Origin of the sequence: Ruminococcus sp. RTP21358st1_G6_RTP21358_211008, assembly GCF_040908885.1 — a bacterium.
GTDB classification, from domain to species: domain Bacteria; phylum Bacillota; class Clostridia; order Lachnospirales; family Lachnospiraceae; genus Blautia_A; species Blautia_A faecis.
Map to the genome: position 1 here is coordinate 1 of NZ_JBDGDM010000037.1, position 43,874 is coordinate 43,874.

Here is a 43,874-nt window from a genome sequence, read left to right on the forward strand (position 1 = left end):
AGACATAAAATATGCTCCCTCCTAAGTGACAAGTTTTTATTATTTCACTTGTCTACCTAGAAGGGAGCATATCATTTATATGAAGGCAAGAGGAAAAGATATTTCCATTCAGGTGGAGATGGATGATGATATAGTTGTGAACCATGATTCAAAATGGACGGTAGAAGCATTAACGAATATCCTTGAGAATGCAGTCAAATATTCACCGGAACATACAACGATTACAGTGAGGACGCAGGAGCTAGCAAGCAATGTGCTTATTGAAGTAGAAGATGAAGGAATGGGCATTCCTGCGGAGGAACTGCATAAGATCTATCAGAGATTTTACCGGGGAAGGAAAGCAAAGGAACAGGTAAAAGACGGAGCGGGTGTCGGTCTGTATCTTGCCAGAAAGATCATAGAAGAACAGGGGGGGACAATAGCAGCCAAAAGAAAGGCTGAGAAAGGTATGATATTTAAAGTGACACTGCCGCTCATAATAGGAGAATAGTCGGAACCCTTACAAAACTGTTATGGTTGTTGTAAGGGTTTTGTAATGCAGGAATGTTATAGTAGGGGTATGAAATGGAAAGGGGACTTGAAGATATGAGTAGTATTTTAAAAGTAGAAGATCTAGTAAAGTATTATGGAGAAGGCGAGAATCAGGTGAGAGCCGTGGATCATACAAGTTTACAGATAGAGAGAGGCAAGTTTACAGCTATCGTAGGACGTTCCGGCTCCGGAAAATCTACACTTCTGCATCTGATTGGAGGGCTTGACAGACCGGATTCCGGCAAAGTATGGATTGATGGAACCGATATCTATTCTCGAAAAGATGATAAACTGGCACAGTTTCGAAGAAAGAAGATAGGATTTATCTTTCAGGATTTTAATCTGATTCCATCGCTGAATGTGTGGGAGAATATCGTTCTTCCGCTGGGACTTGATAATCGCAAGGTAAAGCCGCGGGAAGTGGAAGATATTCTCAAAAAAATCGGACTGCAGGATAAGAAAGATGCGATGCCGTCTGCTTTGTCTGGTGGACAGAAACAGAGAACTGCGATAGCCAGGGCATTGGTGACAAGACCGGCGATAATTTTGGCGGATGAGCCGACTGGAAACCTTGATTCCCAGACTGAGCTAGAGGTTATGAGCCTATTGAAAAGCTGCGTGTCGGATTTCGGGCAGACGCTTATCATGATTACCCATGATGAAACGATTGCCCAGATGGCGGATGAAATGATTATCATTGAAGATGGCAAGGCGGTGAGAAGATAATGAAGATGACGACCAGAGTTGCATATTGCAATATGCGGCATTATAAGAGCAAAAACATACTGATTGGAATTGCCATTATCCTGACAACATTACTGCTGTTCGTAATCCCATCAATCGGAAAAGATATGGTGGAAGTGAACTTTGCGGTAATCAATAAGATTTATCCAACATGGCATGCCCTTTATCGGAACGTGGACGAGAGTACAGTTATGAAACTGGCGGCACATCATGATGTGAAAACTTACGGACTCCGCAGCGATGCGGGGTACATGAATCTGGAAGATGCGACGGTTTCCATGATGTATATGGACAGAACAGGGATGGAACTTTATAAAGTGAAGCTGAAAGAGGGGCAACTTCCGCAGAAAGAAAATGATATTGTGGTTTCAAAAGGAATACTGGAAGCATTAGGACAGAATGGGAAAATCGGTGACACTATCACAGTACCTTATCAGATTCTGAAAGATGACGGACTGGATTATACGAAGGAGAAAGACTTTCGAATCTGTGGTTTTTTAGCAGATAATGAGAGCAGCAAAGAACAAAAACAATATACATCATTGGTTTCAGAGGCCTTTCTGAAAGCGGAGATACCGGTAGAACAGGTGAAATATCGGTTTTTACTTCAGGTGAATGGACAGAAAGGAAATACGACTGCAGATTATACAGAGACGATACAGAATATTGCCAGACAGTTCGGGATTTCCGAGGATGACATGAATATTAATAAAGAGTATCTTGCAGCAAATTATGTGGATCCGGCTACAATTCCGGTGATTGTAGGAATCATGCTTATTGTTGTATTGGCGGGCATTATCACAATTTATAGTGTTTATTATGTATCTATGAACCAGAGGGTTCGGGAATTTGGAAAGTTAAAGGCAATCGGGGCTACGAAACGGCAGCTTAGACAAATCGTACTAAGAGAGGGAATGGGAGTGGCGTTGTTTGCCATTCCGATAGGACTTTTGATCGGAACAGTTGCTGTGAAAGTTGTACTTCTCCAGTTTGTAGAACATGCAAAGGATTCAAACGTACTTATAACAGAGGCATACAAGGTTGTAGCTAAAGGAGAAGTCCAACTTTATTATTGGTGGATTTATCTGTTGGCAATTGCAGTGACTCTGTGTACAGTGTATCTGTCACTGATGAAGCCTATGCGTATGGCGGCGAAGGTATCAGAAATAGAAGCTATGCGTTACCAGGGAGGCAGTAAGCGACAGAAAAGCAGCAGGAAGGGATATCAATTTCTGAATATCGGACGACTGACCAAGAGAAATCTTGCAGAGAATAAAAAGAAGAGTACTATCACGATTGTATCTATGGCCGTTACCGGAATATTTGTCATGATGGTAGCAACGGTGCTGTCTTGTGCAAATCCGATGGAAAGTGCAAAGAGTTCGATTGTGGGGCAATATGAGATTTCTCCAATTGTGGAATCCGGGAATAAAGAGCATCCTGAATATGAATGGGCGGAGGTTCAAAAGAATAATCCATTAAATGAAGGACTAAAGCAGCAGATAGAGGAGCTTGACGGTGTTGAGCGGGTAGATGTGTTTACCGCGTTGAAGGTATCAGGAGGACCTTTTGAAGAAAAAATTGGAACCGAATTTATCAATGGAGTGCCGGAAGAATACGCAGAAGAGCTGAAAAAAGGAATCACTGAAGGCAATGTCACATACGAGGAATTGAAATCCGGGGATAAAGTGATTCTGGACCGCGCGCTACTTCACTGGTATCCAGATATTAAAGTGGGAGATAAGCTGAAACTCAATATTCATGATGGAGATAATACCTTTCAAAAAGAGATTGAAGTGGCAGCAATTGGTGAATATGGAAGTGGTCTGACAAACTATAACTGTCTTATCATGGCAAAAGAAGGGGCAGAGAAACTTACCATAAATAATTCTTCCAGCTATTTTCAGGTGATTGCAGATAAGGATTATGATGAGGCACTGGAAGCATCTCTACAGGCTATTGTGGATGGATCAGGCAGACTGCAGATGCGTACCTGGAAGAATGAGTACGATACATGGGAAAATGCCATACAGATGACTAGAGGTGCATGTTATGCATTTATCATCATTCTGGCAGCAATCAGCATTATGAACTTGATTAACACAATGATCAATAGTGTCCATGTGCGAAAAAAGGAACTTGGCATGATGCAGGCAATCGGAATGTCGGACCGTCAGTTGATGAAGATGCTCCAGTTGGAAGGTATATTCTATACAGTAGGCACTCTTATTATCAGTATCGGAGTGGGAAGTCTTGCAGGATATCCGTTGTTTTTATATGCAAAGCGTACAGGAATGTTTGATATCAGCACATACCATTATCCGGTAACAGCAGCTATTATTATAATTTTAACATTGTTTGTGATACAGATGTTATTGGCAATATTCATTGCAAAGTCAGTAAGGAAAGATTCATTGATAGAGAGAATTCGTTTCAGTGAGTAAGAATATAAATTTCTGATGTTTAATGCAGATACTAATCAATGTCATAATAAAAAGGGGGACTTGATTTCTCAAATCCCCCAGTGTATAATGAACTCAAGAAAGGTATTCAGATGCAAAATCTGATGCCCTCAGTTAAATTTTATATTCTATGTATAAGTCATAGCATCCAAAACTTTCCTAGGGTCGTGGATGCTATTTCTTATTATGTCGATCTATATAAGTCAAAGCCGCAAAAATTACCAATAGTAAAGTCAATACTTCCATTGTATTCATGGGCATCACCCTCCTTGGATACTAGAGGGCAAAATCGAAATGCATCCGTCTTTCCGGTTCAGTAATACCGAATCAGTATAACACGTTACCGTTTTCAGTACAATAAGGTAATGGTCTGAAAAATACTTTATTCTGTCACCTTATGTAGCTGTATCGTGAGTATTTGCTGGACTAATTGGTGCTGTATATGAAAAAAAGCTATTTAAAAATAAGGTGGAAGCCTTATATGGTCTGCTTGATGATGCGGGTGATGATGCCGAGGGCAACATTACGCTCTTCATCAATATGCGTCACCACAAAGGATACCTGATCCTTTTTCCCGACTGTCCGGCTGTCATAGCAGGAGTGGGCAATGGCATTGACACCGATGGAGAGCCGGACAAAGACGGTGCCTTTATGGATGTCTTCCACAGTTCCGGCGTATTTTCCCTGAATCTTACATTTTTTCATGTTTTCCTTGCTGGTGTTGCCTTCCACACTTTTGACATCTGCGTGGACAATGACCTGCTCCGGTGAGTCTGCCCGCACATCCAGGATGCGTACCAGGATGTGATCGCCTACCTGGAAGCGTTCTCTGGCATCACCCATCCAGTCGAAGGACAGGTCTCTGGCAAGAATGGAGGTTTCCACACCGAAAATTTCTGCCCGGACTACCTTTTCCGCAACAGCAATGACTCTTGCCTGCACGATACGGTCTTCATAAACTTTCGGCATTCCGGAAGCATCTTTATCCAGATAGAAGATCTGGCGTTTCTTCAGCATCGCTTCTTTCCGGCTGGCGACAATGCTGCGTGTCTTCGGATCTAATCCCTTAATCAGAAAATCAATCTCACATCCAAGCATATTGTTGAGGATTTTGTTCTGCCGCAGAGCAAGCTCCCCATAATCGTGTGCTTCATCCTGCATGAGATGGATCATCATCTCAGTTACTGGGATGACAGTACGGAAATCCTTGTAGTAAACCACGGCAATGAGGCTGCCGTTTTCTGTTTTCTCGATACCGCCAAGCATTCCGGTTAAGATCCGGCGGGTACGGTAGGCATTCTGGATCTCATGCCAGGTAAGGTCTGAAATGGACTGGGCTGTTTCCAGCTTCGCATCGGAATCCAGAGTTAAAATAGGTGTGTTGGTTGTTTCGTTTGGCATCATAGTGTCTCCTTTCAAATTATGACATGATAGAATCTTTATCTAAAGGAACCATGTCTGTGTGATCCGAATAGTTATCTGCTGAGAAGTCATCCGGGAAATCGTGATAGCCAGGTTCCTGATAAACGCTTTGCTGGTCAAAGTGCGGTTCAGCTTTTTTCTTTTTCTGCTTTCCATAAGAAGCGGTTTTTTTCGGGTGGGAAGCAGGAATAGTTGGAGTGTACGTATATTCTTCACTACATGCTCCTTTTCTCCATTCCGGAATATGCTCGGAAGCCTTCCGGGGAATGAGTTTTTTGGCATCCGGGTGCAGGGTGTAATCGTATTTTTCTACCTGCAGGACTTTCTGGCCACGCAGGATAATCAGTGCGGTATCCAGAGGCAGGCGTAGGATCTCATCCGGAGTTAAGAGCTTTCGTTTCCCGATGGATCTGGTCTGGCGGTATTCCGGTGTATAATCGGATACCCTCCAGCTATTTAATTGTTTGGCTTCGCTGCTGACACCAACGGTCACATCACCGGAGCGGTTAGAGATAAATGTAGCAGTTACCTCATCCGTACAGCCTAAAAATAGCTGAGTGTCGCAGTTCCCGATGATTTCCTGCCATTGGTTTAAGGGATACCGGTTCTGCATCTGAGGCAGGTTCTGGAAAATGCAGGAAATACTGAGGTTTCGACTTCGGATCACGGAAATCTTTTTGTTGAGCGATAGGATTGCTCCCGTATTCGCCAGCTCATCAGCCAGGATATGTACCGGAACCGGCAGTTTTCCATCTTCCCCATAGGTGTCTGCATAACGGACCAGTTTGATAAATACGAAGGTCATAAACAGGGAAGAAAGAAAATCAAAAGTGCTGTCTTGATCCGAAGTGATGCAGAAGTATGCACATTTTTCTTTTCCCGGCAGCGTCAGGTTGATCTCATCATAGGAAGTGATCTGGCGGATCAGCTTGTTCTGGAATACCTGAAGTCTGGAACCGAGTCCGATGATGACGCCGGAACGTACCGTGTCACTTGCCTGCTTATAGATGCAGTAGGGGACTTTTGCCGGATGGGAGACCGGAAGCAGGTCAAAGAGGCTGTTCAGTTCTTTTTCCGAACTCATGGTCAGGAGTTTGTATACCTGTCCGATATTCTTTGCCTCCGGTGGGAATCCCTGATCCACATAGAGAATCAGAGCTTTTAATAAGTTCATCTCGGCATTGTCCCAGAAGTGATCGCCTTTGGCAGAACCGGTATTCTGGATGATGACATCAGCAAATACTTGTGCCATGGTTTCCTGTCCGCCAATTTCACCCAGACAATTCCAGCTATCCGAGTTTTCCGGGTTTACAAGATTAAAGGATTTCACGATATATCCGGCATTCTCAAGGTAAGTGGCTGTACTTTCGTACAATTCCGATTTTGGATCGGTGATGATGAGGCTTTCCCCGCGGGCAACACACTGGAAGATCATGTTGCGTGCAAAGGCCCGGCTTTTCATGGAACCGCTGGCACCGTAAACGGCAATATTCCGGTTCATGCGGGTATCCTTCGGGAGACAAACGGCTTTTCCGTTCAGTTTTCCAAGAATGGTTCCCTTGTGTTTCTTGACATCATTCGTAAGCTCCAGTACCTGATGCATTTCCTCCAAAGTCATAAAACCGGAAGTCCCATAGGTTCCCTTTGTGGAATAATTCAGGTTCCGGTCCCGGTCTGTTATTTCCCCGTTTCGGTCAAATCCCATACGCATGAGAAGGAAGGTCAGGAGTCCAAAAGCTGCCAGACATAGAAAAATCCCATACAGATTGTACGGGAAAGCAGTCAGGGCATCCAGACAGGCGAGCGGGTGCGGGGAGGGGATCTGCGGGGCAGTTCCGTTTCCGGCAAAATTGCCGGCAGATTCCCAGGTCTGATAGTTGCGGATAAATTGAGCAACATAGCCTCCTGCATAGAGGGTGCAGAAGGTGATCGGAAGCATATAAATGAGCTTCCACCATTTACGGTTCATGTAAAAACCCCCTTTTGAATTTGCAAAGGTCAATACTGGAGAAATGGATTGTGGCAGTTAAGTATTTTTTCAGGACCGGAATCTGAAAATCGAAACAGATCAGGTTCCCGGATCTGCCGTATACATTTAAGCCGGTATTGAACCGGTTGATTCGCTGCATGTCAAAATCATAAGCAAGAAGGATGGGGTTCCCGGAAGCATCCGTGGCATCATGTTCCAGTGGAATTGAATCGCTGCGGCAGCCCAGATCGGACAGCAGGAGGTTGTCCAGCTTTTCCATGATCTCAGGGTGAACCAGCAGTTTTAAAAGCACTTCCCCTTCCGGAGTATTGGGAAGGTAATGGAAATGCTCGAAGGAAGTGTCCAGCATAAACAGGCTCTTTTTGTAGCCTCCTGTACTGGTAAACAGCCGGAAAGCCATTTCCATGTCGGTTCCGGTCATGATTGCCCGGATCTGTGGATGTCCGTTGTAAGGGTAGCCTTGCAGGTAATGCTGCAGGAAGGCGTTTAAGCGGACTTCCGTTCGATATTCCCATTTCAGGACTCCGTTTCCCGTGTTGTAAAGGACATAGACACATTGCGGTGCCATCAGGATGCCCATGCTGCGGGAGTTCCTAATCTTCGTGGTCTCCGGGCCCAGTTCCTTAATTTCTCTGGAAGCGTAAAAAAGAGGAAGGCTTCGCATACCGATGGAACCAGCTTCGCGGTGATTACAGAAGATGTCAGGTTTTACATCCGGATAAAAGGAAATCCCGGCATGAAGGAGTGTCAGATACGTTTCGGCTTTCTGATGTAAGCGGATACGGCGGGATATTTCACTTCGGATAAGGTTCGTCTCGGTATTGCCGGTCAGATAGTACTGGAAACGCAGCGGCGAGACAGATAACAGCATCTCTTTCGCAGCTTTGGTCAGCCGGTAGCCTCTGAGAGCATCCCGGTAGTGGGTACGGATGAGGTGTTCTGCCTTCAAATCCGTAATGAGTTTTTCCGCATAGGAGGCACTGGGGATGAGTCTGTTTAGCTGGTCTGCGGGAAATTCTCCGCACATCCCTATCATTTCCAGTAAGCGGTATTTCGTAGTGTCAGGTCTTATCAAATAAGCATCACCTCAATTCAGTTCTTACCCATGCAAGCCTATACTTGGGTAAATCTCCGGCGGTTTGGAGATAAAAAAGCAAGAAAACAAAGTTCCCTGCGGTGGTTCTTACCGATGTCGGATTTCTGCCTGAGAAGTCAGGAGATTTTCCGACATGCTTTCGTGATGATTTTTCTGGTTCTGCAGCCATTTCGGAAAGTCAGCTTTTTCCATAACCGATACCAGTGTACAGTCCTTTAAGCCAAGCTGTGTCGTGTAGTAGGAATCACAGAAAAAGCCGCTGTCATCTGTCAGAACATAAGTACAAAGTGTATCCAGAATCTGTTTAAACTCCAAATTGTCATAATCCCGGATACGTCTTTGAGGAAGTTCCCTGTCATATATTTGACTGAAGCATATCATGCAGTCACGATAGAGGGGCAGGGCATTTTGTTTTACATACTCCCGAAGCATATAATTAAGCGGTTCATGGAGAAATGCAGTGTTTGTGTGGACTCTTCGTTTCGGAAGCAGTCCGGGAAGCGTAATGGTGAGAATCCCCTGCTGTTCTGCAATCCGCATTCCCTGTGCATCTGCCGCTTTGGGAAGATAAGCTGCTTGATTTGGGGAGAGAGCCGGACAGACAAGGTTACGCATCTGGCAGGCAATCCGCTCCGCCCGAAGAGCAGCACTGACGCTCAGTTCCTCAAAATTTTTATCATAATTCTGGATATCAGTGACCTTCAGAGCGTAAACGGTATTCGTCAGTTTTTGCAGCTCCCCTTCCAGTTTTTCAAGCCGCTGGTAAATGGTTGGTGTATTTTGCGTCATAATAACCTACTTTCTCATGTAGTAACTGACAGCACCGGATTCATTTACAAGGCAGTAAGCGGCTACATCATCAATGGTGATTTTGGCAGCCTGGCTTTCGGATTCTAAGACAATCAGGCGTTTGGAACCATGTGATGGGATACTTTCCATCACATGATTGATCAGAGCCTCCTGTTCTTCACCGATATAGATGATTTCGTATTGTTCATCTTGCGAAAAGAAATTGAGCTTGATTGGAAATTCGCCACTGGTGTGGTATACAACACCTTTCTTAAAATCCAGCAGTACCCAGAAGCATGTAATTATAGCATAGTCAGGATTCTCAGCAGACTGCTGGCTGTCACAAAGAAGGTCATGCTCTTTATCGTAAATGATGCGCCCTTGTTTGATGAGGCTGGTAATCAATGACTTGATAGACTGCTCATGTCGGGAGAAAAGTTGTAAAACCTGGTCATACCTCAGAGTATGGTAAGTGGTAATGAACCGTAAGAGCTTGGCTCCCTCTCCTTGATAGATTTCGTTCCTTGTTTTCATGATTGACTCCCTTCTATATATAATAGGAAACTTTATATGTATGGCTGTACGTACAGAATACGTTTGGTATTGTAAGTATAGTGTACGTACAAAGTACATAGAACCTGCTGTCAGCGATTGAATTTACAGGTACAAAAAAAGCACCATCTATGGGTGCTGGAAATAAGGAAAACTATAAGCAATACCTATTGTAGCATGGGTAATTTTACGCTTCAATCGCAGAAGCAGGTCATTTCTGTGCCATTTTCACTGGTTGGCATAAAAAAAGCAGGAAACCATTTTGATTCCCTGCATGGTGTATTGTTGTGCTTTTGTGTAGTTCTAATGATTACTTGTCTTTATAAAATGCTTCGAAAGCTTGTGCGAAGAATTCGGCTGTACCATTGCCGTATTTTTCATCTATCATAGGTTTGATTTTTTCATTACGGTAATATTGAGCCTGTGCAACCATCAGACCGTGTTCTTTCTTTATCTGTGAAAGTTGTTTCATAAGAAAACCGTATTCGGAAACAAGTTCTCTTACTTCAGAAGAATCTGGTGAACATACTTTTTTAGCTGCTAATTTGTATAAAAGATTGTCAAATTGTTGGTTGTAACTTTCTGCAGCCTCTTTGCTAATAGGATTGTTGGCAACAGACAGGAATTGCTCTTTTCCTCCATACCACTCAACAACTTTAGCATAGCCTTTCTGCATTTCTTCTGATGAAACTGTCTTAATATAATGCTTTTTCCATTCTTCAATGCTTCCAAACTCTTTTACAGCAAGTTCTTTCATATTGTCAGGCATATGTTCAAACATAGTTTGGAACATTTCTTCAACTTCCGTTTTACTAAAAATCGCAAAATCCATTTTATTCTCTCCTTTCAGGATATCATCAATGCTGGCAATCAGATGTTCCATACGTTCTTTCTTTGCTACCAACATTTTTCTCTGCATTTGCAAGATCTGGTTCCTTTCAAGAGCAGGATTCTCCAGAACAGCTTTGATTTCTTTCAAAGGAATGTCAAACTCACGGAAAAACAGAATCTGCTGTAATATTTCCAATGCCCTATCGTCATAAAGCCGGTATCCCGCATCACTTTTTTGTGTTGGTTTTAAAAGCCCGATTTCATCGTAATAGTGAAGCGTGCGAACGCTGATACCTGTAAGTTCTGATATTTCTTTGACTGTCCTCATAGTTGCTGACCTCCTGTTCCTGATAAGATAACTGTACGCTATGACGTTCCGTGAGAGTCAATATATATTTTGCATTTTTTAGTATAACATTTTTATGATATTACGAAAAGCCGAGGAGATAGGCGATATGTATTACTCTGGAAAGAACTTGTTGAGCGTATCCAATGTCTCTTTTGCAGTAAATCCCCAAAGGATGGTACTGAGTGCTTCAATCGCAGCCCTGCGTTTCCGGTAATAGGTGCGGTAGGAAATATTGGTGATGTGGTGAGCCAGCTTATCCAATATCTCATCTGTATTTTTCATTTCCTGTGGAGAGAGAAAAGCGTAGTAGAGAATCCAGTAATACTGTTCCCCATGCTTGTGATTGTTCCGGAGGAGATCGATGGATGATTCCAAAAGCTTCAGCATCTGGTTGCTTCTGGCAATACTTTTTGCCCGTTGTTCGATGTCGCTTCCGGTAAGATCAGCCCCGGCAGCATAGATGGAGTCCAGAAATTTGTCGATGTCATTGTCGTATTGGAGCTTAAACTGGTGCTCTATCTGGTGTACGACTACCTTCAGGCTGTAGGTTGCATCCCGGTATCTGCGTAAAAACTGATAGGTGTCGTGAAAACGTGGATCTTCTTCGGGTGAAGGAAATCCCTGTGTATTGCGGTTTGCCATGTCTATTCCCCCCCTTTCAGTGCAGAAGGCTCTGCCACGGCAGGCATCTTTTGGGCAGACTCATCCCCTGGACTTACGGACAACTCAAACCGATAAGCGGCATTTCCGTAGGGACAGATAATATTTAGAGTAAATGTATTAAATATATCTTTGCAGGCTGATAATGGAGATAATATATAGCGGGTTTTGGAGCAGTGGCAACATGGAATCCCTTGTGAATCCAATAGTTCTGCGACTTTTTGCACGATAAATTTCATGTGTGAATCTGGAACGCAGGAATCATTTTTTGTAACGGTGATTTGTGAGTCTGTGACAGTTTCTGAAACGCTAACAGAAGCAGAATCCTCAATAGTGATTTCTTCAGGTACATGGATTGGTAATTGCATCTTCATAGCGATCTCCTCCTTGTCAATCATAACGTCGCTGATATTAAACATCACGGACAGGTAATTGTTGAGATAAATTACGCTTCCGTGTTTTCCTGTAAATGAGATAAGTGTAATGTATTCTTTTTCCTCCAGTTTCTTCAAGAGTCGTGATACCGATGCCTTTGACAGACTCCACCTTTCACCCAGTTCATTAAAGCTGGTAAGGGGATTTCCGGTATTATCCCGGTAATAGACAATGGGACCGGAATCAGATCCCAGGACAGAGGAATCGTTGTAAACTGCATGAATCCACAGATCCAGAATAACATCCATTTCCGAGCATTTTCCAATGCCAATTAGTTCGTGAACTTTGGCAATCGGGAAAAAGAAAAACCCTGTATCTTTTTTACAGGGATAGTTGTATTCCAATACGGTATTGTCTTTGGGCCAGTCTGATATTTTGAATTTGACCAGGCGGTTTTTGCCGAGAAGAGAGTAGGTAATGTAATTCTGCTCTTCAAAAAATCGAAGGATGGACAACGCTTGATGTTGGAAACGGCAGCGAAACCATTCCTGAAGATCTGTGACTGTGCAGATCCACTCTCCTGGACCAATGGTATAGGTAATGTGTTCCATCCGGCGGTAGGATGTGCGGTAATTTGCATAGGAGCATAATACCAGATAATAAAAAAGAAAAGAGCCCCCGGTAGTTCGGATGCTCTTGGTAGTGATTAAAGTTTGTATGAAGTCACGGTAAATGCGACAGCGTGGAAATTCCACGATTTGTTTGAGTTCTAATTTGTAATTCATGGTGATCTTCCTTTCAAAGTATATTTAATTGTAATCGGACTTTTCATAGTGTTGGTATCAAGAAGAAGCCGATGGAAGTATAGCAAGTAGTCGTGTCACTCATTGCATTTTTATTGCATTTTTAAAATTTAGATTATGTGGCTATGTTGCTCTTAACTGGTTAAAAAGCCTTTAAAATCGTCTATATGCGTTAATACTCCGTACTGTCTGTCTGGAGTTTGAATAATTAAAAATTTCTGGAAAGCCTTATAAACAGGGTGTTTCCGGGCAGATAAAGTTCTATTTGATAACAAAATGATAACACTGGATATTTTGGCATTATTTATCAGGTATCCTGTGGTTATCGAGTAATATGTGTGAAACCGACAAAAAAGGTCTTACTGAATTGAGTGAAATCAATTTGGTAAGGCCTTTTTTCGTCGGCTTTTATTTTGCGTTTTTTGGATAGTTGTAACGCCACTGATCATATTCTTCCTGAGTGATCTCGCCGGATTTGAGTTTTTCTGCCTGTTCCTGCCATTCATGGAACATATCGAACATGGAAAGGTAGGTGGTTCCCTTGGATTTGTCCAGCCGGAGACAAAGTTCTCCGTCAATCTCATCAATGTGAAGTCCGTAAAGGTCTTCTAAGGTAAATAAGGTATGCATCAGTCCAACGTAACTGTCAATATCCGGGACAGCCAGAGCATGAGGGGATACTTCAAAAATATCAGCCAGTGCGTTTAGGTATTTCTCCTTTGGACTGCGTGCCCCTTTTTCATACTGTGCAATGCGGACATCAGCCTGTGAATCACTGAATCCCAGCTGTTGCCCCAAATATTTCTGCGTGAAACCACGCAGAAGTCTGAAATGGTGGATTCTTTCGCCTATTGCCATATGCTATATCTCCTGTCTTTTTCTTGATAGGTTGAGTATAGCATATCCAAATGGTAGAGACAAGAAAATCCATACAAAAAAGTATGGGTAAATGTATTGAAAGTACTTGACCCATACAGAATAGTATAGTATAATTCAACCAATACAAAATAGTATAGTGAAAAGAAAGGAGAAATTTTCTATGAGTAAAATGTTTATGAATGTGAAAGAGGTCATGGAAGTCCTGGAAGTATCGGAATCCTACGCATACAAGCTGATGAAAAGGCTAAACAGGGAATTGCAGGCAATGGGATGCCAGACAATCGCAGGAAAAGTTGAACGGAAGTATTTTTATGAGCAGTTCTATGGAACAAGATCGAATGATGGGAGGAATTAGGGATGGCAATTTACAAGAATGACAATGGCACCTGGTATGTAATGATTCGTTATCAGGACTGGACAGGTGCAAGAAAACAGAAATGCAAACGAGGATTTTCTACAAGAAAAGAAGCTGCGGACTGGGAATTACAATTCAAATTACAGAAGAAAGCAAGCGTGGATATGACAATGGAAAGCTTTTGCACTATGTATGAAGAAGATGTCAGACCTTCTTTGAAGCAGAGTACCTGGCTTACAAAAGAAAATATTATTCAGAAAAAGATTCTTCCGTATCTTGGAAAACGTAAAGTATCGGAAATTACAGCTAAAGATGTGATGGACTGGCATAACCAAATGAGAAAACTCAAAACGAAGACAGGAAAACCTCTTTCGCCAACGTATCTGAAAACGATACATGGACAATTAAGCACCATTTTTAATCATGCAGTGAAATATTACGACCTTAGCACTAATCCGGCGAGAAAAGCTGGGGCACTGGGAGAAGAAGAAGGCAAGGAAATGTTGTTCTGGACAAAAGAAGAATATAAGCGGTTTGCAGAAGAAATGATGGACAAACCTCTTTCCTACTATGCTTTTCAACTGCTTTACTGGTGCGGGATTCGTTCCGGTGATGATGATGATAAAATAAGACTAAATCAACGGAAACCCAGTAAATACAAGGGGTTGAGGCGATTTGGTCCTGAAAAAAACTTGCAACGAATCAACAAATTTATGAAGGAAAGGCCTATCTTTTATAAAAACCTTATTCAGATGAAAGAAAATATTCGCTTTTATCTGAGATGCTTTTACTGTATCACGAAAGTGATGATATTACAATTTAATAGCGAAAACAGGACCGAATTAGCTCGTAATGGATGAAAATCTGTTTAGCTGATTCGGTCATTTTTATTGATTGAAAGGTGATGAAAAAATGGCTAGAATTATTTCTATTGTAAAGGCTATGAACTGCGGTATGCACATTTAAGCAGCCGGAGTGTATCTGCAGGTGCATCCGTCACGAAAGGTGATGAGATCGGTCTTGTAGGAAATACCGGAAATTCTACAGGAAGCCATCTTCACATTGAACTTTTGAAAAATGGAGAGCGGTTAAACCCGATCTTTTATCTGGAAACAGGAGAAGGGACAGGCTTTGGTGGTAATGAATATACCAGTGAAGCAGCGCAACGTTTACTGGAAGAGGCTGCAAAATATCTTGGAACACCGTATGTGTGGGGCGGATATTCCCCAAGTGGATTCGATTGTTCCGGATTTGTCAGCTACTGTCTGGTTCATTCCGGGGTAAGAAATACGGGAAGGCTGACTGCACAGGGACTGTACAACATTTGTACGCCAGTATCCCAGTCAGAAGCACAGCCAGGAGATCTGATCTTCTTTACCGGAACCTACGATGCAGGAGAACCAGTAACGTATATTGGAATCTATGTGGGCAATGGTCAGATGATCCATTGTGGGCATCCGGTTCAGTACACGTCCATCAACTCTCCATACTGGCAGAGCCATTTCTATGGATTCGGGCGATGGTAAGGAAAAGGGCGGTATAACAGCCGCCCGGAAAGGAGAAGAGATGAAAAGTCTTGAAAAAGCAACGGCAGATTATGAGAAAGCCAAGGAAAAAATGGAAGCATCTAAAGCCAGATATGAAGCAGATTTAAAGCGGTTCAAGGCTGCGGAGATTGCAAAAACAGAAGCAGAAAATCTGGAAATTGTAAGAATTATCCGTGCAATGGATATGAGTATTCCGGAATTGGAAGCTTTTAAAAAGAAAATGAAAAATGAGTTGCCCGGCAGGGTAGAAATACAGAAGGAGGAAATAAAAGCCGATGATGAATCTGGAAAAAATGAAACAGAAGAAGAGAACAAATACTAAAAGCAGGGTAAAAAAGAGTCTGCTTGCAGCAACGACATTTCTTTGCCTGACAACACCTTTGCTCCAGACACAGACTGCTTATGCAGCTGAGAATACCACGCCTGCAATCACGATTGAGAAACCGGATGGATGGAAACAGGGAGAAACAACCATTGCTGTTACGGTAGATGCCAGCCATATGCCGGAAGGTTTCTCAATAGCAAAGATTGAAGCAAAAGCAGGAAAAGATGGAAGCTGGCAGGATGTAACTGGAAGCGGAAGTATCACGATCACAGGAAATCAGACAGTGTATGTGCGTGTGACAGATGGTGATGGAAAGGTGTATGAGCAGAATCGTTCTATTAAGTGTTATGACACGGAAAAGCCGACACTCTCTGCTTCCCTGACAGATGGTGTGCTGACGATTCAGGGGAATGATACAGTATCCGGGATTACTGCAGTAACAGTTAATGGCACCACTTATACAGATCTGAAGGATGGAATGCTGAGAGTGCAACTGACACAGAAAGATTTTACTACAAAACAGATTGAGATTACGGTAACAGACGGTGCCGGAAATACTTCTGAAAAGTATGTGTTGCAGAATCCTTATTATGAATGGGCAAAGAAGCAGGCAGAGAAACAGAAAACCTCCAGTGACAGCAATGGTGCAATGGCAACTACGACCAGTGCAGATGCAACGGGAACTGAAAAAACAACGACTTCTCCGCTTCCGCAGGATGCACAAGCTTCTGAGCCAACAGATGCAAAAGGAACTGTGGATGATCGGACAGTGACAGGTATTGAGGAACAGCTTAATAAAGAAGGCGAGACAGCAGATTCTGTTACTAAAACAGCTACGGAAGGCACAAAAGAGTTTTATACCATTTCAACTAAGAGTGGTAAGATTTTTTATCTGATCATCGACAATTCAAAATCTCAGGATAATGTGTATTTCCTTACAGAAGTCAGCGAGAAAGATCTGATGAACTTCACACTTTCTGATTCCGTGACACTTCCGGAAGTAGATACTGTTTATGCAGAACCAGAGAAACAGGCTGAAGAAGAAAAGCCGGAAACAACTGAGACAGCTGAGAAAGATAAGGTAGAGGATGAAATCCAGATGCCAGAAGATAAAAGTCCATTTGGAACGTATCTTCTGATTGCACTGGTTGCAGTAGGAGCTGCGGCAGGAGGATATTACTTCAAAGTCTATAAACCAAAGCATGAATATGATGACGAGGATGAGATGGAAGAGGATGAAGATGAATCCGAAGATTCAGAATCTGAAAAGCGGGAAGTAGACGATGCAGATGAGCAGGAAGAAAGTATAGAACCAGAAATCCTGAGAGACGAGGATTTTGATGATGCTGTGCTGGAAGATGAAGAAGAGGAGCAGGAGTAAATGAAATTAGTGATTGCAGAAAAGCCATCGGTTGCGATGGCACTGGCTTCCGTGATTGGAGCCAGAACAAGAAAAGATGGCTACGTGGAAGGAAACGGTTATCTCGTTTCCTGGTGCGTAGGACATCTGGTTGGATTATGTGATGCATCAGAATACGATGAAAAATATAAAAAATGGAGATATGAAGATCTGCCGATTGTGCCGGAATGTTGGAAACACAGGGTATTGGAAGGCACGAAAAAGCAGTTTGGAATCTTGAAAAAACTGATGCGAGATTCCAAAGTAGATGAAGTAATCTGTGCTACAGATGCCGGGCGGGAAGGAGAACTAATCTTCCGTCTGGTGTATGAGCAGGCAGGATGCAAAAAGCCGATGAAGCGGCTCTGGATCTCTTCCATGGAGGAACAGGCAATTAAAGATGGATTTGCGTCATTAAAAGACGGTTCGTGTTATGACAGTCTCTATCAGTCAGCACTTTGCAGGGCAAAGGCAGACTGGCTGGTGGGAATCAATGCGAGCCGTCTTTTTTCCGTTCTGTATAACCAGAATCTGAAAGTTGGAAGAGTACAGACACCAACACTTGCCATGATCGTGGATCGAAATCAGAAGATCAAGGAATTTACCAAAGAAAAATATTATATGGCTCATATCAAGTTTGACGAGATGGATGCGGTCACAGAGCATTTTCAGAAAAAAGAAGATGCAGATAGAGTGGCTGCGGACTGTATGGAGCGTATGTGCGAAGTGGAAAAGGATGATGTGAAAGAAAAAACGGTCCGTCCTCCGAAGCTCTATGATTTGACCACTCTGCAGAGGGAAGCAAACAGAATGTTTGGTTATACCGCACAGCAGACATTGGATGCCGTGCAGGAGATGTATGAGCAGAAGCTGGTCACTTATCCGAGAACAGACAGCCAGTATCTGACAGATGAGATGGGAGAAAGCACTGAAACACTGATTCAGATGTTACTTGGGAAAATGCCTTATGCTGAAGGTCTGGAATATCACCCAGACGTGAGTAAGGTATTAAATTCAAAGAAAGTATCCGATCACCATGCGATTATCCCAACCATGGAAGTAGCCAAAGCAGATATTGGTGAACTGAAAGAACGAAACCGCAAGATTTTGTATCTGATGAATCCAAGATGTCAGAAGCTGTCTGAGCTGGATGCAAAAACAGCAGAAATGGATAAAGAATGGTATGCAAAACGTGATCCGAAGACAGAGGAACCTACAAAAATTGCAAAGATATATGTGACTGTATATTATGAGGAAAAAGGTGAACAGATGCTGCATCATTTTAAGAAGTCAATGGATATTGGAAATGGACATGGCGGTATTGTGAGTCAGTTGAAGTATGATAATGAAATGAAGCTTACAGATGAGTATTGGATCAATTACCAGAAAGGCAAAGGAAGTGAAGAGTTCCAAAAGTATATGGAAGATCTGACAGACATGCAGAATCATGTGCTTCCGTATCTGCAGAGTTTTTGCAATCTGGAGGAAAAAGGTGTGAAGGAGAGACGAGAACAGCAGATAGCAGAAAGATATGAAGGAAGAGCAGATGAGAGGGTAACAAGTACCGAAGCGAATGAAGTTGTTAAGGATGTAGGAAAAACAGATAGAAAACCGGCACAGCAGAAGCAGGCGGTAGATGGAAAAGATAAGAAATTATCCATTCATGAACGGCTTGAGATCAATAAGAGGATTATTCAAGAAAAGCAGGGAAAAGATAAAACGGAGAGAGGAGTTGATTTGGGTGTAAGGACAGTGTAGAATAAGCAGAACGAGTCGGAGGTCATGGATGATAACGTGGCTTCCGGCTTTATTGCGTATTGTCGGAAGAATTATAAATGGTATAATGAATGTAAATGCGATAAAAGAATGTCGCCTGTTATGCGACTTCCAAATGAGAAAAGTGTGTTATTCTGAGATCAAACAAGAGGCTAATAGAGTCAGGAGGATGACATTATGAGTAAAAAAGGATATAGCAGACCAGGATTCTTTGGTGGTATGAACGACTATGATGCAAATGGAAAGAAAATCGGACATAGTTCGCCTTCCTTTTTTGGTGGTATGAATCATTATGACAATAACGGGCATAAAGTAGGTGAGAGTCGACCAGGATTCTTTGGCGGTTTAAACCATTATGATGACAAGGGGCATAAGCGGGGGCATAGCAATCCAGGATTTTTAGGTGGATTCAATCATTACGGTTAAAACTGCACAGAGAGCAGCACAAGCGGCAAGGGCTGCGGCAAAAGCCGCCGTGGTTACGGTAAAGGCGATTGCCAAAGCGACCGCACTTGCCATTAAAGCGATTATTGCCGGAACGAAAGCCTTGATTGCCGCTATCGCCGCAGGCGGCTGGGTGGCGGTTTTGGTTATTATCGTGATTTGCCTGATTGGTATGATCCTCGGCTCAGTATTTGGCATTTTCTTCTCAGACGAAGATTCCGGCACTGGAATGAGTATGCAGACCGTTGTGCAGGAAATCAATACCGAATACGATACCAAGCTGCAAGAGGAAAAGAACTCGGTATCCTATGATGTTCTTGAAATGAGTGGCAGCAGAGCCGTTTGGAAAGAGGTGCTTGCCGTTTACTCTGTAAAAACGAATACGGATCAAGATAACCCCCAAGAGGTTGCCACAATGGACGATGGCAAAAAGCAACTCTTAAAAGACATCTTTTGGGAGATGAATCAAATATCTTCCCGAACAGAGAGCAAGACCGAAACAGTTATTACCGAAACCGATGACGGACACGGTAATATCGTGGAAACTGAAAGCACGGTCACACAAACCTATCTGTATATTACCGTCAGCCACAAGACTGCCGAGGAAATGGCGGCGCAATATGGTTTTAACGAAGAACAGAAAGGCTACCTCGCTGAACTGCTTGCAGATGAAAACAATTACCTTTGGTCACAGGTGCTTTACGGCATTACAGGCGGCGACGGACAGATCGTGACCGTTGCACTCTCTCTGGTTGGCAATGTGGGCGGTCAGCCGTATTGGTCGTGGTACGGTTTTAACTCCCGTGTAGAATGGTGTGCTTGCTTTGTATCTTGGTGTGCCAACGAGTGCGGCTATATCGACGCTGGAGTTATCCCAAAATATGCAGGCTGTGTCAACGGAGTACAATGGTTTAAGGATCGTGGACAATGGCTGGATGGCAGCGCCGAGCCTGCCCCCGGAATGATTATTTTCTTCGATTGGGCAGACGAAAGTGGTCAGGATGGATTATCCGACCATACGGGTATTGTTCAAAAGGTCGAAAACGGCAAGGTTTATACGGTCGAGGGCAACTCCGGCGACAGTTGCCGAGTCAATGAGTATTCTATCGGTTATTACGAGATTCTTGGCTACGGCGCACCTGCCTATTAAAATACACAAGCCGCCTGCATTTTGCAGGCGGTTGGATTACATATCAGAAAGATATTGTGCCGGTTTGAAAACTAAAAGTCTCAAAATACAGACTTAATAATTGCGATTTCACTCTCAAAGTGCTATAATACAAACTATATTTGGGTGGAGGTGCGGAAATGAAAGTACGGTACAACAAACTTTGGAAACTTCTGATTGACAAGGGAATGAAAAAGAGTCAATTACGAGAAGCGGTCGGGGCAAGCAAAAGTACATTTGCGAAACTCGGAAAAAATGAAAATGTTACCCTTCCCGTGCTGTTGAATATATGCGAATACTTAGAGTGTGATTTTGGCGACATAATGGAAGCCGTACCCGAAAATGAGGTGTAGGATCAATGAACAAGAAGATTTTAATTGTGGATGACGAAAAAGAAATCGTTGATCTGCTTGAAGTGTATTTGAGTAACGATGGTTATTCAGTATATAAATGTTATAATGGGTTAGAGGCGATGAAATGTATCAAACAGTCGCAGATTGATTTAGCGATACTTGATATTATGCTGCCGGATATTGATGGTTTTCGACTTTGCCAAAAAATTCGGGAAAAGTTTTACTTCCCTATTATTATGCTTACCGCCAAAATTGAGGATAGCGACAAGATTATGGGGCTTACGATTGGTGCGGATGATTATATAACGAAACCGTTTAATCCTTTAGAGGTTGTGGCAAGAGTAAAGACGCAATTAAGGCGTTATCAGAGCTATAACAGTCCTAATTTGAGCCAATCCGAAGAAAAAGACGAGTATGACATCAGAGGTCTACTGATAAACAGAGTCAGCCACAAGTGCTACTTGTATGGCAAAGAAATAGCCTTGACTCCGTTGGAGTTTTCTATTCTGTGGTATCTGTGCGAACATCAGGGTAAAGTTGTCGCCTCGGAGGAATTATTTGAAGCCGTGTGGAAAGAAAAGTATCTTCGCAACAGTAACAATACGGTAATGGCGCACATTGGGCGGCTTCGGGAAAAATTGAATGAACCTTCAAAAAATCCGAAGTTCATTAAAACTGTTTGGGGGGTAGGGTATGAAATTGAATAAAAAAGAAAAAAACTATCTGCTCTCTACCTTGTTCAAAGGGTATGTAATTCAATGTGCGATTTGCTCTGTGCTTATTTTTGGCGGTACTTTTCTTTTAGGAATTATGGCAGAGGAAATTCTCCGCAAGTATGTTTTGTATTATTACTTGTATTACAGAACAGTATATCTTTATATAGTGGCTGTAATCGTGTGGGGTGGCTGTATTATATACATGACATACCTACTTTTGAAAAAAGTAGTCGCCTATGTGTACGAGGTACAGGCTGCGACAGGAAAAATGTTCGATCAGAATGTCAGTTACATTGAAATGTCCCCGGAGTTGAGTGAAATCGCCGCTAACATCAATCAGTTAAAACAAGAGGCTGAAAGTAATGCAAGGCTTGCAAAAGAAAATGAGCAGCGAAAAAATGACCTGATTATGTATCTTGCACACGATTTGAAAACACCGCTTTCTTCTGTAATCGGGTATCTTACTTTACTGCGTGATGAGTCGCAAATCTCAAAGGAACTTCGAGAAAAGTACCTTTCAATCACTCTTGGTAAGGCAGAACGGTTAGAGGATCTGATTAACGAGTTTTTCGAGATAACACGATTCAATATATACGATATTACATTACAATACACGAAAATCAATTTAACTCGCCTGCTGGAGCAACTTGTATATGAATTTAAGCCTATGCTCAAATCAAAGAATTTGCAATGTAATCTTTGTGTTGATGATGATATAATGCTTCGATGTGACGCAGACAAAATTCAGCGTGTTTTTGATAACCTTTTGAGAAATGCGGTTATCTACAGTTTTGAAAATACGGATATCGCGATCAGCGCACAATGTCAGGAAGATACGGTCAGCATTATTTTTTGTAACCACGGCGATACTCTGCCGGAAGAAAAGTTAAACAGGATTTTCGAGCAGTTTTATCGGCTTGACGCAGCGAGAAGTACAAGCAGTGGAGGAGCTGGATTAGGTTTGGCGATTGCAAAGCAGATTGTTGAACTACACAATGGTACAATCGTTGCAGAGAGCCAAGAGGATCAAAACAAGTTTTCAATTACTTTGCCGTTGGCGTAGGAAAATTGTAAGAATTTGCATAGAAAAAAAGAGGAATATCTTACGAGCAATCAAGAAAATACGGGCTTCTGTTTTGGTACAATAAAAGTATCAAGATAGAGGCTCGTATTTTTTGTGATACAGCATAAGGAGGAATGATGAAGTTGCTAAGAAAACAAATGCTGCTATGTTCTATTTTGTTTCTTGTATTTACGCTATCTGCCTGCTCTGCAATTGGGCAGACAGACGAAAACAATCTTACAGATAGCGCAACATCCGCAGAAAAAACGGTATCAGTTGTACGAGGGACAATTACTCCAACCGTTTCAACGCAAACGACTATTGTTCCGGCAGTACCGTTTATTATTTTCTCACCCGAAAATGGCATATTTAATACAGCGGTAGAATTAGAAGAAAAAATCACTGCCGGGCAAATTATTGGAACTGTGAACGGCAAAGAATTGAAATCTCCGGTGGATGGTACAATTACCTCTATTGCCCCATCCAATGAAAGCGTACCGAGTAATTATCCCGTAGCGATAGTGCATTATACAGGATTTGCCCTCAATGTAGAGGCAGATAATTTTTTGAGTACCTTACCGGAGTATGCAGAGTTGAAAGCAAAATTTCAAGTATATGATGGTGTAGGACCAACCGATATGATTGCCGTGGTGTCGCCTGCCGCAGATGAAAATGCGTTTACGGGAATCGTGCCGCAAGAGGGCATTCTGCAATGCTTGATCAGTCAAACAGTCGATGTGAAATCGGGGCAAAGTGCAACGGTAGTCATAACGGCGACAACGAGAAATGATGTCCTTATATTGCCGCTGTCGGTAATAGCGGGTAGACAAGGGACGGGATTGGTTACTGTAATTACTCCGAATGGAGAAAGAGTGGAAACAAAAGTGACATTGGGTGTGACAGACGGAGCCAATATAGAAATACTGTCCGGCTTAGAGGAGGGCGATGTAGTTTCTGCTACTCCGCCAAACCTTGATCCGAGGGGGATTTGATAAAATGAAAGGAATTTCCGAAAAGACTTTAATCAAAATAAAGGATTTGAAAGCAAGCGTCAAATTGAATAATGGCGATATGCTGACAACAGTAACCAACGCTAATATGGAATTGCAACGAGGGCGCAGTTATGCCATTGTCGGAAAGTCCGGCTCAGGCAAAACAAGCCTTATATCCATTATTGGCTTGTTAAATCGGGAATATGAGGGCGAGTACCTTTATGATGGTATATCTATTTCTGCTTTGAAAGACCGTGATCTGTCTATACTGCGAGCCAATAATATCGGATTTGTATTTCAGAACTACTCTCTGATTAAGCACTTGCGGGTATGGGAAAATATCGAATTACCCCTACTCTATGCCAAAAAGTCGTTTACCGCCAAACAGCGTCACGAGATAATTACAGGCTTGCTAAAAAGTGTCGGCTTAGAAAGCAAGGAAAATGATTACCCAATCAATTTGTCCGGCGGTGAACAACAAAGAGTTGCAATCGCAAGGGCGCTTGCAGTATCTCCGGAAGCCATTTTATGTGATGAGCCTACGGGAGCGTTGGATAAAAAGACGGGAACGCAGATTATGGAACTGTTGCACAGCGTCGTAAAAGAAAATGGAATTATGCTGCTGTTGGTTACGCACGATCCTGATATTGCAGATACCTGTGATACGATTTTTGAAATGGATGGAGGGAGGATAACTTGTGCTAAAAATGATACTTAAAGACCTTCGTCTGTCTCCACTTAGAAGTATTCTGACAAGTGTTTCAATGCTTGTAGGCATTATCGCAATGCTTGGATCGGTATTAGTTGGTACGCTTGGACGGGAGTATTTGATTTCCGTAAACGCACAGGTATATGGCTGGTCACCTACTTACTCATTCGTGATAACGGAATCCGATTTTCACGATAGAAATAAAATGGAACAATTATTCCAGAGATTTGAAGCCATTGATGATGTAGCCGTTGTTACTTTTTCTATGGGAGAAGATATTCGATTTGCACCAATGAAAGATTTAACGCCAATACCGCCGAATGATGTTTACCAAAACCTGATGGCTTTTGATTTAGTTTGCACCACGGAGGCATATAGTCAAGTCTATAATCTTCCAATGACATCCGGTAGATGGTTAGAGCCTTCGAGTGAGGGCGGCTCGCTTGAAGTGGTCATAAACAAAGAAGCTAAAAACTATTTTAATGATTCGCCCTATGCTGCAGGAAATGTAAAAAGCACACTTTCGTTAACCCCATTCAATATTGTCGGAGTAGTAAACGATGGCAGGGATTTTCCGACTATCTATGCGGATTCTGCGGCGATCCTCAATTTCGCACCAGCAATGTGGCAAGTACAAAATGCAAATGTGTATTGGCATCCCACAACAGGACTGACAATCGAACAGATACATTCTGCCCTTGGCGACATTTTGACTGATACCATTGGCGGTTACTGGGAAAGTGCTGGGCGGAGTGATATTGGAGATACCTATGATTCGGTATTGTCCATACTGCAATTAGGGCTTTTGGTTACTTCGCTTTTGTTGCTGTTTGTTTCCGTATTAGGGCAGATCAATATCGGACTATCTTCATTGGAACAGCGCACACATGAGTTGCTGATCCGCAGAGCGATAGGTGCTTCACGAACAAATATTGTGGCATTGGTTTTAGGCTCACAGTTGATTTTATCAATATTCGTTTGCCTTGCAGCTATTTTGATTTCGCTGATTTTGGTGCATTGTATTGGAGCGTTGCTCCCTGTGGATTCCCCGGTGGGAACACCGAGTTATCCAATCAGCGTTGCTGTTGTTGCAGTTGCTGTGTCTGTGCTTACAGCATTATTGGGCGGATTATTACCAGCATTGAAAGCAGCAAAATTAGAGCCTGCATTGGCTCTTAGATAATAAAACTCAATTCAAGGAGGAAACAAAATGAAACGAACAATCTCAAAATCCGAAAGACCGTACAGACTGTTATTGTGTGTTATGATTTCTTTGCTGGTGATTATGCTGGCAGGCTGCTCCACTTCTTCGGACTCCGACACAAACACAAGAGGTTTCACGGACTTTGCTACCATTGAAGAAGAATACCTAACGACCATTGAGAGTTTGAATTGGCCGGAGGGCTTTACGCCGCCTGATGCTTTGGAAGGCGAAGATACGGGAGCGTCTTTTCAGATAGGATATGGCGATACAAGAGCATCTAACCTTTGGGAATATTCTTGGATGCAGGAATGGCTTGATACTTACAATACGGATTCGGAAAGGGCGGCAAAAGCCTTAGCTGAACTCGAAAAAGCCTTTGATATGCCTTATATGGGAACAGATCGCTGTGATGACGCCACACGCAAATATCTTCGTGATAATATTGATAAAGCTAAGTTGGGAGATCCGTCTGGATTTACAGAGTGTATTCAGGCAAATTATGCCGATTAAAAATGGCACATAGGAGTTTTGGTGTTGGGAGGTGAGCACATATATGCAGAGAAAACGCCGTAAGAAAAAACGATTTGGAGTATTTTTGTTTTTGCTTGTAGTTTGTATCGGCATAGGTATAATGTTTGTGCCGTGGGCAATGCAGCCGGAAAATTTCAGAGAGGTAAAGAATAAAATAAATGGTTTTCTCTACAAAGAAGATTTTCCTGACTCTTATAATGCAAAATCGCTGATTTTGGTGGATTGTTCTGATGATGAAATATTTGTTTCAAAAAACGAGAACGAGCCACAAATTCCTGCAAGTTTAGCCAAGCTGTTTGTTATTGAGTATGCGTCAACTTTAGCAGACCTTGATAGTATCGTTGTTGCAGACTATGGTGCTATTTCACTCACGAAACCTGGCTCGTCTGTTGCTCAAATCAAGGAAAAAGAATACTTTTTACACAATCTATTTGCGGCAATGTTAGTACCGTCAGGGAATGACGCAGCTTATGTGGTTGCTGATTATTGTGGAGGATTACTTTCGCCGCAAGCAGAAAGCTGTCAAGAGCGTGTGAGGATTTTCATGGAGAACTTAAACCTGCATTTGCAACAGCAGGGGTACTTAGACACAGTTTTATATGATCCGAGTGGTTTTGATATGGAGGCACTTACCACCACTTTAGATTTGAAAGAAGTAGTATATCGGTTGTTGGAATACTCGTGGTTTAGAGAAATTGTATCTCAAAACACTTATACGGCAACACTGCCTGATGGCAGTACACAAATATGGCAGAATACAAACGCCTTCCTTGATCCGACATCCGAATATTACAACGAAAATGTATGCGGAATTAAGACTGGCTCTCTGTCTGACGACTATAACTTGATTGTGCTTTATCAGCAGCACGGAAAAGAGTTTTTGATATGCAGTTTAGGCTCTCAGTCCGATTCCTCTCGTTATGACGATGTGAATTTTATTCTGAAAACGATTGATGAATCGTATTATCTCACGCAATAAATCTTATGTTGTCCAAGACAAAAAAACTAACCAAGGGGGGTGATAATATCGGACGAATCGTAATAATGGAGTTCAAAGCACAAGACTCAACAGCCTTTGACGATATGCTGGCTTTTGTAAAACAGCACCCTGATTTTGAAAAATTAGAGATTTCATATGAGCCGACATTATCCCTTTCCGGCTTAGAAATCAATTTGAGCCGGCGCAGAGTTATCAATAACGGTCAGGAAATTGAACTGACCGTCAAAGAGTACGATATACTCTGCTTGCTCGCAGCCAATAAAGGTCGTGTTCTTACATACGAGCAGATTTATGATAAGGTGTGGGGCGAAATATCAGCAGGCAATGAAAAGGATACCGTAGGCTTTCACATTCGGAATCTTCGTAAAAAACTTTGTGATACAAACTCTCACTTTTCCATAGATAGTGTTCGTGAGATCGGCTACCGCTTTAACAGTCAGTAAGCAGTCCCTCGTAGTTCATAATGAATTGCGAGGGATTATTCATTTTCTAAGACGGTATGTCGGAATTTGATAAATCCCTGCAAATGTTGATTTTATACGACTGTTAAGAGCAATATCGTGTCTAAACTTGCGACTGGACTTTGCATTTTCTACGAGTTATCTTCGTAATATCTCGGCATTATACTACTGGAATGTTTATCATAAACAGGGCATGATTTATGGCAGAATGGGCAGTCGTTCTCGTGCCATTTATTAGGTCTTGCTTGGATACGAATATGTTTAACTCCATTCTTATCAGAGTAAAGATTACAATTTTTTATAACTGTGTTCTTGACATTAAGGACACTTTTGCATAATGTATTAACTGAAGCCACTTGTGAATACTCCTTTTGTGTTTTTCTTCGCAGTTAATACATTAAAGGACACAAGTGTTTTTTCAATATGGTGTTGTTAATTTATGGTGTTAGGCTTCCACCATTATGCCAGAAGCCTCATATAAATTTATTGGGAAGAGTTACCGATCAAGTTTTCTCAGAATCCGAAGAATGGGATATTGATACGGTGTCAGAAACTATTGCATCGGAATATGAAAGAGCAACGAATCTTTCGATAAATAAAGAGAAGCAGAATTTGCCAATAGAAGAAAAACGAACGATAGATGTTAAAGAAATACGAGAATGGCTGAACTTTATTATTACGATTATATCAGTTGTTTTGGGAGTTACGAATTCTTCAGCAACAACGATAAATAATTACAATTATACACAACAAGTCAATAATTATTACATCGTTGGAATGGGATATGATGCGAAGGAGCTAAATACGACTAAATATAGAATCGTTAATAGAGAATCTATTGTACGACTGAAGCATGACTGCCATTCGATTGTAATTGAAAAGCTTGAGGAAGGGAAAGTTGTTAGAATTATAGATAAATATAAAAAGTGGCGACAGATAATTTGGGAGAATGAAGATGGTGAAGAATGTATGGGGTGGATTCAAAATTATAAATTAACTGAGTTTAAAGTGCCTAGAAATAAATGATGTATATTTGATGAAATAGAATCTATAAGTGAAGGAAGTATTATGTGTGGTAGATATTATATTGATTCTGATATGGCAGATGAAATCGAAAAAGTAGTGCATGATATAGACCAACGGATCCGGCAGGAACATTTTGCAGGAGATATCTTTCCAACCAATGTAGCACCGATCATTGAAAAATCAGAACATGGATTGAAACTGGATGTTTGCAAGTGGGGATATCCATTGTCACAAGGAAAGAATCTGGTTATAAATGCAAGAGCAGAATCTGTTATGGATAAACCTTCTTTTCGAAATGGAATCCTCTATCACCGCATTTTGATACCGGCAAGTGGGTTCTATGAATGGAATCGGTTAAAAGAGAAAAATACATTTTCCAGATATGATGCACCAGTATTGTATATGGCTGGCTTCTGTGATTGGTTTGAGAATGAACGACGATTTGTGATTATGACTACAGCAGCCAATGAATCTATGATAAAAGTACATGATCGTATGCCGCTGATATTGGAAAAAGGACAGCTGAAAGATTGGTTCGATGACAGGAAAATGGAGCAAATTCTGCATCAGGTACCGGTTCAGCTAAAACGAGAGGCAGAATACGAACAGCAGAGCTTATTCTTATAATGGTTCAGAGGAGAAATAGAAAGATGCAAATATTTGTTGATGCAGATGCCTGCCCAGTGGTTGCGATCATTGAAAAGATTGCAAAAGATAATAGTGTTCCGGTAATGTTGTTGTGTGATACAAACCATGTTCTGTCATCGACTTATAGTAAAGTTGTTGTTGTCGGTGCAGGAGCAGATGCAGTAGATTATAAACTGATTAGTATCTGCCATAAAGGAGATATTGTCGTATCACAGGACTATGGTGTGGCTGCAATGGCATTGGGAAAAGGTGCTTATGCTATTCATCAATCAGGTAAATGGTACACGGATGATAATATTGATCAGATGCTAATGGAACGTCACCTGAGTAAAAAAGCCAGAAGAAGTTCCCGTAAATGTCATGTCAAGGGACCGAAGAAGCGGACGGAGGAAGATGATGAAAGATTCGCTCAGTCTTTTGAAAAAATGCTTTTGATGGCACGGGAGAAAGAAGGCAGATGAGGAATTGTAGATGCAGAGGAACGACAGAAGCTATAAAGACTTAAAACAAAAACAGAAGAGTGCAATAGCAGATAAAACATACAAAATGCACTTGAAGTTTTATCTTGAGAATCAGCGAATGCCGGATGCTACTGAAATGAATGATATATGCAAAAGTTTGTTTACGGCAGTTCAATCGCTTGCTCCTAAAACGGAATATGAAGAATTTTATAAAATTGTTGAAAAGCGTGAAAAGAGTTATGAAGAACGTATCCTGAGAGACATTCAGAATGGAATTATAATAGAAACACTTATGGCAAAAAAACATAAGAAAACGCCGGAAGAAAAAGCAGCTGTTGCGAAACAAAAGAAGCAGCAGAGGCGAGCAAGACGGAAACAAGAAACAAGAGATAATCTGGCTAAAGAAGAAATCTTGCAAGATGACAGATTTTTCGTTATTGCCGGTTATACCTCCGGAGGTGCACCGTATGGTGTCACCTGGGAGGAAATGGGTCTGAAACCTTGGGAAGATTTGGAAGAGAATAATTGAGTTGTCAGTGCAATCTTATTTATCTCTTGTGACAGAAACAGGTTCCCGTTTTGCCGGAAGTAAGTCTGAATTGATTTCAGGAGCATCGAGCAGCACAGAGAAATTTTGCTGAATGATATCCAGTGTTTTCTGCTTTTTCTGTAATTTCTGTTTTTCCCGGACGGTAGCAGCTTGTTCAGATTCAAGATTTTCAATCCGCTTCTGGATTTTTTCAGAGCTAGGGATTTTAGTAACACCGAGATCCTGAAGCTCTTTTTTTAGTGAATCGTGGAGTTGGTATTCTGCCAGATGCTTGGAACGGTATTCTTTTGGATTTTTTGCAGATTTGCAATCTTCTATCACTTTACGGCAGAGCCGGTAAGAATCACAGTGTTTCTGAATGACTTTCTGCGTGCTTAGCTCACTGGTGATGTGTGCTATTCTCTGATCAGCCGCTTTAACAGAAGCATCAACATCAGAAACATGCTGCCTGAAATCCTCATAATTCAGTAGGTTATTTTCTGAAAGATAGTTGAAGGTGCGGGCTGCCTCTTTTAGATTATTGAGTTTTGCCCAATGTTCAAATCCTTCTCGATTGCCAGTCGTTACATACGTGGAGATATTGATATACAGGCGAGCTTCTCTGGACAGATGTTTTGGAGTTTTCACTTTGCTACGATTTTTAGCTAAGTGGATGCGGACGTTTTCTTCCGTATAATAACTTCCCAGAGATTTCATATAAGTGAAATTTTTTTGTTCCGGTGCACGGAAAGAAAGATGCTTTCCCTGCCGGACTTCATATCCAGCTAACTGCATTTTTTGTAGAAATTCCTCATAGTTGATGGAAGTCCAGATTGCTTTATCAACTGCAACACGTAGCTTGGCTTTCCAACTGGTGCCACGATGATATTCCATGTTCTCTTTATAGCTTTTTCCTTTTTCTCCGGTTGGCATACTGGTGGCAAGTCCATTTTCCAGGCAGATACGATTACTGATTCTGCAGAGTTTATGGTAGCTCCGCTTATTGGAAACATACTTGTGATGATCAACAAAGCTTGCAGCGTTGAAGATGATATGGTTATGAATGTGCTTTTTATCAACATGGGTACTGATCACGTATTCATATTTTCCTTTCAGTACTTCGGCTGCAAATTGCTGTCCTAAGCGATGGGCAGTTTCGGCATCAACTTCTCCAGGTTTAAATGACTGGATCAGATGAAATGCCAGGTTATCACCTTTGTCCATTCCATTCTTTTTTGCCATTTCTCTAGTCATGGAAAATTCGAGATCAGCAGTTTCCGGGGAACAGCCAAAACTGGAAACCAGCAGTTTTTCATCAGTCTTGTCTGGATTCGTGATATAGTCCAGAGCTTTCTTGTCTGTTACTTTAATGGGGAAGATCTTAATATATAAAATAATTGCTTTGGGTGAAAAGGGCGGTAACGCAGGTGGATATTTAGTTGACGTCAATGCATTTTTAAAAAAACAACGAGATATAAAAAAATACGTTCCAGTTGTTGCAAAAAAACAAATTAGAATATTGTTAAATAGTTCTATATATAAATATAAAGGGGTTGATTTGGCAGTAGCAGAAAATTGTATGAATTTGATTACTGGATATTCAGGTGTTGGTAAATCTACTTTGTTAAGGGAATATTTCCCGCAGTATTTCAATAGTTATTTATATATAAATCAGAAACCGCTTCTCGGAAATAAGAATTCTTGTGTGGCTACTGTGTTAGATTTATCAAATAAAATCTCAGAATTGTACGCAAAGAAGCACAAAAAGGACAAGAAGTTCTTTTCAAACTTGACTGGAAATGATGGTATGTGTCCTGTGTGTTTAGGGGCGGGATATATTGAATATGGTGGTGATTATCATCAGAGTATGCGAGTTGAATGTAGAGAGTGTGAAGGTACAGGATTTAACAAAAATCTTAAAAAATATAAAATTAAGGGCAAATCAATTTTTGATGTTTGGAAGATGACATTAGATGAGGCAATAGATTTTTTTGAGGATATCGACAAGTCGATTACAAAAGTGTGTATAACTGCGTCTGAAATTATGTTAGGTCATTTACAGATTGGACAAGCAACTGCTACATTGTCTGGAGGAGAAAATATTCGAATAAAAATTATGAAAGCATCAAAATCAACCGCAAAAGTTATTGGTGTTGACGAGCCCTTCAAAGGCTTAAGCAATATAGAAATTGATGCAGTCGCAAACTATTTAAATAGAATAAGAGAAAAAGGCAAGACGCTTATTGTGATTGATCATTCAACAGGTGTAGAAGATTATTTTTCTCAATGGATTCAAATAGAAAATATCGATAATAGATTAATTGGAAAACAGTTTAAGTAATGCAAGTAGATACATTTTAAGTGAATTGGTTAATCTGCGATATATTACCATAATAAAAATATTCGGAATGAGAACACTTTTAAGCTGTAAAAATTTACGTTGAATTTTACAGCTTTTTGTGTATAATAGAAGTAGCAGAAACAATTTAAATCAAAGGAAGGAGCTGAAAGAATATGGCAAATATTTTACCAGTATCTGATTTGAGAAATTATAATGAAGTCCTGAAAAACTGTCATAAAGGAGAACCGGTATATCTGACTAAGAATGGCAGAGGACGTTTCGTTGTCATGGATATTGAAGATTATGAGCGTGACCGTGCAGAGAAAAAGCTTCTCTTGAAGCTGCAGGAAGCTGAAGAAGCAGTGAAAGATGGCGAAGGTTGGTTAGATCTGGATGAACTGAAAGCACTTGTGGGGGAATAAGATGTTAAAACTGCGGATCAATCCGATTGTTGCAAAGGATTTGAAAAACATCCGGGATTATATTGCTGAAGATAACGAAGAATATGCAGCAAAGACCATAAAGGAAATTTACGGTAAATTTGAAAACCTTCAGATGTTTCCTGGAATGGGGTCAGATCTCTCCAAACGGGTCAGCTTTCGGACAGATTATAAATATGCGATATGGGAAGATTATGTGATTATCTACAAGGTCGGTAACGAATATGTAGAGATTTATCGTGTAGTTAACCGATATCAGGATATCACGAGAATCTTTGATTGATAACAGAGATGTGATAACAAATTGATAACACCGTTCAGTACAGTCTGGGAACTTTGGACAGTGGAACACATATAAAACCAGATAGAACCATAATTCCTATACAAAAGTGTATAGTGACAAGATTTTATTTGCGAGTTTGAATAAAAAAGTGAAATAAACAAAAAAGCGAAATTGGCTGTAGGATAGAATTCCTGCAGCCTCTTTTCGTGCAAAAAAATAGTAGCTTTTACAGATTAGGACTGGTCGACTGGACAACGTCTTGGTACAATGTAATCAGTGAAACAATCCGCAGGTATGGTAGTCTGGGACTTTTGCCCCCGACATTATATATAAGTAACCCCATGTATGAAAAGAAGGAGAGGCCTCATGCAGGTATCAGATAAATTAATCAAACCACTAACAGAAGCGAAATATTTAAATGCAGATAATGTAAGCAGATATCGCTGTATTATGCGTATTTTTTTTGAGCATTACGAGAAACTGAAATACTGGCTGTATCAGGAAGAGGTTTACGAAGAAATGATGAAGGATCCTTTTTTTGCAGATTACAGACCAGAGCAGTGTCAGCAGGATCTCACAATGTTGACAGAATGGAAGAATCTGAATACGATCCAGGATACGAAAAAGGTGGCATCCATTGAAGAATTTAAGAACAAAAAGTACCGCTATCAGATGACAGAATATAGTGTAGAGATAGAACGTCTGGTGCTTAGACTTGAGAACCTGTTTATTGAAGGTGCATCCCTAGAACCCACATTATTGGAGCGGATACGAAGAGGTATAGAACGGTTTCCGGAGATGGTGGAAAGAGATAAAAATGAAGTATATACCTGGTGGACAGATCTGAATAATGATTTTGTACGCCTGAATCAGAATTATCAGGACTATATCAGAGATTTGAACAGTGTGCGGGCAGAAGAAATGATGCATACGAAACAGTTTCTGGTGTTTAAAGACCGGTTGATCGAATATCTGCGCAGCTTTATTAAGGGATTACAGAGAAATGTAGGTGTGATAGAAGAAAGCTTATGCATGCAGAAGGAAGAGATGAAAAATCAGGTATTTGAAAAAGTAGTTGATTATGAATTGTCGATACCGCGAATGGATGTAGAAGTATCGAAGGAAATGATCTGGCAGAAAGTTAAGGGCCGTTATCAAAGTATCTATGACTGGTTCGTAGGAAATGAAGGCCAGGAGAATGAAGCGGGAAAGCTTTTTGATGCGACAAATGACATTATTCGCAGGATCACAAGATATGCAGCGCAGTTAAGTGAAAAGAATGCATTGGGGGCTAACAGAAAAGAAGAATACCGCAAGGTGGCAGAATTATTTTTGAAATGCCAGGATATGGAAGAAGCTCACAAAATGTCTGCAATGGTATTTGGCATGGAGTGCCCGCAGCATATTGCCGGAGATCTGGTACGTGAAACGGATAGCATGAATATCGGAGTATACGAAGAACAACCCATGGAAATCAGTTTAAAGCCAAGGATACGTACATACAGGGAGAAATCCAGAAGAAGTGCGATCCGCGAATCAGCAGAGCAAAAGCAGGAAACAAGACGTAAAATGCTGGAAAAACAGAGAGAAGAAATGGAAAAATTGCAGGCGTTGGAAGTAAATGGAAGGATTCATTTTGGAGAATTACCGGTGCTGGAACCAAGAATCAGAGAGATCCTTTTGAAATGGCTGTCGGATGCCATGGAATCTGCGGATTTTTCTGCAAGAACGGATGATGGAAGAAGATACATATTAGACAGAAGCCGGGCAGATGAGACCTGTGTTGTGCATTGTCTGGATGGTAATTTTACTATGCCTGATTTGTCAATTGTATTTCAGGAGGAAACGTGATGAAGGAACTGGAGATCCTGTTAAATAAAAGATGGGTATTAAAATCCAGAGATAAGGAAACCTATTATAAATTAAGAGATGCCCTTGGAGAACTGCGTAAATTTACTACAGAGAAAATGGGCTGCCAGATCATTGACAATTCACTTCTGATAAAGATGGAGAAGATTCCGGTGATACCGGAAAGCTTTATGGGGATCCAGAAATTTTCCTCAAAAGAAGAATATGCATATCTCTGTATTCTGCTGATGTTTCTGGAAGACAGAGATGCACAGGAGCAGTTTATCATATCACAGCTGACGGAATATATTACAGCAAATCTGCCTGGGGAAATCTCTGACTGGACATTGTATACGAACAGAAGAAAGCTGATTCGTGTAATGAGATTTGCAGCAGATCAGGGGCTTATTGGAGTTACAGATGGAAAAGACGAGGCATTCATGGACGATGAAGGAGGAGAAGTGCTTTATGAAAATACAGGGGCATCCAGGTATTTTATGAAGAGCTTTTCAAAAGACATTATGGAATACACGAAACCGGAAGATTTTCAGGAAAGTGACTGGTTTGAAGTGGATGAAGACCGAGGCTTTGCAAGAAGACACAGGGTTTATAAAAGACTGATTTTTGCACCTGGTATGTACAAAGCGGATGGCTCATCGGAGGATTTTGAATATCTGAAATATTACGGACGCAGATTAAGCGAAGAACTGGAGCAGATATTTGACTGTCATGTGCACATTCATAAAGGAAGTGCATATCTGCTATCCGGAGACGACTGCAGGATGGGAACGGTATTTCCCGGCAATAATTCCATATCCGATATTTTGCTTTTGTGTTTTCGTGAAATACGCAAGAAAATTGAGAAGGGTCAATGGAAGACCGGATTGGATGAAACCTGTCTTATAGATCAGATTGAATTTGAAAATATGATAAAAGAAATGAAACAGGAATATGGAAGTGGATTTTCGAAAAATTATCGCGAGATGCCGGAAGGGGAATTTGTAAAAAGTGTGTTGGATGAGATGGAGTTGTGGATGTTCATAAGAAAAGAAGAACTCGCTCATCATATAAAAATATGTCCGCTCACCGGAAAAATACAGGGAAGCTATCCGGAGGATTATATGGGAGGAAGAAATGATGAATAGCAGATGGCAGGCAAATAAGATCGGACTGATTAATTTCTGGTATTATGACGAACAGGAATTCCCGTTTGTGAAGGGCAGAATGCTCCTTCGAGGTTCAAATGGATCGGGAAAATCAGTAACCATGCAGAGTGTGGTGCCTCTTCTTCTGGATGGAAATATGAGTCCGGAACGACTGGATCCCTTCGGTTCCAGGGACCGTAAGATGAGCAGCTATCTTCTGGAAGAAGATGACGGACGTGAAGAACGCACTGGCTATTTGTATCTGGAGCTTAAAAGACAAAACAGTGACACATATTTAACGATTGGAATGGGTATCCGCGCAAGAAGAGGAAAGAATCTGGACAAATGGTATTTTAGCCTGACCGATGGAAGACGTATCGGTAAGGATTTCTTTTTATACAAGGATTCAGGAGAAAAGGTTACACTTTCCAAAAAAGAGCTGGAAAACAGGATTGGGGATGGCGGCCGCGTTATTGACAGACAGGTTGATTATATGGAATATGTGAACCGCCAGATTTTTGGATTTGAGACAACAGAAGAATATAAGGAAATGATAGATCTTTTGATTCAGCTGCGTACACCGAAGCTTTCCAAGGATTTTAAGCCATCTGTAATCAATGATATTTTAAGTGATTCCCTTCAGCCCCTGTCTGATGATGACCTACGTCCTATGTCGGAAGCCATTGAAAATATGGATACCATGACCATGAATCTGAAAAACAGGAAAGAAGCCAGACAGGCAGCAGAAAAGATTCAGGCAGTATTTTCAAAATATAATCAGAAATTATTATATGAAAAAGCAGAACGCTGCGAACAGGCTGGGCTAAAATTGGAAAATGCAAGGACACAGCAAAAAGAACAGGAGAAAAAGCTGTGTGAATGCAAAAAGAAGATTGAAGCTCTGAAAATAGAACATCAGGAGTTGGATGCGAAACGTGAATCCATGGAGAAAGAAAAAGAATCTCTGAATAAAAGTGACGCTGTAGCATTGAAGCGAAGAGAAGCGGAGCTGATTACGGAATTAAACGGACAACAAAAAAATCTAATGGAAAAACAGAGATTCCTGGAGCAGAAACAGACTCAATATCAGGATGCACAGAATCAGATCAAAACAGAAGAAGACAGGAAATATGAGAAAGAAAAAGAACTGGAAGAGCTTATAGAAGAGATGCAGGATGAGGCTGATACCATGGCCTTTGAAGAGCATGCATTTATGAAGGAAGAGCTGGAAAAACATCCGGAAGAACCATACAAATTCAATTTACACCAGCAGCAATTTGATAACACAAAAGAAAAAATTAATGAGGGAACAGAGATACTGGCAGAGACAGATCACCTGGAAAGACAGAAAGATGATCTGATAAAAGAAAGAGAAAGACGGATTCGTGAACTGGATACTCTTCAGAGAAAAGTGTCAGAACTGGAATCTGTATTTGTGCAGACACAGAATGAATGGAAAGAAGCATTGTATCAGTGGAACGGTGCAAACCAGGAGCTGGCATTAGAAAAAGAATTATTAAGAGAATTAAGTATATTTGCAGATGCGTATAAGGAATCTTCTGATTTTGCTGAAGTTCGTCAGAGGATTGCAGATGTATGGATCAAGAAAAATGGGGAAATCGAAGCTGAACTTTCGGTAAATGATACAGAGAGCCAGAATACAAAAAAGGAATTGGAAGAAGTAAGGGCTGATCTGGCTGAATGGGAGAATCAGAAAGAACCACAGCCGGAACGCTCAGAGGCAGTTATACGTAACCGTAAGAGACTGGATGCTCTTGGAATTCCATATCAGGAATTTTACAAGGTCATAGAATTTGGAGATAATCTGGAAGAAGAAGCCTGTAACCGTTTGGAAGAAGCTTTATTAAAGATGGGAATTCTGGATGCACTGGTAATAGATGAGCAATACAAAGAGCAGGTTCTGAAAACAGAAAAAGGATGTGAAGATCACTATCTGTTTGTCTGCAAGAACAGTCAGAAGAATTTGCAGCCAGACAGAAGTCTGTTAGATGTATTGGAACTGAATGAAGAAGTGAACGACATATTTTCCAATCAGCGTCTGACCGGAATTCTCGGAAGTATTGCATATGATAGTGAGAGCTTGTTTACGGTTGCAGAAGATGGAACTTACGGAATGGGAGTGCTTGCCGGAACTGTAACAGGAGAATATGAGGCAGGATTCCTTGGAACAAAGGCCCGTGAAAAACACAGACAGGCAAAGATAGAAGAGTGCAGACAGAGAATCACAGAGTTGGAAACCGCATTACAGCAGCTGGAGGAACTGCATAGAAAGCTGTCTGACAGAAAAGTTATTCTCAGAAAAGAATACGAGAATCTTCCGAAAGACACAGATATGAGAGAAGCACTTCGGATGCTGCAGGCCGAGGAACGAGAGTGCGAACAGCTGAAGCGAGAGAGTGATAAACTGGAATATCAGATCCGTGAACTGGCCGAGATACTGAAAGAAAAGAAAAAGAAAGCACTGGAAATTGCAGAAGCACTATATCTGACCTGTTCTTATGATATATTTAAAGAAGCAAAAAAAGCAGCAGAGGAATATGGAAAGCATTTGATCAGCCTGATTGCCGCACACGAAATGTATCTTAGAAGTCTGATGTATCTGAGAGAGCGAAAAGAACATCTGGAAGATCTGGATGCAGATATGGAACAGATACGGTATGATCTGCAGGAGCTTCAAAAAGAAATCAGGAGAAAAACAGAAGAACAGACTTCCATCCAGGAACAATTACGTCTGACGGATTACGAAGAAATTAAAGAACGGCTTGATGCATGTATTAACTGGCTGCAGGAGTATCCGGAGCAATTACGTGTATGCGTAAGCAGACAGACACATGAAGAAGATGAAGTGGGACAACTGACACTGCGCTTAGACGAAAACCAGAAGAAAATTGAAGAATATGAAAAGAAAACGAAATACTTTTCAGAATGCTATGATATGGAAAAGGCTTTGCATTATGTGGAAATACCCAAAGAGATACCGGAAGATGCCGGACATATCAGAAGTTATCTGGAATCAGATGTAAAAGCGCTGGATAAAGACAGTGTGATCCGCGATCTGAATAAGGTATATTTTGAAAACAGAGGCTTTCTTACAGACTATCATTTAATGCAGAATGAGTTGTTTACGGAAGAAGAACAAACGGAATTTCCTGCAAAACGACTGGATATTTCGGCCAGATATCAAGGCGTAAAGATATCATTTGCCAGTCTTCTTTTGCATCTTGAAGAAGACATTACAGAACTTGAGAATCTGATCAAAGATGGAGACCGGGAGTTGTTTGAAGACATTCTTGCCAATACGGTAAGCAGAAAAATCCGTGGAAAGATTAACGGGTCTAATACATGGGTACAGAAGATGAATTCCCTGATGAACGGTATGAATACATCCAGCGGATTAAAGCTTAGCCTTAGATGGCGAAGTAAGACTGCAGAACAGGAAGACCAGCTGGATACGAAAGAACTGGTAGAATTACTGAAGAAAGATTATCGGCTGATGAGTGAAGATGAGGCAGCCAGATTGTCTGCCCATTTCCGTTCCAAAGTGGCAGAGGCACGAAGAAATGCGAAAGACAGTGCGGGAATGGTATCCTTCTATCAGATCATGAAGGATACGCTGGATTACCGTAAATGGTTTGAATTTCAGCTGTTTTCCCAGAAAAACGGAGAACGTCAGAAGGAGCTGACAAATAGTGTATTTGGAACCTTCAGTGGCGGGGAAAAAGCAATGTCCATGTATGTACCGCTGTTTTCTGCAGTTGTGGCCAAGTATCAGGGAGGAAGAGAAGATGCACCGAGATTGATATCTCTGGACGAGGCATTTGCCGGAGTTGATAATAAGAATATTCGTGATATGTTCCGTCTGATGACAGAATTCCAGTTTGATTTTATTATTAACTCACAGGTTCTGTGGGGAGATTGCGATACGTTGGATGCATTGGCAATTTATCAGTTAATCCGTCCGGGAAATGCGAAATTCGTAACTGTTATGCCCTATTTATGGAATGGCTGCAGGAAAGAATTGTTAGAACACGAGGAAGAAGTAGAACAGAGAGGAATAGAGCTTGGACAGGCAGCAGGAGTATAAATCTGAGAATAAAATGAAAGACTGTCTGGCTTATTTTCGCCTGAGCCCGGTCTGGGAGAAGGTTCTGAAAGGCTTCCGGGAGAAATATATTTCTTACGGAAGGTTTGGTGGGAAAGTAATTCTGAAGAATCTGAAACCAACAGATATTGAAGAGCTGGAAGGATTTTTCGGAAAATCTTTTCACAGTCAGAAAAGTGTAACGGTGTCAGCAGAAAAATTCAGACAGGCGCTGGAAACAAGCAGATATAAAGAGATAACGCCGGAATGCCTGTTAGAGAATTTCTTCGAAGAGCCATTGCTTGGAAGACAGGAGCAAAAATCCTTGCGGGAACAGGAGAAAGAGCGTATATGGGAGATTTTTCAGAGAGACTATGAAGAAACTCCTGCAGAGGCAGCCTTAGAATCGTTGCGAAGCATTGTGAAAGACAATGGGAATCAGGAGTTGGCCAAATGGGACAGGACGCTGCGGTTTGGAGCAGAAATCTATAACAATCTGCCATATCGCAACACAAAGATGTATCTTGCCGTATTTGCAGCTATGCTGACAGGTAATCCACATGCGTTTGATATTGGAACAGCCGATGGGAATTTTTTATACCAGATCATACAGATGGATCTGGAAATAAGAGGAATTACAGTAGAGACATCTGCAATATTTCCTGCGTATAAACGTCAGAAAAGTTATCTGCTGGCAGGGATTATGCTGGATGATGTTTCCAATTATGCGATGATGTATCAGGTGCAGGCTGTGAAAAAAGATGGAACTTATCATAAAGGTATGGCAGGCTTTTTAGAAGAACAGCACATTGTACAGGTTCCTCTTGCAGTGCTTACAGAATGGGAGTCACTTCATTGTCCCCGAAACGAAATATATATTGTGGAAAATCCTTCGATTTTTGCAATGCTTTGTGGAAAAGAAGAAACAGATCAAAAAGGAAAAGCCTATATGTGTATGAACGGTCAGCCAAGACTGGCGGGGTTGATAGCATTGGATTTATTTGCAAAATCCGAAACCCGAGTTTATTATGCAGGAGATCTGGATCCGGAAGGTGTGTTGATCGCACAGAAACTTTCGCAGTATTATAAGGGCGAATTTTATTACTGGCATATGGAAGCTGCTGACTATGAAAGGTGCAGGTCTGAAGAGGTTATATCACCGAAGCGGCTGAAGATACTGGAACGGGTAACGGATGAAAGGTTAAAGCCCGTGGCAGCGCTGATTAGAAAATTCAGGACAGCCGGATATCAGGAGATGCTGGCAGAAGAAATGCTGTAGAAATCAGAAGAAAATTTTTTGAACAAAAAGGAGAAATTATGAAGACACGGAGACGAATTTTGTCAATTGTATTAACAATTGCAATACTGCTTCTGCTTGTACTGGATATTCCTGTGACAGCAGCCGGGACGAAAAAGGTAGACGTTTTGTTTACCCATGATATACATTCCCATCTGGACAGCTTTTCAACAATTGTGGATGGACAGCAAAAAGAAGTTGGCGGTTTTGCGAAAATAAAAACCCTGATAGATGAAAAGAAGAAAGACAATCCAGATACCCTGGTATTGGATGGCGGAGATTTTTCCATGGGTACATTGATCCAGACCGTATATGATACGGAGGCAGCGGAGCTTCGAATGCTGGGATATCTGGGGTATGATGTGACTACTTTTGGAAATCATGAATACGACTACCGGTCAAAGGGACTGGCAAATATGCTGAAGGCAGCCATAAATTCCAGTGAGACAGTGCCGGAGATCGCAGTGTGCAATGTGGACTGGGACGCTATGGAGAAAGATGGCTTAAATGATGGGCAGAAGCAGATCAAAGAAGCATTTGAAGCATACGGTGTGAAGGATTATGTGGTAATTCAGAAGGGCGATACAAGGATTGCTGTGGTTGGCGTGTTTGGAAAAGATGCCCTGGAATGTGCGCCTACATGTGAACTTCTGTTTAAAGATCCGGTAGAGGCAGTAAAGCAGACGGTAACTGAGATTAAGAAAAACGAGAATGTGGATATGATCGCATGTGTGTCCCATGGAGGAACCTGGGAGGACGAGGACAAGTCAGAGGATGAAATTCTTGCAAAAAAGGTGTCGGATCTGGATCTGATCATCAGTGGACATTCCCATACAGAGCTGAATGAAGCCATTAAGCATGGGAATACATATATTGTATCCTGCGGTGAGTATGGAAGAAATCTTGGATCACTTTCGATGACACAGAAGGAGGACGGACGTTGGGAAATGACCTCCTACGAGCTGATTCCTGTGTCTGATGAGATCAAGCCGGATCAGGAAACACAGAAACGCATTGATAAATTAATGGATACAGTAGACACTAATTATCTTGCAGATTTTGGGTACACCAGGGATGAGGTTCTGGCTCAGAACGATGTTGAATTCAACAGTCTGGAAGAGATGGGCACAAAGCATGAAGAACTGAATCTTGGCGATATTATGTCTGATGCGTACGTATATGCTGTGGAAAATTCAGAGTATTACGATGGAAATCCGGTAGACGTAGCGGTTGTACCAAGCGGAACGGTCCGTGATACATACACGAAAGGTGATATTACAGTAGAAGATGTTTACAATTCGTTTTCTCTGGGAATTGGAAAAGACGGTGTAGCAGGATATCCTCTTATCAATGCATATCTGACAGGAAAAGAATTGAAGCTGGTAGCAGAAGTAGACGCTTCTGTTTCAGATTTTATGACAACTGCAAGATTATATTGCAGCGGATTGAATTTTACATACAATCCTCACCGAATGATTCTGAACAAGGTGACGGACTGTTATCTGACCAGAGAGGACGGAGAAAGAATCGAAATCCAGGATGATAAGCTGTATCATGTTGTGACCGATTTGTATACAGGACAAATGCTTGGCTCTGTGATGAAAATGTCCTATGGCCTGCTGTCTCTTGAACCAAAGGACAAGGACGGCAATCCCATTGAAAATCTGGAAGACCAGGCAATCATGGAAGACGGCAGAGAATTAAAGGCGTGGGATGCCATTGCAAGATATATGAAGTCCTTTGAAGATACAGACGGGGATGGAATTGCCAATGTACCGGAATATTATGCAGCCACTCATAACCGTAAGGTTGTAGATGACAGCACAAATATTATTGATCTGGTAAAAAATCCCAATAGATTCTCAGTAATGATCGTGTTGATCTGCCTGCTCTTCCTTGTAATTATTATTCTTATTGTAGTCCTGATCCGAAAACTGGTCCGCAAGGCAAAAAAGAAAAGTATGTGATACTATCACAGAAATGGGGGGGAATAAAATCTGATATAATACTATAAACACCATAAAGTTACAAAAGGGGCTGTCAGGAAATTGAACCGCTCCCCGTCAAGTAGACAATTGAAAAAATATAAATTTTTCTTGCCAGCAGAAATTTATCTGCTGGCAGTTTTTATGCGGCTTGCAAGTAAATTTTGTGTTTTTCCATTGGTGTTAAAATTCCGAGATTCCTTTGTAAGCGTTTATTGTTATAGTAATCTATATAATCTTCGA

General features: G+C 41.4%; 41 protein-coding genes and 2 pseudogenes. 32 read left to right on the top strand and 11 right to left on the bottom strand.

Annotated elements, in window-relative coordinates; translation table 11 throughout:
• Positions 1-79 precede the first annotated feature (79 nt).
• From AB5Z12_RS14255 to AB5Z12_RS14265, 3 genes are all read left to right on the top strand, one after another.
• A complete protein-coding gene (locus AB5Z12_RS14255; RefSeq protein WP_368357317.1) occupies positions 80-490 on the top strand; it encodes a sensor histidine kinase in 411 nt (136 codons plus the stop codon).
• A gap of 95 nt (positions 491-585) precedes the next feature.
• A complete protein-coding gene (locus tag AB5Z12_RS14260) occupies positions 586-1,257 on the top strand; it encodes an ABC transporter ATP-binding protein (RefSeq protein ID WP_172676439.1) in 672 nt (223 codons plus the stop codon).
• Between the two features lie 5 nt (positions 1,258-1,262).
• Positions 1,263-3,719 (top strand): ABC transporter permease, encoded by a 2,457-nt coding sequence (locus AB5Z12_RS14265; protein WP_368357318.1) that lies wholly within the window; start codon positions 1,263-1,265, stop codon positions 3,717-3,719.
• A 495-nt stretch (positions 3,720-4,214) separates the two neighbouring features.
• Here AB5Z12_RS14265 and AB5Z12_RS14270 read toward each other — a convergent pair whose 3' ends face one another.
• The 9 genes from AB5Z12_RS14270 to AB5Z12_RS14310 all read right to left on the bottom strand — a co-directional run bounded on the left by AB5Z12_RS14270 (position 4,215) and on the right by AB5Z12_RS14310 (position 13,462).
• A complete protein-coding gene (locus tag AB5Z12_RS14270) occupies positions 4,215-5,138 on the bottom strand; it encodes a S1 RNA-binding domain-containing protein (protein WP_023921587.1) in 924 nt (307 codons plus the stop codon).
• A 19-nt stretch (positions 5,139-5,157) separates the two neighbouring features.
• The gene (locus AB5Z12_RS14275) at positions 5,158-7,128 is read right to left on the bottom strand and encodes a VirD4-like conjugal transfer protein, CD1115 family (RefSeq protein ID WP_368357319.1); all 1,971 of its coding nucleotides are present in this window, start codon (positions 7,126-7,128) and stop codon (positions 5,158-5,160) included.
• Complete coding sequence (locus tag AB5Z12_RS14280; protein WP_368368690.1) at positions 7,118-8,098, bottom strand: hypothetical protein; 981 nt, start codon at positions 8,096-8,098, stop codon at positions 7,118-7,120. Before AB5Z12_RS14280 ends, AB5Z12_RS14275 begins: the two co-directional genes overlap by 11 nt.
• A 234-nt stretch (positions 8,099-8,332) precedes the next feature.
• Entirely contained in the window at positions 8,333-9,034 is a 702-nt protein-coding gene (locus tag AB5Z12_RS14285) for a DUF6100 family protein (RefSeq protein WP_118367812.1), read from the bottom strand.
• Positions 9,035-9,040: 6 nt separating this feature from the next.
• Positions 9,041-9,568, bottom strand: a complete 528-nt coding sequence (locus tag AB5Z12_RS14290) for a DUF5697 family protein (protein ID WP_005333543.1) — start codon at positions 9,566-9,568, stop codon at positions 9,041-9,043.
• Between the two features lie 328 nt (positions 9,569-9,896).
• Positions 9,897-10,745 (bottom strand): MerR family transcriptional regulator, encoded by an 849-nt coding sequence (locus tag AB5Z12_RS14295; protein ID WP_005333545.1) that lies wholly within the window; start codon positions 10,743-10,745, stop codon positions 9,897-9,899.
• A 132-nt stretch (positions 10,746-10,877) separates the two neighbouring features.
• Positions 10,878-11,408, bottom strand: coding sequence for a hypothetical protein (locus AB5Z12_RS14300; RefSeq protein WP_368357321.1), 531 nt, complete (start codon positions 11,406-11,408; stop codon positions 10,878-10,880).
• A gap of 2 nt (positions 11,409-11,410) precedes the next feature.
• Positions 11,411-12,586 carry a helix-turn-helix domain-containing protein gene (locus AB5Z12_RS14305; protein ID WP_023921589.1) on the bottom strand — a complete coding sequence of 392 codons (1,176 nt, stop codon included), beginning with the start codon at positions 12,584-12,586 and terminating at the stop codon, positions 11,411-11,413.
• A gap of 426 nt (positions 12,587-13,012) precedes the next feature.
• Positions 13,013-13,462, bottom strand: coding sequence for a helix-turn-helix domain-containing protein (locus tag AB5Z12_RS14310; protein WP_148462133.1), 450 nt, complete (start codon positions 13,460-13,462; stop codon positions 13,013-13,015).
• 181 nt (positions 13,463-13,643) lie between these two features.
• On the opposite strand from AB5Z12_RS14310, the gene AB5Z12_RS14315 reads away from it, so the two are divergent.
• The 21 genes and pseudogenes from AB5Z12_RS14315 (at position 13,644) to AB5Z12_RS14415 (ending at position 30,190) form a co-directional block, all read left to right on the top strand.
• Positions 13,644-13,838 carry a cytidylate kinase-like family protein gene (locus AB5Z12_RS14315; RefSeq protein WP_148462134.1) on the top strand — a complete coding sequence of 65 codons (195 nt, stop codon included), beginning with the start codon at positions 13,644-13,646 and terminating at the stop codon, positions 13,836-13,838.
• Between the two features lie 2 nt (positions 13,839-13,840).
• Positions 13,841-14,452 (top strand): annotated as a pseudogene (locus tag AB5Z12_RS14320) (Arm DNA-binding domain-containing protein); the annotation flags it as partial.
• 333 nt (positions 14,453-14,785) lie between these two features.
• Positions 14,786-15,364: a C40 family peptidase gene (locus AB5Z12_RS14325; protein ID WP_368357326.1), complete on the top strand. Its 579-nt coding sequence runs from the start codon at positions 14,786-14,788 to the stop codon at positions 15,362-15,364.
• Positions 15,345-15,707, top strand: coding sequence for a DUF4315 family protein (locus AB5Z12_RS14330; protein WP_012744294.1), 363 nt, complete (start codon positions 15,345-15,347; stop codon positions 15,705-15,707). Before AB5Z12_RS14325 ends, AB5Z12_RS14330 begins: the two co-directional genes overlap by 20 nt.
• Positions 15,679-17,091, top strand: a complete 1,413-nt coding sequence (locus AB5Z12_RS14335) for a CD1107 family mobile element protein (RefSeq protein WP_243284599.1) — start codon at positions 15,679-15,681, stop codon at positions 17,089-17,091. Before AB5Z12_RS14330 ends, AB5Z12_RS14335 begins: the two co-directional genes overlap by 29 nt.
• Positions 17,092-18,867 (top strand): DNA topoisomerase, encoded by a 1,776-nt coding sequence (locus AB5Z12_RS14340; RefSeq protein ID WP_368357322.1) that lies wholly within the window; start codon positions 17,092-17,094, stop codon positions 18,865-18,867.
• A gap of 195 nt (positions 18,868-19,062) precedes the next feature.
• A complete protein-coding gene (locus AB5Z12_RS14345; RefSeq protein ID WP_368357323.1) occupies positions 19,063-19,311 on the top strand; it encodes a hypothetical protein in 249 nt (82 codons plus the stop codon).
• Positions 19,304-20,479 (top strand): annotated as a pseudogene (locus AB5Z12_RS14350) (CHAP domain-containing protein); the annotation flags it as partial. The gene AB5Z12_RS14345 and the pseudogene AB5Z12_RS14350, both read left to right, overlap by 8 nt.
• A 158-nt stretch (positions 20,480-20,637) precedes the next feature.
• Positions 20,638-20,850, top strand: a complete 213-nt coding sequence (locus AB5Z12_RS14355) for a helix-turn-helix transcriptional regulator (RefSeq protein WP_008703822.1) — start codon at positions 20,638-20,640, stop codon at positions 20,848-20,850.
• 5 nt (positions 20,851-20,855) lie between these two features.
• Positions 20,856-21,557 (top strand): VanR-ABDEGLN family response regulator transcription factor, encoded by a 702-nt coding sequence (gene vanR, locus AB5Z12_RS14360; protein ID WP_004853366.1) that lies wholly within the window; start codon positions 20,856-20,858, stop codon positions 21,555-21,557.
• Positions 21,544-22,629 (top strand): HAMP domain-containing sensor histidine kinase, encoded by a 1,086-nt coding sequence (locus AB5Z12_RS14365; protein WP_148462135.1) that lies wholly within the window; start codon positions 21,544-21,546, stop codon positions 22,627-22,629. Before vanR ends, AB5Z12_RS14365 begins: the two co-directional genes overlap by 14 nt.
• Positions 22,630-22,772: 143 nt before the next feature.
• Entirely contained in the window at positions 22,773-23,621 is an 849-nt protein-coding gene (locus AB5Z12_RS14370) for a hypothetical protein (protein ID WP_330386414.1), read from the top strand.
• 4 nt (positions 23,622-23,625) lie between these two features.
• On the top strand, positions 23,626-24,339 hold the full coding sequence (locus AB5Z12_RS14375; protein ID WP_004853372.1) for an ABC transporter ATP-binding protein: 714 nt from the start codon (positions 23,626-23,628) through the stop codon (positions 24,337-24,339).
• Entirely contained in the window at positions 24,329-25,513 is a 1,185-nt protein-coding gene (locus AB5Z12_RS14380) for an ABC transporter permease (RefSeq protein WP_368357327.1), read from the top strand. The genes AB5Z12_RS14375 and AB5Z12_RS14380 overlap by 11 nt, the downstream gene beginning before the upstream one ends.
• Positions 25,514-25,540: 27 nt before the next feature.
• Entirely contained in the window at positions 25,541-26,044 is a 504-nt protein-coding gene (locus tag AB5Z12_RS14385; RefSeq protein ID WP_015514509.1) for a hypothetical protein, read from the top strand.
• Between the two features lie 43 nt (positions 26,045-26,087).
• On the top strand, positions 26,088-27,044 hold the full coding sequence (locus AB5Z12_RS14390) for a D-alanyl-D-alanine carboxypeptidase family protein (RefSeq protein ID WP_012744280.1): 957 nt from the start codon (positions 26,088-26,090) through the stop codon (positions 27,042-27,044).
• Positions 27,045-27,109: 65 nt separating this feature from the next.
• The gene (locus AB5Z12_RS14395; RefSeq protein WP_015514508.1) at positions 27,110-27,508 is read left to right on the top strand and encodes a winged helix-turn-helix domain-containing protein; all 399 of its coding nucleotides are present in this window, start codon (positions 27,110-27,112) and stop codon (positions 27,506-27,508) included.
• 441 nt (positions 27,509-27,949) lie between these two features.
• Positions 27,950-28,552 carry a hypothetical protein gene (locus AB5Z12_RS14400; protein ID WP_012744278.1) on the top strand — a complete coding sequence of 201 codons (603 nt, stop codon included), beginning with the start codon at positions 27,950-27,952 and terminating at the stop codon, positions 28,550-28,552.
• A gap of 42 nt (positions 28,553-28,594) precedes the next feature.
• Positions 28,595-29,179 (top strand): SOS response-associated peptidase, encoded by a 585-nt coding sequence (locus tag AB5Z12_RS14405; RefSeq protein WP_012744277.1) that lies wholly within the window; start codon positions 28,595-28,597, stop codon positions 29,177-29,179.
• A gap of 23 nt (positions 29,180-29,202) precedes the next feature.
• The gene (locus tag AB5Z12_RS14410) at positions 29,203-29,661 is read left to right on the top strand and encodes a YaiI/YqxD family protein (RefSeq protein ID WP_015514506.1); all 459 of its coding nucleotides are present in this window, start codon (positions 29,203-29,205) and stop codon (positions 29,659-29,661) included.
• Between the two features lie 85 nt (positions 29,662-29,746).
• Positions 29,747-30,190, top strand: a complete 444-nt coding sequence (locus AB5Z12_RS14415) for a hypothetical protein (RefSeq protein ID WP_368368691.1) — start codon at positions 29,747-29,749, stop codon at positions 30,188-30,190.
• A 15-nt stretch (positions 30,191-30,205) separates the two neighbouring features.
• Here the strand turns inward: AB5Z12_RS14415 and AB5Z12_RS14420 are convergent, their stop codons facing one another.
• A complete protein-coding gene (locus tag AB5Z12_RS14420) occupies positions 30,206-31,843 on the bottom strand; it encodes a relaxase/mobilization nuclease domain-containing protein (protein WP_368357324.1) in 1,638 nt (545 codons plus the stop codon).
• Between AB5Z12_RS14420 and AB5Z12_RS14425 the strand changes: the two genes are divergently transcribed.
• The 8 genes from AB5Z12_RS14425 (at position 31,770) to AB5Z12_RS14460 (ending at position 43,613) form a co-directional block, all read left to right on the top strand.
• On the top strand, positions 31,770-32,531 hold the full coding sequence (locus AB5Z12_RS14425; protein WP_178090622.1) for an ATP-binding cassette domain-containing protein: 762 nt from the start codon (positions 31,770-31,772) through the stop codon (positions 32,529-32,531). The genes AB5Z12_RS14420 and AB5Z12_RS14425 overlap by 74 nt on opposite strands.
• A gap of 173 nt (positions 32,532-32,704) precedes the next feature.
• Entirely contained in the window at positions 32,705-32,953 is a 249-nt protein-coding gene (locus AB5Z12_RS14430; protein WP_021905858.1) for a type II toxin-antitoxin system prevent-host-death family antitoxin, read from the top strand.
• A 1-nt stretch (position 32,954) separates the two neighbouring features.
• Positions 32,955-33,254: a type II toxin-antitoxin system RelE/ParE family toxin gene (locus AB5Z12_RS14435; protein WP_019163197.1), complete on the top strand. Its 300-nt coding sequence runs from the start codon at positions 32,955-32,957 to the stop codon at positions 33,252-33,254.
• A 366-nt stretch (positions 33,255-33,620) separates the two neighbouring features.
• Positions 33,621-35,105, top strand: a complete 1,485-nt coding sequence (locus AB5Z12_RS14440; protein ID WP_173735012.1) for a TIGR02677 family protein — start codon at positions 33,621-33,623, stop codon at positions 35,103-35,105.
• Positions 35,105-36,247 (top strand): TIGR02678 family protein, encoded by a 1,143-nt coding sequence (locus AB5Z12_RS14445; RefSeq protein WP_148462138.1) that lies wholly within the window; start codon positions 35,105-35,107, stop codon positions 36,245-36,247. Before AB5Z12_RS14440 ends, AB5Z12_RS14445 begins: the two co-directional genes overlap by 1 nt.
• Entirely contained in the window at positions 36,237-40,352 is a 4,116-nt protein-coding gene (locus AB5Z12_RS14450; protein ID WP_243271347.1) for a TIGR02680 family protein, read from the top strand. Before AB5Z12_RS14445 ends, AB5Z12_RS14450 begins: the two co-directional genes overlap by 11 nt.
• A complete protein-coding gene (locus AB5Z12_RS14455; protein WP_148462139.1) occupies positions 40,330-41,628 on the top strand; it encodes a TIGR02679 domain-containing protein in 1,299 nt (432 codons plus the stop codon). Before AB5Z12_RS14450 ends, AB5Z12_RS14455 begins: the two co-directional genes overlap by 23 nt.
• 38 nt (positions 41,629-41,666) lie before the next feature.
• A complete protein-coding gene (locus AB5Z12_RS14460; protein ID WP_368357325.1) occupies positions 41,667-43,613 on the top strand; it encodes a bifunctional UDP-sugar hydrolase/5'-nucleotidase in 1,947 nt (648 codons plus the stop codon).
• Between the two features lie 160 nt (positions 43,614-43,773).
• Here AB5Z12_RS14460 and AB5Z12_RS14465 read toward each other — a convergent pair.
• Positions 43,774-43,874: IS3 family transposase (locus AB5Z12_RS14465; protein WP_368368692.1), on the bottom strand; the 101-nt coding region annotated here is incomplete at its 5' end.

Bases quoted from the DNA above. Each gene is read 5' to 3' on its own strand.
- AB5Z12_RS14365 (WP_148462135.1), top strand. From the start codon at position 21,544: ATGAAATTGAATAAAAAAGAAAAAAACTATCTGCTCTCTACCTTGTTC.
- AB5Z12_RS14260 (WP_172676439.1), top strand. From the start codon at position 586: ATGAGTAGTATTTTAAAAGTAGAAGATCTAGTAAAGTATTATGGAGAA.
- AB5Z12_RS14435 (WP_019163197.1), top strand. From the start codon at position 32,955: ATGTTAAAACTGCGGATCAATCCGATTGTTGCAAAGGATTTGAAAAAC.
- AB5Z12_RS14340 (WP_368357322.1), top strand. From the start codon at position 17,092: ATGAAATTAGTGATTGCAGAAAAGCCATCGGTTGCGATGGCACTGGCT.
- AB5Z12_RS14395 (WP_015514508.1), top strand. From the start codon at position 27,110: ATGGAGTTCAAAGCACAAGACTCAACAGCCTTTGACGATATGCTGGCT.
- AB5Z12_RS14375 (WP_004853372.1), top strand. From the start codon at position 23,626: ATGAAAGGAATTTCCGAAAAGACTTTAATCAAAATAAAGGATTTGAAA.
- AB5Z12_RS14310 (WP_148462133.1), bottom strand. From the start codon at position 13,462: ATGGCAATAGGCGAAAGAATCCACCATTTCAGACTTCTGCGTGGTTTC.
- AB5Z12_RS14265 (WP_368357318.1), top strand. From the start codon at position 1,263: ATGACGACCAGAGTTGCATATTGCAATATGCGGCATTATAAGAGCAAA.
- AB5Z12_RS14355 (WP_008703822.1), top strand. From the start codon at position 20,638: ATGAAAGTACGGTACAACAAACTTTGGAAACTTCTGATTGACAAGGGA.
- AB5Z12_RS14445 (WP_148462138.1), top strand. From the start codon at position 35,105: ATGAAGGAACTGGAGATCCTGTTAAATAAAAGATGGGTATTAAAATCC.
- AB5Z12_RS14410 (WP_015514506.1), top strand. From the start codon at position 29,203: ATGCAAATATTTGTTGATGCAGATGCCTGCCCAGTGGTTGCGATCATT.
- AB5Z12_RS14425 (WP_178090622.1), top strand. From the start codon at position 31,770: ATGAATTTGATTACTGGATATTCAGGTGTTGGTAAATCTACTTTGTTA.
- AB5Z12_RS14275 (WP_368357319.1), bottom strand. From the start codon at position 7,128: ATGAACCGTAAATGGTGGAAGCTCATTTATATGCTTCCGATCACCTTC.
- vanR (WP_004853366.1), top strand. From the start codon at position 20,856: ATGAACAAGAAGATTTTAATTGTGGATGACGAAAAAGAAATCGTTGAT.
- AB5Z12_RS14400 (WP_012744278.1), top strand. From the start codon at position 27,950: ATGGTGTTGTTAATTTATGGTGTTAGGCTTCCACCATTATGCCAGAAG.
- AB5Z12_RS14460 (WP_368357325.1), top strand. From the start codon at position 41,667: ATGAAGACACGGAGACGAATTTTGTCAATTGTATTAACAATTGCAATA.
- AB5Z12_RS14430 (WP_021905858.1), top strand. From the start codon at position 32,705: ATGGCAAATATTTTACCAGTATCTGATTTGAGAAATTATAATGAAGTC.
- AB5Z12_RS14255 (WP_368357317.1), top strand. From the start codon at position 80: ATGAAGGCAAGAGGAAAAGATATTTCCATTCAGGTGGAGATGGATGAT.
- AB5Z12_RS14440 (WP_173735012.1), top strand. From the start codon at position 33,621: ATGCAGGTATCAGATAAATTAATCAAACCACTAACAGAAGCGAAATAT.
- AB5Z12_RS14330 (WP_012744294.1), top strand. From the start codon at position 15,345: ATGGATTCGGGCGATGGTAAGGAAAAGGGCGGTATAACAGCCGCCCGG.
- AB5Z12_RS14390 (WP_012744280.1), top strand. From the start codon at position 26,088: ATGCAGAGAAAACGCCGTAAGAAAAAACGATTTGGAGTATTTTTGTTT.
- AB5Z12_RS14300 (WP_368357321.1), bottom strand. From the start codon at position 11,408: ATGGCAAACCGCAATACACAGGGATTTCCTTCACCCGAAGAAGATCCA.
- AB5Z12_RS14290 (WP_005333543.1), bottom strand. From the start codon at position 9,568: ATGAAAACAAGGAACGAAATCTATCAAGGAGAGGGAGCCAAGCTCTTA.
- AB5Z12_RS14335 (WP_243284599.1), top strand. From the start codon at position 15,679: ATGAAACAGAAGAAGAGAACAAATACTAAAAGCAGGGTAAAAAAGAGT.
- AB5Z12_RS14450 (WP_243271347.1), top strand. From the start codon at position 36,237: ATGATGAATAGCAGATGGCAGGCAAATAAGATCGGACTGATTAATTTC.
- AB5Z12_RS14345 (WP_368357323.1), top strand. From the start codon at position 19,063: ATGAGTAAAAAAGGATATAGCAGACCAGGATTCTTTGGTGGTATGAAC.
- AB5Z12_RS14305 (WP_023921589.1), bottom strand. From the start codon at position 12,586: ATGAATTACAAATTAGAACTCAAACAAATCGTGGAATTTCCACGCTGT.
- AB5Z12_RS14405 (WP_012744277.1), top strand. From the start codon at position 28,595: ATGTGTGGTAGATATTATATTGATTCTGATATGGCAGATGAAATCGAA.
- AB5Z12_RS14285 (WP_118367812.1), bottom strand. From the start codon at position 9,034: ATGACGCAAAATACACCAACCATTTACCAGCGGCTTGAAAAACTGGAA.
- AB5Z12_RS14295 (WP_005333545.1), bottom strand. From the start codon at position 10,745: ATGAGGACAGTCAAAGAAATATCAGAACTTACAGGTATCAGCGTTCGC.
- AB5Z12_RS14385 (WP_015514509.1), top strand. From the start codon at position 25,541: ATGAAACGAACAATCTCAAAATCCGAAAGACCGTACAGACTGTTATTG.
- AB5Z12_RS14270 (WP_023921587.1), bottom strand. From the start codon at position 5,138: ATGCCAAACGAAACAACCAACACACCTATTTTAACTCTGGATTCCGAT.
- AB5Z12_RS14315 (WP_148462134.1), top strand. From the start codon at position 13,644: ATGAGTAAAATGTTTATGAATGTGAAAGAGGTCATGGAAGTCCTGGAA.
- AB5Z12_RS14415 (WP_368368691.1), top strand. From the start codon at position 29,747: ATGCACTTGAAGTTTTATCTTGAGAATCAGCGAATGCCGGATGCTACT.
- AB5Z12_RS14380 (WP_368357327.1), top strand. From the start codon at position 24,329: ATGATACTTAAAGACCTTCGTCTGTCTCCACTTAGAAGTATTCTGACA.